The 57,671-nt window shown below is 37.6% G+C and carries 56 protein-coding genes (2 of these 56 cut by a window edge); 33 read left to right on the top strand and 23 right to left on the bottom strand.

The annotated features are described in order from the left end of the window. Nucleotides 1-261, top strand: the final stretch of a protein-coding gene (locus LC419_RS15090; protein WP_223608141.1) for a hypothetical protein. It extends 1,107 nt beyond the left edge of the window; the window shows 261 of its 1,368 coding nt (coding positions 1,108-1,368); the start codon falls outside the window, past its left edge; its stop codon occupies nt 259-261. Nucleotides 262-416: 155 nt separating this feature from the next. On the opposite strand, the gene LC419_RS15085 is transcribed toward LC419_RS15090, so the two are convergent. After that, nucleotides 417-1,298, bottom strand: coding sequence for a LysR family transcriptional regulator (locus LC419_RS15085; protein WP_223608140.1), 882 nt, complete (start codon nt 1,296-1,298; stop codon nt 417-419). 104 nt (nt 1,299-1,402) lie between these two features. Here LC419_RS15085 and LC419_RS15080 point away from each other — a divergent pair, with 104 nt between their 5' ends. The 4 genes from LC419_RS15080 (at nt 1,403) to LC419_RS15065 (ending at nt 8,140) form a co-directional block, all read left to right on the top strand. Further along, nucleotides 1,403-2,542: an efflux RND transporter periplasmic adaptor subunit gene (locus LC419_RS15080; protein ID WP_223608139.1), complete on the top strand. Its 1,140-nt coding sequence runs from the start codon at nt 1,403-1,405 to the stop codon at nt 2,540-2,542. Between the two features lie 3 nt (nt 2,543-2,545). After that, nucleotides 2,546-5,701 (top strand): efflux RND transporter permease subunit, encoded by a 3,156-nt coding sequence (locus LC419_RS15075; protein ID WP_223608138.1) that lies wholly within the window; start codon nt 2,546-2,548, stop codon nt 5,699-5,701. Next, nucleotides 5,694-7,127, top strand: coding sequence for a TolC family protein (locus LC419_RS15070; RefSeq protein ID WP_223608137.1), 1,434 nt, complete (start codon nt 5,694-5,696; stop codon nt 7,125-7,127). The genes LC419_RS15075 and LC419_RS15070 overlap by 8 nt, the downstream gene beginning before the upstream one ends. A gap of 254 nt (nt 7,128-7,381) precedes the next feature. Continuing rightward, entirely contained in the window at nt 7,382-8,140 is a 759-nt protein-coding gene (locus LC419_RS15065) for a hypothetical protein (protein ID WP_223608136.1), read from the top strand. 20 nt (nt 8,141-8,160) lie between these two features. Here LC419_RS15065 and LC419_RS15060 read toward each other — a convergent pair whose 3' ends face one another. The 4 genes from LC419_RS15060 to LC419_RS15045 form a co-directional block, all read right to left on the bottom strand. Then, complete coding sequence (locus LC419_RS15060; protein ID WP_223608135.1) at nt 8,161-8,679, bottom strand: hypothetical protein; 519 nt, start codon at nt 8,677-8,679, stop codon at nt 8,161-8,163. A 4-nt stretch (nt 8,680-8,683) separates the two neighbouring features. Continuing rightward, entirely contained in the window at nt 8,684-9,223 is a 540-nt protein-coding gene (locus LC419_RS15055; protein ID WP_223608134.1) for a hypothetical protein, read from the bottom strand. Nucleotides 9,224-9,391: 168 nt separating this feature from the next. Next, a complete protein-coding gene (locus LC419_RS15050) occupies nt 9,392-10,246 on the bottom strand; it encodes a nucleoside phosphorylase (protein WP_223608133.1) in 855 nt (284 codons plus the stop codon). 22 nt (nt 10,247-10,268) lie between these two features. After that, entirely contained in the window at nt 10,269-10,730 is a 462-nt protein-coding gene (locus LC419_RS15045) for a hypothetical protein (protein WP_223608132.1), read from the bottom strand. 788 nt (nt 10,731-11,518) lie between these two features. On the opposite strand from LC419_RS15045, the gene LC419_RS15040 reads away from it, so the two are divergent. From LC419_RS15040 to LC419_RS15030, 3 genes are all read left to right on the top strand, one after another. Next, nucleotides 11,519-13,348, top strand: a complete 1,830-nt coding sequence (locus LC419_RS15040) for a cytochrome-c peroxidase (protein WP_223608131.1) — start codon at nt 11,519-11,521, stop codon at nt 13,346-13,348. A gap of 330 nt (nt 13,349-13,678) precedes the next feature. Next, nucleotides 13,679-15,832, top strand: a complete 2,154-nt coding sequence (locus LC419_RS15035) for an alkaline phosphatase PhoX (protein WP_223608130.1) — start codon at nt 13,679-13,681, stop codon at nt 15,830-15,832. Nucleotides 15,833-15,886: 54 nt separating this feature from the next. Next, the gene (locus tag LC419_RS15030) at nt 15,887-16,786 is read left to right on the top strand and encodes a leucine-rich repeat domain-containing protein (RefSeq protein ID WP_223608129.1); all 900 of its coding nucleotides are present in this window, start codon (nt 15,887-15,889) and stop codon (nt 16,784-16,786) included. Nucleotides 16,787-16,788: 2 nt separating this feature from the next. Here the strand turns inward: LC419_RS15030 and LC419_RS15025 are convergent, their stop codons facing one another. Continuing rightward, entirely contained in the window at nt 16,789-17,112 is a 324-nt protein-coding gene (locus LC419_RS15025) for a translation initiation factor (protein ID WP_223608128.1), read from the bottom strand. A gap of 358 nt (nt 17,113-17,470) precedes the next feature. Between LC419_RS15025 and gpmI the strand changes: the two genes are divergently transcribed. From gpmI to LC419_RS15000, 5 genes are all read left to right on the top strand, one after another. Then, on the top strand, nt 17,471-19,012 hold the full coding sequence (gene gpmI, locus LC419_RS15020) for a 2,3-bisphosphoglycerate-independent phosphoglycerate mutase (protein ID WP_223608127.1): 1,542 nt from the start codon (nt 17,471-17,473) through the stop codon (nt 19,010-19,012). 152 nt (nt 19,013-19,164) lie between these two features. Then, a complete protein-coding gene (locus LC419_RS15015; RefSeq protein ID WP_223608126.1) occupies nt 19,165-20,145 on the top strand; it encodes an acyl-ACP desaturase in 981 nt (326 codons plus the stop codon). Between the two features lie 95 nt (nt 20,146-20,240). Further along, nucleotides 20,241-20,672, top strand: coding sequence for a BT0820 family HAD-type phosphatase (locus LC419_RS15010; protein WP_223608125.1), 432 nt, complete (start codon nt 20,241-20,243; stop codon nt 20,670-20,672). A gap of 179 nt (nt 20,673-20,851) precedes the next feature. After that, complete coding sequence (gene map, locus LC419_RS15005) at nt 20,852-21,661, top strand: type I methionyl aminopeptidase (protein WP_223608124.1); 810 nt, start codon at nt 20,852-20,854, stop codon at nt 21,659-21,661. Beyond that, entirely contained in the window at nt 21,661-22,428 is a 768-nt protein-coding gene (locus LC419_RS15000) for a class I SAM-dependent methyltransferase (protein WP_223608123.1), read from the top strand. The genes map and LC419_RS15000 overlap by 1 nt, the downstream gene beginning before the upstream one ends. Before the next feature lie 68 nt (nt 22,429-22,496). Here the strand turns inward: LC419_RS15000 and LC419_RS14995 are convergent, their stop codons facing one another. Both LC419_RS14995 and LC419_RS14990 read right to left on the bottom strand, forming a co-directional pair. After that, the gene (locus tag LC419_RS14995; protein ID WP_223608122.1) at nt 22,497-22,823 is read right to left on the bottom strand and encodes a multidrug efflux SMR transporter; all 327 of its coding nucleotides are present in this window, start codon (nt 22,821-22,823) and stop codon (nt 22,497-22,499) included. 216 nt (nt 22,824-23,039) lie between these two features. Next, entirely contained in the window at nt 23,040-23,603 is a 564-nt protein-coding gene (locus LC419_RS14990; RefSeq protein WP_047453446.1) for a Crp/Fnr family transcriptional regulator, read from the bottom strand. A gap of 224 nt (nt 23,604-23,827) precedes the next feature. Here LC419_RS14990 and era point away from each other — a divergent pair, with 224 nt between their 5' ends. The 5 genes from era to LC419_RS14965 all read left to right on the top strand — a co-directional run bounded on the left by era (nt 23,828) and on the right by LC419_RS14965 (nt 29,230). Further along, nucleotides 23,828-24,703, top strand: a complete 876-nt coding sequence (gene era, locus LC419_RS14985) for a GTPase Era (protein WP_223608121.1) — start codon at nt 23,828-23,830, stop codon at nt 24,701-24,703. 67 nt (nt 24,704-24,770) lie between these two features. Continuing rightward, nucleotides 24,771-25,199, top strand: coding sequence for a DoxX family protein (locus tag LC419_RS14980; protein WP_034727664.1), 429 nt, complete (start codon nt 24,771-24,773; stop codon nt 25,197-25,199). 348 nt (nt 25,200-25,547) lie between these two features. Beyond that, nucleotides 25,548-27,950, top strand: coding sequence for a prolyl oligopeptidase family serine peptidase (locus tag LC419_RS14975; protein ID WP_223608120.1), 2,403 nt, complete (start codon nt 25,548-25,550; stop codon nt 27,948-27,950). A 65-nt stretch (nt 27,951-28,015) separates the two neighbouring features. Next, nucleotides 28,016-28,729, top strand: a complete 714-nt coding sequence (locus tag LC419_RS14970; protein WP_223608119.1) for a hypothetical protein — start codon at nt 28,016-28,018, stop codon at nt 28,727-28,729. Between the two features lie 51 nt (nt 28,730-28,780). Continuing rightward, nucleotides 28,781-29,230: a hypothetical protein gene (locus tag LC419_RS14965; RefSeq protein ID WP_223608118.1), complete on the top strand. Its 450-nt coding sequence runs from the start codon at nt 28,781-28,783 to the stop codon at nt 29,228-29,230. Nucleotides 29,231-29,240: 10 nt separating this feature from the next. Here LC419_RS14965 and LC419_RS14960 read toward each other — a convergent pair whose 3' ends face one another. After that, a complete protein-coding gene (locus LC419_RS14960) occupies nt 29,241-29,930 on the bottom strand; it encodes an HAD family hydrolase (protein ID WP_223608117.1) in 690 nt (229 codons plus the stop codon). A 78-nt stretch (nt 29,931-30,008) separates the two neighbouring features. Here LC419_RS14960 and LC419_RS14955 point away from each other — a divergent pair, with 78 nt between their 5' ends. The 3 genes from LC419_RS14955 to LC419_RS14945 all read left to right on the top strand — a co-directional run bounded on the left by LC419_RS14955 (nt 30,009) and on the right by LC419_RS14945 (nt 31,854). Then, on the top strand, nt 30,009-30,575 hold the full coding sequence (locus LC419_RS14955; RefSeq protein ID WP_223608116.1) for a Crp/Fnr family transcriptional regulator: 567 nt from the start codon (nt 30,009-30,011) through the stop codon (nt 30,573-30,575). Between the two features lie 222 nt (nt 30,576-30,797). Next, nucleotides 30,798-31,298: a GNAT family N-acetyltransferase gene (locus LC419_RS14950; RefSeq protein ID WP_223608115.1), complete on the top strand. Its 501-nt coding sequence runs from the start codon at nt 30,798-30,800 to the stop codon at nt 31,296-31,298. Nucleotides 31,299-31,308: 10 nt separating this feature from the next. Next, nucleotides 31,309-31,854, top strand: a complete 546-nt coding sequence (locus LC419_RS14945) for a hypothetical protein (RefSeq protein ID WP_223608114.1) — start codon at nt 31,309-31,311, stop codon at nt 31,852-31,854. Between the two features lie 44 nt (nt 31,855-31,898). On the opposite strand, the gene LC419_RS14940 is transcribed toward LC419_RS14945, so the two are convergent. The 5 genes from LC419_RS14940 to LC419_RS14920 all read right to left on the bottom strand — a co-directional run bounded on the left by LC419_RS14940 (nt 31,899) and on the right by LC419_RS14920 (nt 37,306). Next, complete coding sequence (locus LC419_RS14940; protein ID WP_223608113.1) at nt 31,899-32,726, bottom strand: GLPGLI family protein; 828 nt, start codon at nt 32,724-32,726, stop codon at nt 31,899-31,901. Nucleotides 32,727-32,914: 188 nt separating this feature from the next. Continuing rightward, nucleotides 32,915-34,273, bottom strand: a complete 1,359-nt coding sequence (locus LC419_RS14935; protein WP_047453427.1) for an MATE family efflux transporter — start codon at nt 34,271-34,273, stop codon at nt 32,915-32,917. Nucleotides 34,274-34,378: 105 nt separating this feature from the next. Then, a complete protein-coding gene (locus tag LC419_RS14930) occupies nt 34,379-35,563 on the bottom strand; it encodes a sigma-54 dependent transcriptional regulator (RefSeq protein WP_223608112.1) in 1,185 nt (394 codons plus the stop codon). A 56-nt stretch (nt 35,564-35,619) separates the two neighbouring features. Further along, a complete protein-coding gene (locus LC419_RS14925; RefSeq protein ID WP_223608111.1) occupies nt 35,620-36,279 on the bottom strand; it encodes a YggS family pyridoxal phosphate-dependent enzyme in 660 nt (219 codons plus the stop codon). A gap of 160 nt (nt 36,280-36,439) precedes the next feature. Next, nucleotides 36,440-37,306 carry a polysaccharide deacetylase family protein gene (locus LC419_RS14920; protein ID WP_223608110.1) on the bottom strand — a complete coding sequence of 289 codons (867 nt, stop codon included), beginning with the start codon at nt 37,304-37,306 and terminating at the stop codon, nt 36,440-36,442. Nucleotides 37,307-37,573: 267 nt separating this feature from the next. Between LC419_RS14920 and LC419_RS14915 the strand changes: the two genes are divergently transcribed. Next, nucleotides 37,574-38,398 (top strand): carboxypeptidase-like regulatory domain-containing protein, encoded by an 825-nt coding sequence (locus LC419_RS14915; protein ID WP_223608109.1) that lies wholly within the window; start codon nt 37,574-37,576, stop codon nt 38,396-38,398. Nucleotides 38,399-38,402: 4 nt separating this feature from the next. Here LC419_RS14915 and LC419_RS14910 read toward each other — a convergent pair whose 3' ends face one another. The 6 genes from LC419_RS14910 to LC419_RS14885 all read right to left on the bottom strand — a co-directional run bounded on the left by LC419_RS14910 (nt 38,403) and on the right by LC419_RS14885 (nt 43,988). Beyond that, nucleotides 38,403-39,131: a DUF72 domain-containing protein gene (locus LC419_RS14910; protein WP_223608108.1), complete on the bottom strand. Its 729-nt coding sequence runs from the start codon at nt 39,129-39,131 to the stop codon at nt 38,403-38,405. A gap of 6 nt (nt 39,132-39,137) precedes the next feature. Next, on the bottom strand, nt 39,138-41,996 hold the full coding sequence (locus LC419_RS14905) for a heavy metal translocating P-type ATPase (protein WP_223608107.1): 2,859 nt from the start codon (nt 41,994-41,996) through the stop codon (nt 39,138-39,140). A gap of 276 nt (nt 41,997-42,272) precedes the next feature. Continuing rightward, nucleotides 42,273-42,833 carry an AraC family transcriptional regulator gene (locus LC419_RS14900; protein WP_223608106.1) on the bottom strand — a complete coding sequence of 187 codons (561 nt, stop codon included), beginning with the start codon at nt 42,831-42,833 and terminating at the stop codon, nt 42,273-42,275. After that, nucleotides 42,830-43,222 carry an acyl-CoA thioesterase gene (locus LC419_RS14895; RefSeq protein WP_223608105.1) on the bottom strand — a complete coding sequence of 131 codons (393 nt, stop codon included), beginning with the start codon at nt 43,220-43,222 and terminating at the stop codon, nt 42,830-42,832. The genes LC419_RS14900 and LC419_RS14895 overlap by 4 nt, the downstream gene beginning before the upstream one ends. Before the next feature lie 95 nt (nt 43,223-43,317). Next, nucleotides 43,318-43,728: a DUF6157 family protein gene (locus tag LC419_RS14890; RefSeq protein ID WP_223608104.1), complete on the bottom strand. Its 411-nt coding sequence runs from the start codon at nt 43,726-43,728 to the stop codon at nt 43,318-43,320. A 56-nt stretch (nt 43,729-43,784) separates the two neighbouring features. Beyond that, nucleotides 43,785-43,988 carry a helix-turn-helix transcriptional regulator gene (locus LC419_RS14885; RefSeq protein WP_034727699.1) on the bottom strand — a complete coding sequence of 68 codons (204 nt, stop codon included), beginning with the start codon at nt 43,986-43,988 and terminating at the stop codon, nt 43,785-43,787. 308 nt (nt 43,989-44,296) lie between these two features. On the opposite strand from LC419_RS14885, the gene LC419_RS14880 reads away from it, so the two are divergent. Then, nucleotides 44,297-44,665, top strand: coding sequence for an RNA-binding protein (locus tag LC419_RS14880; RefSeq protein WP_034727704.1), 369 nt, complete (start codon nt 44,297-44,299; stop codon nt 44,663-44,665). 319 nt (nt 44,666-44,984) lie between these two features. On the opposite strand, the gene LC419_RS14875 is transcribed toward LC419_RS14880, so the two are convergent. Genes LC419_RS14875 through LC419_RS14865 form a run of 3 tightly spaced genes read right to left on the bottom strand, consistent with a single transcriptional unit; the run spans nt 44,985 to nt 47,903 of the window. Beyond that, nucleotides 44,985-46,775: a DUF4153 domain-containing protein gene (locus LC419_RS14875; protein ID WP_223608103.1), complete on the bottom strand. Its 1,791-nt coding sequence runs from the start codon at nt 46,773-46,775 to the stop codon at nt 44,985-44,987. An 18-nt stretch (nt 46,776-46,793) separates the two neighbouring features. After that, nucleotides 46,794-47,291 (bottom strand): BlaI/MecI/CopY family transcriptional regulator, encoded by a 498-nt coding sequence (locus LC419_RS14870; protein ID WP_223608102.1) that lies wholly within the window; start codon nt 47,289-47,291, stop codon nt 46,794-46,796. A 9-nt stretch (nt 47,292-47,300) separates the two neighbouring features. Then, nucleotides 47,301-47,903, bottom strand: a complete 603-nt coding sequence (locus tag LC419_RS14865; RefSeq protein WP_223608101.1) for a phosphatase PAP2 family protein — start codon at nt 47,901-47,903, stop codon at nt 47,301-47,303. Nucleotides 47,904-48,027: 124 nt separating this feature from the next. On the opposite strand from LC419_RS14865, the gene pdhA reads away from it, so the two are divergent. The 10 genes from pdhA to LC419_RS14815 all read left to right on the top strand — a co-directional run. Beyond that, nucleotides 48,028-49,029, top strand: a complete 1,002-nt coding sequence (gene pdhA, locus LC419_RS14860) for a pyruvate dehydrogenase (acetyl-transferring) E1 component subunit alpha (RefSeq protein WP_223608100.1) — start codon at nt 48,028-48,030, stop codon at nt 49,027-49,029. A 95-nt stretch (nt 49,030-49,124) separates the two neighbouring features. Further along, nucleotides 49,125-50,738: a 2-oxo acid dehydrogenase subunit E2 gene (locus LC419_RS14855; protein ID WP_223608099.1), complete on the top strand. Its 1,614-nt coding sequence runs from the start codon at nt 49,125-49,127 to the stop codon at nt 50,736-50,738. Nucleotides 50,739-51,041: 303 nt separating this feature from the next. Next, on the top strand, nt 51,042-51,710 hold the full coding sequence (locus LC419_RS14850; RefSeq protein ID WP_223608098.1) for an ABC transporter ATP-binding protein: 669 nt from the start codon (nt 51,042-51,044) through the stop codon (nt 51,708-51,710). Nucleotides 51,711-51,723: 13 nt separating this feature from the next. After that, nucleotides 51,724-52,302 carry a murein L,D-transpeptidase catalytic domain-containing protein gene (locus LC419_RS14845; protein ID WP_223608097.1) on the top strand — a complete coding sequence of 193 codons (579 nt, stop codon included), beginning with the start codon at nt 51,724-51,726 and terminating at the stop codon, nt 52,300-52,302. A gap of 85 nt (nt 52,303-52,387) precedes the next feature. Continuing rightward, complete coding sequence (gene radC, locus LC419_RS14840) at nt 52,388-53,065, top strand: DNA repair protein RadC (RefSeq protein ID WP_223608096.1); 678 nt, start codon at nt 52,388-52,390, stop codon at nt 53,063-53,065. A gap of 128 nt (nt 53,066-53,193) precedes the next feature. Next, nucleotides 53,194-53,928 (top strand): hypothetical protein, encoded by a 735-nt coding sequence (locus LC419_RS14835; RefSeq protein ID WP_223608095.1) that lies wholly within the window; start codon nt 53,194-53,196, stop codon nt 53,926-53,928. Nucleotides 53,929-54,000: 72 nt separating this feature from the next. Further along, the gene (locus LC419_RS14830; RefSeq protein WP_223608094.1) at nt 54,001-54,933 is read left to right on the top strand and encodes a phytanoyl-CoA dioxygenase family protein; all 933 of its coding nucleotides are present in this window, start codon (nt 54,001-54,003) and stop codon (nt 54,931-54,933) included. 137 nt (nt 54,934-55,070) lie between these two features. Next, a complete protein-coding gene (locus tag LC419_RS14825; RefSeq protein WP_223608093.1) occupies nt 55,071-55,583 on the top strand; it encodes a hypothetical protein in 513 nt (170 codons plus the stop codon). Between the two features lie 17 nt (nt 55,584-55,600). Continuing rightward, on the top strand, nt 55,601-56,212 hold the full coding sequence (locus LC419_RS14820; RefSeq protein ID WP_034727727.1) for an inorganic pyrophosphatase: 612 nt from the start codon (nt 55,601-55,603) through the stop codon (nt 56,210-56,212). A gap of 324 nt (nt 56,213-56,536) precedes the next feature. Continuing rightward, nucleotides 56,537-57,671: the 5' end (the start) of a sodium-translocating pyrophosphatase gene (locus LC419_RS14815; RefSeq protein WP_223608092.1), read on the top strand. Its footprint extends 1,601 nt past the window's final position; 1,135 of the gene's 2,736 nt are visible here — the first part of the coding sequence; it begins with the start codon at nt 56,537-56,539; its stop codon lies off the right edge, out of view.

Raw genomic sequence — 57,671 nt, 5'->3', positions numbered from 1 at the left:
CCATCGGTTTCTGTCAATAACTTAGCTCCGGGAAAATCTGTAACCCTTGAAATTGCGATTCCTTCCAATGTACAGCCTGGTTCTACAAGAGCAGCGATTGTCGTTTCTCCTGCAGCTGATTTTGCGGGTAATACTTCTTTCTCAATTTCAAATCCCAGAATGACCTCTACTTCAAGTGTAATCATCAATCTGACCAATATTTCAGGAAATACGGAAAGCTTATACTCAGGGCATTTTTATGTGATGATTAATGAGTTTTAGACCTTAGATAGGTCAATTGTGAATGTTGCTTTGCAAGTGAATGGTCAATGGAATGAAAGAAAGCTTTTACTTTTGCTAACACTCTAACACTCTAACACTCTAACACTCTAACACTCTAACACTCTAACACTCTAACACTCTAACACTCTAACACTCTAGCCCAAAATCTCCTGAATCATCTCAATCTGTTCCGAAGTAACTACATTTTTATTGTAAGCCAGGTACAATTTACTGGACGTATTTTTTAAATTTTTACAAATCTGTTTTACTTTGTTTTGGCGAAGGTGCTCATCGGCAATATAATCCGGTACGATACCCAGACCATTCCCTACAGCCAGTGTATTGATCAATGCATGAAAGTCCGGAATAATAAGGTTGGGCTTGATATTAGGCCGTTTTTTAAAGTTTTCCTGCCAGAAATTTTTGATGAGAACCAAATCACTGCTGTAAGCATACCAGTTTTGTTTTAGGAGCCATTGTTCAATTTCATGTTCTGAAGCAGAAGATGTATGTTCAAGCGTGCTTGTGTCCACTGTAGAACTCGCAACCAGAATTTCTTCTGTGGTGAGAATTTCCTCATAGCAGATATTTTTTTCATGACCACAATAATCACTGATCAGAAAATTGAGGTTGCCCTGCATAAGATTATCTCTCAAAACAGGCAAATCATCAAATTCAAAAACCAGATTAGCCGGTGCTGATGCAACTTTAGATACCAGTTTAATATTGTAGTAATCCTGGGAAACCCCTATACACGTAAGAGGAATATCCGAATCCCGCGTATACCGGAATTCAGATTCCAGACGTTCCAGTCCTTCCAGAGGGCCTATCAATTGGGTGTAGAATAGTTTTCCATAATCTGTAGGAACCATTCGCCTTGGTTTTCTTTCAAAAAGTTTTTTACCGATATGCGCTTCCAGAAATGAAAGGTGTTGGCTGACGTTAGGCTGCGAGATCAAGAGTATTTTGGAAGCCTGTGTCAGGGTTCCTGTTTCATAGATTGCCTTAAATGTTCTGTACCATTCCAGATTTACCATGGTTCAAATGTATAAATTTATTTATATATAAGTATAATTTAACCTATTTATTTTATAGATAAAGGTGTGCTAATTTTGCCCTGTTAAAAATTAAAACAGTTGTAATGGGTATAATTAAACATTTTTGTGGTACACATAAGAATTCTCTCGGAGGTATATTGATGCTTTCATTCATGGTGTCTGCCTGTGCTCAGAAAGAGGAAAAAGGTAAGGAAGGAATACCTTCTATCCCGACCGTTCAGATCCGTAAGGAAGACTATCAGACCGAAGAGCATTTTCCCGGAGTCGTATCTGGCGTTAATAATGTGGAGGTAAGACCTCAGGTCTTAGGTTACCTCGACCGTATTTTGGTGGATGAAGGGGCGTATGTGAAAAAAGGGCAGTTGCTTTTTATGATCCAGGAAAAAACGTATCAGGAAACTTTTCAGTCTGCGGTCGCTTCCAAAGAAATGTCGCAGTCTGCTTTAAAAAAAGCGCAGATAGAATATGACCGTATTGCACGGCTGGAAGAGGCAAACGTACTTTCTGAAGTTCAGCTGAAAACAGTAAAGCAGGAACTGGATTATGCCAAAGCAGCTGTAAGAAAAGCAGAGGCTAATGAGAAACTGGCGTCTGTTAACAGAGGCTTTACCCGTATCACAGCACCCGTAAATGGTTATATAGGACGGCTGCCCTACAAAAAAGGCGCTTTGGTAGGTGGAAGCGAAACTGAGCCGCTGACTGTTTTATCCGATGTCTCGGATGTTCATGTTTATTTTTCGATGAGTGAGGCGGATTTTCTCCGTTTTAAGAAACGCTATAACGGGGCAAGTATTGAGGACAAAATAAAAGAAATCCCACCTGTAAAGCTTGAACTTCCTGATCATTCCTTATTTCCCGAAACCGGAAAAATAGATCTGATACTGGGCCAGTTTGACAGGCAGACGGCTTCCATCTCTTTCAGAGCAACCTTCAAAAATCCCGGCAGCCTGCTTCGTTCAGGAAATACAGGCCGTGTGATCATTCCTAAAAATTATCAGAACATTATCAAAGTTCCGCAATCGGCCACTTTCAAGATTCAGGATAAGACCATGCTGTATCTTATGGGAAAAGACCGGACGGTACATTTAGCACCTATACAGATTGTAGATAAGGATACTCACCATTATTTGGTTTCAGGTGGACTGAATGTCGGCGACAGGATTGTTTCCAAAGGGGCAGACCGATTGAAAGAAGGGCAGCGTATTAATCCAGTAAATGAATAAACAATGTTAAAAAATATAATTAAAAGACCGGTCACAGCAACGGTGATTGCATTTCTTATGGTTATTCTGGGAGTGCTGGCCATGATCAGACTTCCCATGGAAACCTTTCCGGAGATTGCACCGCCATCCGTAGTAGTAAGTGCAAGATATCCCGGAGCGAATTCTGAAACGGTAGCCCGGTCTGTGGCTACACCATTGGAACAGGCTATTAATGGGGTAGAGAACATGATGTATATGACCTCATCCTCATCCAACGATGGAAATTTAAATATTACTGTTTTCTTTAAGTTGGGGACGGATCCCGATGAAGCTGCTGTAAACGTACAAAACAGAGTAGCTCAGGTGACCAGCCAGCTACCCAAAGAGGTGATCAATAACGGGATCAGTACGGCTAAGCAGAATAACAGTATGATCATGATCATTGACTTTGAGAGTACCAATCCGAAGTATGATGCTACCTTCCTGAATAATTATGATCTCATCAATATTGTTCCTTATATCCAGAGAATTCCCGGAGTAGGTAAGGCTCAGGTTTTCGGAAGCAAAGACTATGCAATGCGTATCTGGCTGGATCCCGGTAAAATGGCGAACGCCAATATGGATGCCAAAGAAGTACTGGCAGCTATCGATAATCAGAATATAGAAGCGGCTCCCGGTAAATTTGGAGAAGGAAGCGACCTTTCCTTTGAATACAGTATCAAATACGAGGGGAAATTTAATGATGTTCAGCAGTATAAAGATATTGTGATACGGGCGAATAGTGATGGAACAGTATTGCGGCTGGGCGATGTGGCTAAAGTGGAACTGGGCTCCCTGGATCATGCTTATGCAACAGCACAAACACTCAGCGGAAATCCGGGCACGGGAGTCGCTATTTTTCAGACGCCCGGATCGAATGCCAACGAAATCCAGAAAGAAATCCTCAAATTCATGGAAAAAGCAGAGAAAGACTTTCCTGACGGGATTAAATATTATATTGCTTACAGTACCAAGAAATTTTTGGATGCGTCCATCAGTCAGGTGCAGAGTACTTTGATTGAGGCCTTCATTCTGGTTTTTCTGGTGGTTTTTATTTTCCTTCAGGATTTCCGGTCCACTTTAATCCCCGCTATTGCCGTTCCGGTTTCTATTATTGGGACATTTTTCTTCATGAGCATTTTTGGGTTTACCATCAACCTTCTCACCCTGTTTGCTATGGTTCTGGCTATTGGTATCGTAGTAGACGACGCAATTGTAGTGGTGGAAGCAGTCCACAGTAAGCTACATGGCAAAAATCAAAATGCGAAAACAGCAACGATTTCCGCGATGGGAGAAATTACAGGACCCATATTGTCCATTACCTTGATTATGGCTGCCGTATTTCTTCCGATTGGACTTATAGAAGGACCCGTGGGAGTATTTTACAAACAGTTTGCCTTTACTCTGGCTATTGCGATCGCGCTGTCAGCAGTTAATGCCTTAACACTTAGTCCTGCGCTCTGTGCACTTCTTTTAAAAGAGCATTATCATAATCCTGATGAAAATAAGAAAGGTCTCCAGAAGTTTTTTTACCTTTTCAATATAGGTTTTGATGCTGCCACCAAAAAATACAAGAAAGCCATTTATTTTCTGATTAAACGAAAATGGTTTGCTATAGCCGGTCTGGTTGTCGTGAGTGGAGCTGCTGTTTTTCTGGCAAAAAATACTCCGAAAGCATTTATTCCGACAGAAGATCAAAGTCTGGTAATGACTGCATTCAGCCTTACGCCTGGAACTTCACTGGAGCGGACGAAGGAAGTAACTTCCCAGCTTAGTGGGAAACTCGGCAAAATAGATGGAATGTATTACAATGCAATGGTTAACGGGAACAATCTTTTGGCCGGGACTGCTTCTCCTTCCTATGCTGCATCATATTCGATCCTGAAACAGCCGAAAGACAGGAAGGTGAATCATGATATCAATGTGATCATGGATTCCATACGCTATCATTTTGATCAGTTGCCGGAAGGGAAATCGCTTACTTTTTCTATGCCTACCGTTCCCGGTTTTGGAAACGTGGATGCACTGGATGTAGTGCTTAAAGATAATACGGGAGGAGACATTCAGAAATTTGCTACTATCACTGATGATTTTTTAAAAACCCTTGGACAACGAAAAGAAATTGCATCTGCATTTACTTCCTATAATGCTAAATTCCCGCAATACATGCTTGACGTGGATGCTGTAAAAGCTAAGCAGTTGGGTGTTGAGGTAAAAGATGTCATGGAAACGATGCAGGCTTATTTCGGTGGAACTTTCACTTCGGATTTCAACCGCTTTGGTAAATATTACCGTGTGGTAGTTCAGGCGGAATCTAATTTCCGTCAGGATGAAAAATCATTGAAAGAAGTATTTGCAAAGAATGCATCCGGCGAGATGGTACCTTTGCAGTCAATCATTAGCCTGCGGCAGGTTTTCGGTCCGGAACAGGTGACCCATTTGAATCAGGCTACCTCCATTAATCTGAATGTTCAGGCAGCAAAAGGATATTCTTCAGGGGATGCAATGAATGCCATCAATGAAGTGGCAGAGAAACTTCCGTCCGGATTTACCCATGAATATATTGGTATGGCTAAAGAAGAGAGCGAATCAGGTAATCAAACCGTGGTCGTATTTATCCTTTGTATTGTTTTTGTTTATTTTCTTTTGGCAGCGCAGTACGAGAGTTACATTCTTCCTTTTTCAGTTATTCTTTCACTTCCTCCGGGGATTTTAGGCGTTTTTGGTTTCATCAATATCATGCAGGTAAGCAATAATATCTATGTTCAGATAGGAATGATTATGCTGATAGGTCTTTTGGCGAAAAATGCAATCCTTATTGTAGAGTTTGCTCTTCAGCGGAGACATTCGGGGTGTTCTTTGGTAGAAGCTGCCATGCAGGGAGCGGCATCCAGACTACGTCCTATCCTGATGACTTCTTTTGCTTTCATTGCAGGACTGCTTCCACTGTTATTTTCGGGTGGAGCAACCAAACAGGGGAATCTTTCCATTGCATCAAGTACGATTGGGGGAATGTTTATCGGTGTGATGCTGGGGATATTTATTATTCCGGTACTGTTTGTCATATTCCAGTATCTCCATGAAAAATTATTTGGTTTAAAACATATTGATAAAACTCAAATTTCAACAGATCATGAATAAAATAGCCTCTATTTACATTGTTCTCCTGATTTCTGTCTCGCTTATGGTGACCTCCTGTGCTGTAACGAAGGAGGATTACAAGAAAAGACTTGACCTTGAGGGAAGTTATAAAAATACACTTCAGGAAAATGCTGCCGGCAAGGAAAAAGGAACTGCTCCGAAAGCATGGGAAAATTTCTTTACAGATGATTCGTTACGTTATGTGATCAAGGAAGTATTGGCTAATAATCTGGATTTGAATATGGCCCGTCAGTCCCTGAACATTTATAAAGAATACCAGAAAGAGGCTAATTTTGCAGGACTGCCTAATGTAAATGTACTTCTAGGCGGGAAGCTTGATTACTTTTCAGATAACGGTCTGTACGGAAAAAACGGAACCCAGCTGCATACAGTGCTAGGTTCCGGAAAGATCGAAGATTATGCTGCAACGGTTAATGTAGGATGGGAAGTGGATCTGTATGGAAAGACTAAAAACAAAAAGCAGATTGCGTTATACAACAGGTTAAAATCTGAAATGCAACTGAAGGAACTGCAGACTCAGCTGGTGGCTTCCGCAGCACAGACTTACAGCTATATTCAGATGCTGAATAACCAACTGCTCATTACCCGAAATAATCTGCAGCTCAGTCAAAATATAGCCAGAATGATGAATGTGCAGTACCTGAATGGAAACGTAACCAAACTGGCTGTACAGCAATCTGAAAGACAGTCTCATTTTGTAGCGGCTCAGATTCCGGATCTGATAAGTGCTGTTCAGATCCATGAAAACTTTCTCAGCCGTTTAATGGGAAAGAATCCCAAACCGCTGGAATTTATTTCTAAAAAAGATATCATTGATCGTCAGTCTGTTGTATTGGGAGTTCCTGCAGACCTGCTGTCCAGACGGCCGGATCTGAAAGGCAAGGAATATGAAGTGGAGATCGCATACGCTGAACTTGGAATTGCTAAAACCAATCTTTATCCCTCATTTAACATTACTGCAAATCAGGGATTGAATAGTATGCGAGTAAGTGACTGGTTCAATCCGGCTTCTTTTCTGTCTCAGTTTGTAGGTCAGCTTGCACAGCCTTTATTTAATCAGCGTCGTAACAAGACGGCAGTTAATGTAAAGAAAATTAATATTGAACAGAAAATTTTAGATTTCAAAAACGCCTATCTCATTGCTGTTAATCAGGTTTCAGACGCACTTGTTAAAATAGAGCAAATCAGGGAAAAGCAGAAAGTACTGGATGAAGAAAATAAAGTGCTTCAACAGTCTTTAAAAAACGCCCAGCTTTTATTCACCAACGGATCTGCGTTATATTTTGAAGTGTTAACCGTACAGCAAAACCTGCTGCAAAATGAATTGCAGACTGCAGAATTGCAGGGTGATCTCAATACATCCTTCATTCAGCTTTATAAAGCACTTGGAGAAAATACTCAGTGATTGGAAAGGAATTCTTAAAGTCAAACTGTTAATTCAGAATGAAATAATAAACCGGTGTTATAGGCATCGGTTTTTATAGTTAATAAGAGTGATAGCATTCATTTTTCATTAATCTGGTCACAACCTTTTAAATACAAGGAGAAGAAAAAATTGCCAACTCCATAAATTGATTTAATTTTGTTGAATGTCTATTCCGGTTTCTCCCTTAAGCATGGAAGAAAGGTTTAGATCATTAATGCAGACTCTTGAAATTTATGAAGAAAATAGGAATTATAGGCTTTGGTTGGCTGGGCTCCAAAATTGCTGATTCAATGGCGGGCAAATATCAGATGTATACAACGGCAACAACAAGTGATAAAGTTGCTGAGCTGTCTTCCAAGGGATTTAACGCCACTCTCGCCAGTTTCCCTGATTTTCAACTGGAGGAAAAAATCTCACAGTGGAATGCTATTAAAGATATGGATGTCGTGATCATCACGATTCCGCTTTCCGGAAAAAGCTGCTGTGCGAGTTCTTTATATAACAGAATTCAACATCTCCTGTCATTTGTCGGTAATTTTCACGGACAGATGTTTGTGATGAGCTCTACGGGAGTATATCCTGATGTTTCGGGTGAGTATGCAGAGGAAAGTCTTTCTTCAGATCAGGTTCAGGGAGAGAGAATGATTAAAAGTACTTATCCGCAGGTTAATATTTTGAGATTGGCTGGATTGATGGGAGATAACCGACTTTTAAAAAACTATACGATTTCAAACCTGGAAGCTCCGGTAAATCATATCCACTACGAAGATATCTGTAATGTGATTGAAGTCATGATTGAAAAAGGTTCAGAAGGAAAACTGTACAATGTGGCAGCACCACAACATCCTTCAAAAGCTCAGGTGATCAATGCTCAGAAAAATCTGCCACCAGCTGAAGAAGTAATAAGTGAAGGGAAAATCATTTCGTCTTTAAAACTGATCTCAGAACTGGATTTTGTGTTTAAACATCCTGATCCGAGAGCTTTTCATTAAGACTTATCAATAGTGAAGTTTTATTTGGTCTGCTGAATAGAATACATCCTGTTAGCATGAAAATAAGAATAAAATAAATCAGTATTGGCCAGCCAGTCAAAATTGAGCCCAAATTTTCTCTTGGATTCCGGAACATTCGCTTTGTTGTTTTTTGATCGTTCACTTTCATCAAATACGATACTGTTTTTGATGATTCTGCCGTCTGTTACGTGCATGAAATAATAATCAGCCGGAATATCTGCCCACTCAGAATGATGCTCGATAATAAAATTTTCAATATGATGGTCTTTTATCATTTTGAAAATATCCAGATCACAATGATCATTATCCCGGTCATAGGTGTAATTTTCAAAATTATCCTTAGATTCTAAGTGCAGGATATAATCACTTAAGAATTCAAAATCTTTTGCTTCACCCAATCCAAGATCACAGCAGATATTGAATGGAATAAAAGTAAAGCCACGCACTTTAAAGTGAACCACATTGTTGTTCAGCTTAATATCTTTATCCGTTATTAGGCATGTAATGTCCTGGCCCATGATATTATTTTAAATATTCTTTTTTTGAGCAATCGTAAGAGTAAAATTTCTCCTGAGATAGCCAATCGAAGTCAAGACCCAGTTCTTTTCGGTACTTTTGAGCATTAGCATATTTAATTTGTGGATTTTCATCGTCAAACAGTGAAGAATCCGTTGAAATAATTTCACCATTCTTTACATACAAAAAAGTATATTCAAAAGATCTCAGGTATCCTTTTTCAAACAATGATTCAAAAGGGGCATATTCCCATTCATAATAGTCTTCAATGATAAAATGATCAATCCTGTAATCTTCAATTAACTTCATCAAATGAGCCTCTGGTTCATCGTCTTCATCAAAGACAGCTTCTTTAAAATTTTCCTGAAGTTTTATGTGTTTAAAATAATCCTTCAGAAATGTAAAGTCTTGAGAGTCTTTAATGAATCTGTCAATAAGTGAAAAATCAACAGGTATGAAAGTAAGTTCATTTATTTTAAAATGAACAATAGTTTTATGGAGGTTAATCTCCTGTGGAGTTATGATACAAAGAATTTGCTGAGGCATTTTACGTAATAATCTTTCCAGTACAAATCAATAATGTTTTCTCAAGGATGATGATCAGCAGAGGATTCATTAACATCAATTTTATACCAAAATAATCTTTTAAATTAAACCTTATAGGTTTTTAAAACCTATAAGGTTTGAATTCAGGTCTTATGATCTGAAATATTTTTATTTAATAATTCTTTCCAATACCCAATCAATAAGGTTTTTCTCAGAAGCATGGTGATCCGCAGAGAATTCTCCACGTCTTCTGTTGGCAATAACATTATTCACGGTAATCGCTTTGTGGCCTAATAACTTTGAAAGGGCATAGATCGCTGAGGTTTCCATTTCAAAGTTGGTTACCCCAAGATCATTTAATGTTTCTAAGAACTTGTCGTCAAGTGCCTTTAAACGAAGCTGTCTTCCCTGTGGAGCATAGAATCCCGGGAAAGTAGCCGTGTTACCGTGGTATTTGGCATCTTTGTAATATTCCCCCATTTCCTCTGCCCAGTCTGAGAAATAAAGCATTGGTTTGATTTTTTCATACGGGAATTTCTCCACAAAGTTTTTCGAAAATTCGTTCTCAAAGCTGTAATCCTGATAGAAATGCATCAGGCCGTCAAGACCTACCACATTTTGTGTTACCAGCATATTATCTACCTGTACATCCGGATTTACACTTCCACACGTTCCCATACGGAAAAGCTCAAGGGCTTTGTGCTCAGTTTTGAATTCTTTGTTCTGAAGATCAATATTCACCAAAGCATCAAGCTCATTCATCACGATATCGATGTTTTCAGTTCCGATACCGGTAGACATTACGGTAATTCTTTCTCCACGCAACGTTCCGGTGTGGGTATAGAATTCTCTTTTATTTTTTTTGATCTCTACTTTGTCAAAATACTTTGAAACTTTCGCTACTCTGTCCGGATCTCCCACAAGGATGATCTTATCAGCAATATCTTCAGGCAAAAGATTTAAGTGGTATACACTTCCGTCATCATTCAGAACCAGTTCTGAGGCAGCAAGTTTGTTTAGCATAATAATATAATTTTTTGTTTTTTTAATCGATGAAAATAGCGTCTTTGTAAGGTGATCCGGCCAGGTCATAGATCGTGTCATATTCCTCTACGATTCTTTTCTGTCCCTGGAATATTTCATAAACAGTGATAATGGTTTTCTCGAAGTTTTTCGGATCTTTTCGCTGCGTGGTGATTTCGTAGAACTTATCTCCCTTTTTCATAACAGAAACCATTTCTTCTTTAGTAGAATTGTTGGAAGTCATCATTCCAGGAAAATCCATCACAATATCCTTAAGGTCCGTGTAATTTTTATAAGGTTTTGTTACCCCGTTTGAATACACATAAACATTAGGTACGGGTTTGTCTTCTTGCAGACGTATCAGGTAATAATCGTTACCTTTCTTCTCTGCATAAACCGCCATTTCTTTGTTTTTCTTTTTCTGTGAAAATGAAAGAACTGAAAGGAAACTCGCCGCAACAGCGAATAGTAATTTTGTTTTCATAATAATATTTTGTTTTAATGTGCTGAAATGATGTTAAAAAAAATCCTCGCCCAATATCTTTCGTCATCATTTTTTAAACCGGCTTGAAGAAGTCATCCGTCCTTAAGTATAATGAATTTTGATTTCGGGGTTTAAAATTAATAAAAATATTTCTATAAGAAACTGCTGTTTGTAGATTTTTACGCTTTTAAAATAGCTTTGTCAAATTGTAAATTAACCTGAATTCGGGATAAAACATTTTTTTTAGATTTTAGCAGCTCATGACATTTCGGAATGTAAGTTTTGGCATTCAAATCAGGAACTGCTTTTATACATCCCTATACTAGATTAATTTCAAAACGTGAGCTTGAGATTTTTTTTACGCAAAGTTTGATTTTTATAATGTGAAATTTTAAGGCTGCAAAGGCAGGATCAATTTCATTAATTCTACGAAGTGACCTTCTTATCCATATAGCTTCATCAGGAACGCAGTCGCACTCTTTGCCTTCCTCAAAACTAAGCACTTTTTAAAATAATCTTTGCGTAAAAAAAACATGATATATTTTCACGCAAAGAAATGGATTCGATGAAGTGAATATTGTACACATATAATTTCATCTGCGAGGCAGATTACGCTGATCACACAAATTTATTTCTTAATTATAGTCGTGTTATTTGTGAACTTATTCGTGAAATTTATGTTTAAAAGCGCTTTATTTTTTCAGTCCTTGTGGTAAAACGTAAACATTTTTTAATCTAGCGTTAAACTTGTCATAACATCGGAACGGTACTTTTGCCGCTAAAAATTCATGAGATTGTATCCGCTGCTAGCTGTGATTGTGTTGATAGGTTTTGCTGTCATGTCTTTTAACCCGATTGATAAGGGAGAAGAAAATGAAAATACCTTTGTCAATAAAGGTCTGTCGGATTTTAAAAACAGACTTGACCGGCTGAAATCAGATGTATACAAATTCTCTGATGACCAGATTTCTATTGAAGAGCTCCGGAATTCTTTAAGCGCTACAAGGAATTCATTTAAAGAAGTGGAATTTTATATCGCTTATCATTATCCCGAATTCACAAAAATACACCTTAATGCCGCACCGCTTTTTCATATAGAAGCTGCGGGTACTTCAGCGTATACATTACCACCGGAAGGACTTCAGGTACTGGATGAACTGATCTTTTCCGATGAAGCCGGAGACGAAAAAGAAAAGATAAAAACCATTACAGATTTTCTGTACAACTCCTATTCCAGCTTTTATCTGAGCACCGTAAAGAACGGTTTAAGCCGTGGTAACAATAAGACATTACCATTGAGGATTGAACTGATCAGAATTTATACTCTTGGTGTGACAGGTTTTGATACGCCTGGTTCCCTGAATATTTCTGAAGAAGCCAGCCATGCCCTGACAGGAATTAAAAAATACATCAACGACGATGCTTATTTTAAAAATTATGATGTTCAGAAAGCCAATCAGATTCTGACCGAAGGAATTAATTATCTGTCAGCGAACAAAGATTTTGAAACTTTTGACCGGATTGAATTTTACAAAAAATATATTCAGCCGCTTTATGAAGAATTTGGAAAATGGGACGGAAGAGCGGATGATCTCAAAGAATTTTCAGGCTGGAATGTAAAGAGTAAAAATCTTTTCAGCAGCGATTTCCTGAATCCGTATTTCTACACATTGCTGCAGTCTTCAGAAGATAATGCAGACCTCCGCAGCTTAGGGAAAACAATTTTCTATGATCAGAATTTAAGCCAAAACGGTAAAATGAGTTGTGCAGCGTGTCATCTGCAGGAAAATGCTTTTACAGATCTTAAAGCTAAATCACCGAGCAATGTGGAAGGGAAAACGGTGTTAAGAAATTCTCCGTCTCTGTATAATGCCGTTTTTGCGAAAAGATTTTTCTACGACCTTCGTGCATTTTACCTGGAACAACAGGCAGAACACGTGATATACAACGATGATGAATTCAATACCAGCTACGAAGACATTATTAAAAAATTGAAAACAAAACCTGAGTACAAAAAAGCTTTTCGCTCAGCCTTTAAAGATGGTAAAATAAATAAAGAAAACTTTTCTAAAGCATTAAGTTCCTACGCTGCTTCCCTGTATTCTTTTGACAGTGATTTTGACCGTTTTATGCGAAATGAAAAAGACGTTTCTGATGATGTGAAAAAAGGCTACAACCTGTTTATGGGAAAAGCCAATTGCGCTACATGTCACTTTGCTCCGCATTTTTCCGGTCTTGTACCTCCGTTCTTTAACGAAAACGAATCTGAAGTTTTAGGCATAACCACAAAACCGATCAACCAGCTTCCCATTGAACTGGATCCCGATCTGGGAAGAGGAAACAGCCCCGTGAAAAAGGAAAAATCATGGATCTACGATTATTCTTTCAAAACAGTTACCGTAAGAAATATAGCGCTTACAAAACCTTATTTCCACAATGGCGCTTTCAATACACTGGAAGAGGTAATGGATTTCTACAATGAAGGCGGAGGAGAAGGGCTTGGTTTAAAAATGAAAAACCAAACACTGCCACCGGATAAACTTGAACTTACCAAAACGGAAATTAAACAAGTCATTGCATTCCTGAATGCTCTGACGGATATTAGCAAAGCTAAGTGATGTTTGAGAGTTTGAGTGTCGGAGAGTTTTAGAGTAGATTAGTAATAAAGAGTATGAATGTCAATAATGGATAGGGTTTTAACGATAAATATAAACTGTGTCATAGATTTAATACTTCCAGTCAAATAATCTTTATCCTAATTTATAAAAACTTTTGCAGTCCTCAAACTCTCTGACGCTCCAACTCAAAGGCGTTATTTAACAATTATTTAATCCCCTTAACATTAGGTTCCAGATTAATTAATATTCCCCGATCTATATTTAAAGTCCTATTAACAGAGGTGCCGCGCTAAAAAAATAGTTTTGCAGAGTCTAATAAATCAATAAGAAATGAAGAAAAAATTACTTACAATTGCGGCGTTGGCAATGGTTGCCGGCTTTAGCTTACAGGCGCAGACTTTTTTATTCAACAAAAACTCTTCCTGGAGCTATAAAGATAACAATCAGGCTCTGGCAGATCTATGGAAAGACCAGACTTTTGATATCTCTGCATGGACCACAGGAAACGGACCTTTAGGATATGGGGATCCCGTGACCACCACCATCAGCTCAGGTCTTACAGCAGCTTATTTTGCTAAAGATTTTACAGTGGATTTGTCAACCCTTTCAGATAATATGGAACTGGGAGTGATGAGAGATGACGGAATCGTTGTTTATCTGAATGGAGTTGAGGTGGTGAGAGATAATATGCCTGCAGGGACTATTGCTTTCAATACGCCTTCCGTTACAACAATTGATGGAGCAGCGGAGAGCGTTTATAATATTTTCTCTATTCCGAAATCTAAATTTGTAAACGGAACCAACAGAATTTCCGTAGAACTTCACAACAGAACAGGAACCAGCTCAGATCTTAGAATTGATGCTTATTTAAAAACAACGACTACAGTGACGCCTCCTCCGGCATGTACAGGAACGCATATCAGCTGTTTTACGTCTATAGTTCCTACAGCACAAACCAATAAACTGATTATTCCGGCAGAACATAAATACCAGCTTATCTTAAAAGAAGGCGACAATTACACTGAAGGCGGTGGAATGGTAGGAGGTCAGAATGACTTTACGGGCTATGTTGCTAAAACAGGAAGCAGCACCAACGGATATCTTTCGGTAAACCACGAAACGAATCCTGGAGGAGTTACGATGGCTGAAATTAATTATAATGCCTCTACAAAACTTTGGCAGCTGACAAGATCAAGAGCGGTAAGCTTCTCAGATCCAAGTTTGGTTCAGACGATCAGAAACTGCTCGGGTGGAGTTACGCCTTGGGGAACAATTGTTACAGCAGAAGAATCTGTGACTTCCAATGATGTGAACAGCGATGGGTATAAAGATTACGGATGGTTAGTGGAAATCGATCCGGCTACGGCTCAGGTTTCTTCTAAAAATACGGACGGATCCAAAGGAAAATTGTGGCAGATGGGAATTATGAACCATGAGAATGTTGTGGTCAATAATGCAGGAACTACAGCGTATTACGGAGAAGATGGCGGGACACATATGGTCTATAAATATGTAATGGATACTCCGAACAATCTGGCTTCAGGAAATCTTTATGTATTAAAATTAGATCAGGGATTAAGCGCTTCTGGAGATCCGGTAGGAACTACAGCCACATGGATTCAGGTTCCGAATAAAATAAAAGCAGATCAGAATAATACCACAGCACTTGCTCAGTCATTAGGAGGAACAAGATTTAACGGAGTGGAAGATGTAGACATCAGCCCGTTGGATGGAAAAATCTATTTTACAGCAAAAGGATTAGATAAAATCTACCGTCTTCAGGATAACGGAACTACGGCTTCTCAGGTTGAAACTTTTGCAGGAGGTGGTTCTACATCTTATTCTTTCAACACGCCACAGGGAATGAAAAGTGAAGCTTGGGGTGACGGAAATGATAACCTGACGTTTGATGAGCTTGGAAACCTTTGGGTTCTTCAGGATGGAGGTAAAAATTACATCTGGGTAATTGCTCCGGATCATACGCAGGCTAATCCTAAAGTGAGATTGTTCGCTTCAATGCCGGCAGGATCTGAGCCTACAGGACTGACATTTACACCTGATCATAAATTCGGTTTCTTCTCAATCCAACATCCGGATTCTACGATTTCTACAGATATCGATGCTACAGGAAACACGATTGATTACAGAGGAAAATCTGCTACGATTGTTATTGCTTTAAAACAAAACTTAGGAACGGCAGGATCATTGGGAACAGTTGAAACCCACAATGCAGAAAATACGGTTGAGGTAGCTCCGAATCCTACTTCAGGAATGGTTAAAATCAATTCTCCAAAAGGATTGAAAGACATTTCTGTAACGGCATACAGCATGGATGGAAAAATCGTGTATACGAAGAAGTTCAGTGGAGTCAACAGATCATTGGATCTTGACTTTACGAATCAGCTTGAAGGATCCCGTATTTTGGTTCTGAATATCGAAGCAGACGGAGGTTTCCAGAAAACTGTGAAATTAGTTAAAAAGTAAATTATTAATACTCATTTCGGGCGGCGGCGAAGCCGCCGCCCGAAATTTATCTCTATGAAAAAGCTTGTTCTATTGATTTCCGTCTGCTCTCTTTGTCTCACAAAGGCACAGATTGATCCTGTAAAATATCCTACATTTACGAGTATTGATGAGGCTCTAAACAGTAAAAATACCGTTTACAGTATGAGTTTCCGGGAAAAAGGATTGTTTAATCTTCCTCCGAAAATCTCGAAACTGAACTCCCTGTTCTTTCTGAATATCATGGGAAATAAGCTTGAAAAAATGGATCAGGAAATCTTTGCTTTAAGTGAACTGGAGATTTTAAATGTGAATGAAAACAGCATCAAGTACATTCCTGATGAAATAGGAAACCTGAAAAAGCTGAACACATTCTCTATGAATCTCAACAGCCTGACAAGTATTAATCCTAATATTGCAAAGCTTCAAAACTTAAAGGTAGTACATTTTGATGCCAATAACCTGAATGTTTTTCCCGAAGCATTGATGGAAATTCCTGCTTTGGAAGAAATTAACCTTCAGGGAAATCAGATCAGCAGTATTGCTGACCGTTTAGGCAAGATCAAAAACCTTAAATTTTTAAACCTGTCTGAAAATCAGATCAACGACTTGGGAAACCTTTCTTTTCCTAAGCATTTAAAATACCTGGAGCTGCAGCAGAATGCTATTGTAAAGCTGCCGGAAAATCTGTTTAAGGCAAAAAATCTTGAATTTTTGAATGCAAGTGACAATCATATTACAGAATTATCCCCCGGAATAAAGGGACTAAAAAATATAACCAGTATGAATCTGGCTAATAATAATCTGAAAGACATTCCTGCTGAGATCGGGCAGCTGAAAAAGCTTAAAACCCTTATTCTTACAGGAAACCCTATAGAAAAAACAAAGATTGAACGGTTAAAAAGCCTGATGCCGGACACCCAGATCTACTTCTAGATCTATCCGCCGACTCTTTTGGTTTTATATCCCATTTCTTTAAGGATATCCATTATTTTATCACGATTATCGCCCTGAATAATGATCGTTCCATCTTTCTCTGAACCGCCTATTCCCAGGGTGGTTTTTATTTTTTTTGAAATTTTCTTCAAATCTTCTTCAGTGCCTTCCCAGCCTTCAACAATCGTTACAGGCTTACCGTTTCTACCTTTCTTCTCAAATTTGCACACCAAAGGTTCATGCTGCTTAAATTCTTCTTTAGGCATCTCAAAATCCTTTTCCTCATGTTCAGGAAAAAGGTTCTTTAACTGATCTCGTAAATCCATAAAGCAAAATTAAATGTTTAAACACAAATATCAAAAATAATTTTTCACAAATAGCACCGCTCATTCCCATCAACAATCTCATCATCCGTGAAAATCTACGAAATCCGGAGTTTAAAAAACAAAACTTAGTTGCAGCATTACAAATAATTTCCACCAATAACCACAATAATTCAAACCAAATAAAATTTAAAAATCTGAGCCATCAGCCAAATCTGTGGGAAATAAAAAATGTGTCGTAATCATATATTTCATGGTTCATGGCATGTATTGTTTTCCGCTGATATTTGCAAAATAAACCTTTCAAATTCTTCCATTCATCGGAAATTAGGTAAATTTGTGTAACAAAAAGTTATACGAAATGTCAAAAAAAGCAATATTAGCAATCCTTGACGGATGGGGACTGGGAACGAATCCAGAAGTTTCTGCCTTAGACAAAGCAAACACTCCATTTATAGACAGCTGTTATCAAAAATATCCACATACCACACTTGAAGCCAGCGGTCTGGCTGTAGGACTTCCTGCGGGACAGATGGGGAATTCTGAAGTAGGACACATGAATCTTGGCGCAGGAAGAGTGGTCTATCAGAATCTTGTAAAACTGAATATGGCCGTTGAGAACGGAACTCTGGGACAGCAGCAGATCATTCAGGATGCCTTTGAATACGCTAAAAGAGAAAATAAAAAACTACACTTCATCGGACTCGTTTCCAATGGAGGAGTACACTCACATATTAATCACCTGAAGGGCTTATTAACAGCCGCTCAGGAATTCGGACTGCATGAAAATGTTTTTGTCCATGCATTTACAGATGGAAGAGACTGCGATCCACATTCAGGGCTTGGATTTATAGAAGAGCTTCAGGATCATATGGCGACAACGGTAGGTAAACTGGCAACGGTAATCGGAAGATATTACGCCATGGACCGTGATAAGAGATGGGAGCGCGTAAAACTGGCTTATGATGCCATGGTAGATGGAGTAGGGCTGCAGACAACAGATGCTTTAGCTGCCATTAAATCTTCTTATGACCATAATGTGACCGATGAGTTCTTAAAGCCTATTATTCTTGTTAATACCACAGAAACAGGAAATATCGTTCCGGTAGCTAAAATTATTGATGGCGACGTAGTAATCTGTTTCAATTTCCGTACAGACAGAGGCCGTGAGATCACGGAAGTTCTTTGCCAGAAAGATTTCCCGGACTTTTTTATGCGTAAACTGAACCTTCATTATATTACTTTAACCAATTATGACAAAACCTATCATAATGTACAGGTTGTATTTGATGAAGAAGTACTGAAGGAAACCATGGGCGAAATCCTTGAGAGAAACGGTAAAACGCAGATCAGAATTGCTGAAACGGAAAAATATCCTCACGTAACATTCTTCTTCTCAGGAGGTCGGGAGGAAGTATTCAACGGGGAAAGAAGACTGCTGTGTCCAAGTCCGAAAGATGTTCCTACCTATGATCTTAAGCCGGAAATGTCTGCATATGATATCACAAATATTATCGTACCCGAGCTTGAAAACGGAACCGCTGATTTTGTATGCCTGAATTTTGCCAATACCGATATGGTAGGCCACACCGGAGTTTTTGAAGCTGCTGTAAAAGCCGCGGAAACCGTAGATAAATGCATTGAAAAAGTAGCCACAGCCGCTTACGAGAACGGATATGCCGTATTTATTCTGGCAGATCACGGAAATTCAGATGTAATGATCAACCCGGATGGAACACCAAACACGCAGCATTCCACGAATCTGGTACCATTTATTGTAATGGATAAAGACCATACCTGGAACCTGAAGCCTGGAAAACTGGGTGATGTAGCTCCGACTATTTTAAAAGTAATGGGAGTAGAAATTCCGGAAATAATGACAGGAGATATTTTAGTTAGCTAAAAATTCAATAATAATGTCCTAAAAATGCCGTTATTATATAGATGGCGGCATTTTTGTATGATTTATGTCAGTCATTGTATGAGTTGCATATGTTATTATGCGGCAAATAATAAATAAATCATATCTTTGTAAATTAAAATCCATATAGTAAAATGTATCAAAAGCTTGTCAGAAAAGAAGTAATGGGAATATTGGAAAAGGAGGTTGGTTCTTTTCTGGATAAATTTTTAACGCCAATTGAAAAAATCTGGCAGCCTTCCGATTATCTTCCGGATCCGTCAAGTGCTGATTTTAAATATGATCTGGAAGAAATTCAGACTTTTGCCCGTGAAATGCCTTATGATCTTTTCGTAACGCTTATCGGAGACTGTATCACTGAGGAAGCTTTGCCTTCTTATGAGTCATGGTTGATGGGCGTAGACGGAGTGGACCAGGAGCAGAAAGAAATCGGCTGGGCAAACTGGGTAAGAGCATGGACCGGTGAAGAGAACAGACATGGAGATCTTTTGGGCAAATATCTTTATTTGTGTGGAAGAGTAAATATGAGAGAATTGGAAGTGACCACTCAATATTTAATTAATGACGGTTTCGATTTAGGAACCAGTATGGATCCTTACAGAAACTTCGTTTATACAAGCTTTCAGGAAACGGCCACCAATATCTCTCACAGAAGAGTAGGGACATTGGCCAAACAGTCTGGAAACGGAAAATTGGCGAAAATGTGTGGTGTGATTGCAGCAGATGAGGCAAGACATGCAAAAGCGTACAAATATTTCGTTGCTAGAATTTTAGAAATAGATCCGTCAGAAATGATCCTGGCATTTGAAGATATGATGCGTAAAAAGATCGTAATGCCGGCTCACATGATGAGACAGTCTGGTCAGAAAGCCGGAGAGCTTTGGGGGCATTTCTCGGATGCGGCACAAAGATGTATGGTCTATACAGGTCAGGATTATATCAACATTATGAAAGACTTATTGGATGAATGGAAGATTGAGCATATAAAAGGTCTTAATGAAAAAGCTGAAAAAGCTCAGGAATATTTAATGAAACTTCCTTCCAGACTTCAGAAAATTACAGACAGAATTTCAACGCCGGATTTACAGTTCCAGTTTAAATGGGTGAAAAGCTAGTTCCGGATTATCATTAAATTATAAAAACTTAAGAGTGCCATCGTTTTCGGCACTCTTTTTATTTCTTATCTTTGCAAAGCTAAAAAAGGTGCAAAATGTTAAATAATAAAAAAATTGCTGTTGATTTTGACGGAACTATCGTAGACGACGCATATCCGGCAATTGGAAAAGCAAAAATCTTCGCTTTCGAAACATTAAAAAGACTTCAGGCAGAAGGATACAGATTAATCCTTTGGACATACAGACATGGAAAGACTTTGGATGAAGCTGTAGAATTCTGTAAAAACAATGGAATTGAATTTTATGCGGTGAACTCAAGCTTTGAAGGGGAGGTCTTCGATTCTGAAAATCAATCCAGAAAATTAGATGCAGACTGGTTCATCGATGACAGAAATCTTGGAGGATTTCCGGGATGGGGCGAAATTTACAATATTATCCAGGACAGAATAGAATTCCGTGTAGAAGGAAAAGAAGTGCTGGCTTACTCAAAACTTAAAAAAGAAAAGAAAAAAGGACTTTTCTGGTAAAATTTTAAAACAGAGGTTAGAAACCAGAGATTAGAAATTAGTTTTTTAATGCTGTTTCTTTGTTTAAAACTTTATCAGAAAACCGTAGATGCTCAGAAAGGTCTGATTTAATCATAGTTTAAAATGTACATTAAGTTGTAGTCTAACTTCTGACATCTAATATCTAACATCTAAAAAAAATGATTCAATTAAAAACAATAGAGGAATTACGCCTCATGAAGGAGAGTGCACACCTGGTATCAAAAACACTGGGAATGCTGGCCAAAGAAATAAAACCGGGAATCAATACCTTATATCTAGATAAGCTGGCTCATGATTTTATCAAAGATCACGGAGCTGAACCTGCTTTCTTAGGATATGGCGGTTTCCCGAATTCTTTATGTATTTCTCCGAATGATCAGGTAGTTCACGGTTTTCCCAATAATGATATTATCCAGGAAGGAGATGTTCTTTCCGTAGACTGTGGGGTGGTTTTGAACGGTTTCGTGGGAGATCATGCCTATACTTTTGAGATCGGGGAAGTGAAAACTGAGGTTAAAAAATTATTGCAGGTAACCAAAGAATCTCTTTATAAAGGAATTGCACAGTGTGTGAGAGGAAAAAGGATAGGAGATATTTCCCATGCGATTCAGACGCACTGTGAAAAAGAAGGTTACGGTGTCGTAAAAGAGCTTGTAGGGCATGGTCTTGGAAGAAAAATGCATGAAGATCCACAGGTTCCGAATTACGGAAAACAGGGAAGTGGAAAAGTCATCAAAGACGGTCTTGCCATAGCGATTGAACCCATGGTGAATCTTGGTACCGAAAAAGTGAAATTCCATAATGACGGCTGGACAGTAACCACTCTGGACAATCTGCCTTCTGCGCATTTTGAGCATGATGTAGCAGTGATCAATGGTAAACCGGTACTGCTTTCCACATTCAAATATGTTTACGAAGCTTTGGGCATCGTAAGTGATGAAGAGAAGCCATTCCAATTGGATTTTTAATGAAAAAAGTAACCAAATTTTTACTGAATAAAATACCCCGCCCGATGCTTATTAAAATGAGTATCTGGGCCAGACCCCTTATTTATCAGTTTTTCAAAGGAGATCATTTTTATGATCCTATCGATGGAAAATCTTACCGGAAATTCCTTCCTTACGGTTATGGAAAACAACGTGAAAATGCATTGTCTCCGGGAACGTTGAGTTTGGAGAGGCATCGCCAGATGTGGCTGTATCTTCAGAATGAGACCGATTTTTTTATTAAGAATGCAAAAGTTTTGCATATTGCTCCTGAACAGGAATTTCTAAGGAAATTTAAGATGATGAAAAATCTGGATTATATTTCTGCAGACCTGTATTCGCCAATCGTTGACGTAAAAGCCGATATCCTTGATCTGCCTTTTGCTGATGAAAGCTTTGACATTGTTTTTTGCAACCATGTGTTGGAACATATAGAAGACGATGCTAAAGCGATCAGTGAGCTTTACAGAGTGATGAGGCCGGGCGGCTGGGGAATTTTCCAGGTTCCGATGCGGAATTCTCTGGAGAAAACCTATGAAGATTTTTCTATCAAAGATCCGAAAGAACGTCAGAAACATTTCGGGCAGTACGACCACGTCCGCTGGTACGGAATGGATTATTTTGACCGTTTGAGGAAAGCCGGTTTTGAAACAGAACCGAATTTCTACTCTCAGAATTTTTCAGAAGAAGAAATTAGAAAATACGGGTTGAGACACAACGAGATCTTACCTGTAGTTTTCAAGAAATAAAACAATATCCCCGTCTTCAGATTCGAAGACGGGGATATTTAATATAGATAGAAGTCGTTAAGTTGATATTAGTGAGAAACAGATTTCAATCCTACTACAGAACCGATTAAGGTCATGATGAAAAATACTCTCCAAAAGCTTACAGGATCCTTAAAGAAGAAAATTCCCATCAGGGCTGTTCCTACCGCACCTATTCCCGTCCAAACCGCGTAGGCTGTTCCGATAGGCAGTGTTTGAGTAGCTTTGATCAGTAATACCATACTGATTGTCATGGTTACCAGAAATCCGGCGTACCAGTAATACATCTCAGATCCTGAACTTTCTTTGGCTTTTCCTAAGCAGGACGCAAAGGCCACCTCAAATAATCCGGCGATGATTAAAATAATCCAATTCATTTTTTTGATTTTCTCTCCTGCAAATTTCCGCATTTGAAAGGAGAAACAATTTTACATTTGTTAAAAAAAAGATTTATTTGTCAGAAAGTCGGAAGCTGGAAGAGGGAAGTTATTAAACCCGAAAGAACAACTGCAGTGCAAAATTTATTCGTTTTTAAGGAAGTTGTCAAAAATGAATGACTAATAGTAACTTCCCTCTTCCGGCTTCAAGCTTTCCTATTTTATTTCTGCCCGGATTCTGCTCAAGCTCACCTGCGTAATTCCAAGATAGGACGCAATATGACCCAGCTGAACTCTTTTCAGGAGATCCGTTTTATTGGTCATGAGGTCTTTATATCTTTCCAGGGATGTTTTAAACTGTCTTGAAATGATCAGCTCTTCCGTTTTCACCAGCTCTTTTTCTGCAAATTTTCTTCCCCAGTTGGCGATGTGAATATCTTCGTTGAACAGTTTCCTGAGACTTTCCGTTTCCAGGATGTACAGGTCGCAGTCTTCCAGCAGTTCAATGCTTTCATAACCCGGTTTATCTTCCACATAGCTTTTCATGGATACGATGGTTTCCCCTTCACTTCCGAACCAGAACGTAATATCATTATCGGCTGTAGAAGCATAAGCACGGACGATGCCTTTCCTGATAAAATAGATATGAGGAATGATCTTATCCGCTTCCATGAGGCAGAAAGATTTGGGATGGGATACTTCCGTGATGTGCTTTTTCAAAGAGGCTTTGGAGGCTTCAGGAAGTACGTCAATACGGTCTAGAATCTGGTCTATATCCATAAAGTGAATTATAAGGTCAAAAGTATTGGTTTTAGGAGATGCAATACAACTGTATTGGATTTAATTTCTAAATTAATCAGATAAATATAGGAATGGAATCTTCCAAATCAATAGCATCCACAGATTTTTTTAAGCGGATAAAGCTTTTTTCTTTTTTAAAAACCGACTTATACGGTGAAGACCAGTTTTGTTTTACTAACTTTGCAGTTCGTAATATTATTTATATGCATAAAGCTGGATTTGTAAACATAGTCGGAAAGCCTAATGCCGGAAAATCTACCTTATTAAATCAGTTGATGGGAGAGAAACTGGCGATAGTAACGCAGAAGGCTCAGACAACCCGCCACAGAATTTTTGGAATTTATAATGAAGAGGACCTGCAAATTGTATTTTCAGATACTCCCGGAGTTTTAGACGCGAAGTATGGTCTTCAGGAGAAAATGATGGATTTTGTAAAAGATTCTTTACAGGATGCCGATGTATTTTTATTCATTGTAGACGTCACTGACAAAGCTGAACCTTCAGGATTTTTAATTGATAAACTGAACAAGATCCCGGTTCCCGTATTGCTTCTACTGAATAAAGTAGATCAAACCAACCAGGAAGGTCTTGAAAAATTAGTAGAGGAGTGGCACAACAGGATTCCAAAAGCTGAGATCCTTCCTATTTCTGCCCTCAATGCTTTTAATACAGATATCATTCTGCCGAAATTAAGATCTCTGCTTCCGGAGAGCCCTCCTTATTATGACAAGGAACAATATACCGATAAGCCTGAAAGGTTTTTCGTAAACGAAGCTATCCGTGAGAAAATCCTTTTAAATTATGAGAAAGAAATTCCTTATTCTGTAGAGGTCGTGACCGAACAGTTTAAAGAAAAAGAAGGAATTATTTTCATCGATTCTATTATTTATGTGGAAAGAGATACCCAAAAAGGAATTATCATCGGACACAAAGGAGAGGCGATCAAAAAAGTAGGAACTGAAGCCAGGTTGGATCTGGAAAGATTCTTTTCCAAGAAAATACATTTGAACCTTTTTGTGAAAGTAAAAAAAGACTGGCGTAAAAACGACAGAGATTTGAAAAATTTCGGGTACAGATAAACTAAAAACGCTTGTGATTCCGTTCTATTAAAAGATTTTTATTACCTTTAGTCTAAATTTTTAGTAAATGAACTATTTCAAGTCAAATTCCAGCTCAGTACCTAAAGATATTATTTTATTCGTAGTGAGAGTGTTTGTAGGTTTTGCGATGCTTTCTCACGGTTTTCCTAAGCTTCAGATGCTTCTGGAAGGCGGTAAAATAGAATTCTATGACTTTTTAGGATTAGGTCCTTTGGTGACACTGGTTCTTACGGTTATTGCTGAATTTGCCTGTTCAATACTCCTTATTTTAGGACTTTTTACAAGGATTTCCCTGGGTTTTCTTATCTTCACAATGGTCATAGCCGCTTTCATGGTGCATGGAGCAGATCCTTTTGAGAAAAGAGAAATGAGTCTTATTTATCTGTCCGTTTATCTTCTCCTGATGGCTTTTGGCGCTGGAAAGGTTTCGGTAGATCACATGATAGAAAAAAGAAGAAGAGCTTCAGACTGGTAATTCAGTCTTGAAAATATAAAGAAAGAGCATTAGACAACTAATGTTCTTTCTTATTTTTATTAAGGTTTACAAGGCAGCGAAGACCAAACACAGGTCCATTTAATAATGTCGTTTTCATCTACTCCGGCCACGCATGGCCTGTATCCTGTAGGACATGAAGGGACCTGTCCTCCGATAATCTCCTTTAAATCTCCCTTAGATAATTTCTTTAAATTTTTCATAGTAAGTATTTTGATTATTTGATAATGCTAATATAAAATTATTTAATTATATCACAATAACGGGTATTAAATTTACATGTTTTAGTTATATTCTAAAAATCACTACATTCGTAGAAAATGAATTTATATGAAGATAAAACTGACAATTTGCCTTCTGGCATTTCTCAATTTCTATGATGCCCAGGAGAATATTACTTATCAAAAACCTTCTGCTGAGATTCTGAAACTGGCAGACTACGAAAGACCCCCAAGCGTTCTCATGAACAGCAAAAAAGACTGGGTGGTTTTCACATACCGTCCAACCTATAAAACATTGGAAGATCTCAACCAGCAGGAAATGAAACTTGCCGGTTTAAGGATCAATCCGGTTACCAATATTTCAAGCAGTGCGACCTATTCGAATAATCTGAAGATCAGAAAGATCAATGATAAAAATGAAACTCAGGTAAGCAACCTTCCTGCTAATGCTAAAATTACATACACGTCATTTTCGCCGGACGAAAAGAAACTGGCATTTACCAATACTACTGCAAAAGGAGTAGAACTTTGGATAGTAGATATGGAAACAGCTTCTGCTAAAAAAATCACATCTGATAATCTGAATGCCAATTTAGGATCGCCTTACGTTTGGTATAATGATTCTCAGAGCATCCTGATCAGAACGCTTCCTCAGAACAGACCTGCTCTGATTGATGCCAGCAAAGATCTTCCTACGGGACCTATCGTTTCTACGGCAGACGGTAAAGTTTCTCAGAACAGAACGTATCAGGATCTTTTAAAAAATCCTCAGGATGAAAAGAACTTTGAGGTTCTTACGGCTTCTGAAATTTATAACGTAGATCTTAGTGGAAACCTTAAAAAAGTAAAAGCCCAGGACATGTATTCAGGTTTAAGCTTTTCTCCGGATGGGAACTACTTAATGGCAACTGTAATCAAAAAACCATTCTCCTATATTGTTCCGTTAAACAGATTCCCGCTGACAGCTACCGTTTATGATATGAAAGGAAATGCGGTAAAAGTAGTGAACGATGTTCCTTTGAATGAAATCATGCCGAAAGGATTCTCATCTGTCAGAGAAGGGAAAAGAAGCATGGGCTGGAGAAGCGATGCACCGGCAACCTTATTATTTGCTGAGGCACTGGATGGAGGTGACCAGTCTAAACCTGCTGAATACAGAGATGAGATCTTTACATGGGAAGCACCGTTTACTGCCGCTCCAAAATCATTCTTTAAGACAAAACAGAGGTATGAAGGCGTAAGCTGGACCAATGATCATTATGCCGTAGTTTCTGAAGGATGGTATGATACTAGGAATACAAAATCTTACCTGGTGGATCTTAATAACGGTGAATCTAAGATTTTTGATGACAGAAATTATCAGGATGTCTACAGTGACCCGGGGAATTTTAATACTACGAAAAACCAGTATGGAAGATATGTCATTGATATGAAAGGAGGAAAGACCTATCTTATTGGAGACGGATTTACCAAAGACGGACAGCATCCTTTTATCGACGAAATGGATGTGAAATCACTTAAAAAGAAAAGATTATACACTTCTAACGTTAAGAATGGTAAAGAAGAGATTATTGATATCTTAAATGCTTCGAAAGGTGAAATCTTAACGACTCAACAGTCTCCAAACCTTTATCCGAACTATTTTAAAAAGAATATTAAATCCAATAAAACAGAAGCAGTAACTCAATTTGCTAACCCTTTTGAAAGCATTAAAGATGTTTACAAAGAGGTGATCACCTACAAAAGAAATGACGGTGTTACTTTAACGGGAACGCTTTATCTGCCTGCTAATTACGACAGAAAAGCTAAGAAGGAAAAGCTTCCTTTACTGATCTGGGCTTATCCAACGGAATACAAGGATAAAAATACTGCTGGTCAGAATACCCAGAACCCGAATGACTTTACGTTCCCATACTACGGATCTTTCGTATACTGGACTACGAAAGGCTATGCGGTGCTGGATGACGCTGCATTTCCGATCATTGGAGAAGGAAAAACAGAGCCGAACGATACTTTCATTCCACAGCTGGTAGCAAACGCTGAAGCGGCGATCAACGCGGTGGATCAGTTAGGATATATTGACAAGAAAAAAGTGGCTGTAGGAGGACATTCTTATGGTGCTTTTATGACTGCCAATCTATTGACTCATTCCAAGCTTTTTGCATGTGGTATTGCCAGAAGTGGAGCATACAACAGAACGTTGACTCCATTTGGATTCCAGAGCGAGCAGAGAAATTACTGGGATATTCCGGAAATTTATAATACGATGTCTCCGTTCATGAACGCAGACAAGATGAAAACACCAATGCTTTTGGTTCATGGTGATGCGGACAATAACCCGGGAACTTTCACTTTGCAGACGGAAAGGTATTTCCAGGCTCTTAAAAATTTAGGAGCTCCTGTAAAAATGGTTCTTCTTCCGAAAGAAGCACATGGTTATGTAGCTAAAGAAAATATCTTACACCTTTTATGGGAACAGGATCAGTTCCTTGAGAAGTGTCTGAAGAAATAAAATAATTTTATAGAAAGCCCGTTCATGATTGGAACGGGCTTTTCAATTCCTTTTCTATAATAACCATGATGAAAATAATCGGTCTATTATTTTTTATTCCTGCTTTTGGTTTTGGGCAATTATCTCCTGAAATCAACAAATTGTATGACGAATTATCAAAAAGTAAGCGGGTTGAATCGGCTGCCATTGGGTATGGAGGATCTGAAAGCGAAGTCTATAAATTGTTTGTTGAGATTGATAAAAAGGCCTCAGATAAAGAAGTGGAATATATTGCTTTTAATGGAAATCCTGTAGCTAAGACTTATGGTTCATATTCTGTTTTTAATAGAAAGCTTAAAATATTGGATCAACTGTTTGACTCTTATCTGAAAAATAATGAACCCATTAGTATCATTCAAGGTTGTGTAGGATCAAATTCACATTTAGCAGATGAACTTTACAAGATGGTTTTTTGGGAAAAAGATAATATAAAAGCGACAGAGGTTTACAGGAAGCATAAAGCAAGTATTAAAACTGAGCATGAGCTTTTAAATTTCATCCAGCTATTTGGTACTAAGGAATCAAAATGGACGATGAAAGAAATTGATTCAGTTTTAATAAAATTTGACAGGATGGTACTTGATAATCCGTCTTCACCACAGAATTTGGTAGAACTGATTACTGAGTCATATTTTTTCATAAAAAGAAAACATCCGGAATATTATGATAAACTGGCTTACTTCGAAAAAAAGTATAATTCTAAAGAGATAAAGAAATACTTGAAGTTTAGCGGTAAATAATCTGATGAAAATAATGCTATAATTTTTAATTTCCCACTGATAATTTTTACTATGCCAATAGTTAGACGTTTTGAACAAAAGAAGTTAACACTGGAAGAGTTTTACAAAGAGTTTATTCCAAAACCTGAAGATCAAATAGGTGATGGCGGAACTCCAATGCTGAAAGTTCTGGAATCCATCAATACCATGTTTAAGGAAACTGTTTTATACGGATTAACTTCTCATGCATCATTGCTTTTATTTAATAACGATCATGAGGATTCAGATTATTATGTAGTTATCAATGCGTTTAAGTCTAGCTATTATGGTGAATACAGGATCGAGTATGTGATTCCGGACAACGAGAGTCCGTGGAAAGGAGCAACGGTAAATGGCGGTTCCCGAACATTAGCTGAATTTGAAAAAATGATTATTATCTCAATGTATAAATCCGAAGGATGGAAAAATAATATTGAAGTAGAAAACCTATACCAAAGAGTAAAACAAAACCCGCTCATTTGAGCAGGCATTTTTATAAGTACTTCAACACTTCATCAATACTCTTCAGTTCCATAAAATGGTCATGTTCCAGATGATGGTCATGCTGTTCATGACTCCATGTCACATGGTAAGGAATATGTGCCGCAAAACCTCCGATTTCCAAGACCGGCAGAATATCTGATTTGATAGAATTTCCAAGCATCAGGAAGTGTTCAGGTTGGCAGTCCAGGTGTTTCAACAGCTTTTGATAATCATTTTCTTTCTTATCACTCATAATTTCGATATGGTGAAAATACTCCTGCAGTCCTGAATTTTTAAGTTTTCGTTCCTGATCCAGCAGATCTCCTTTTGTAGCGACTACCAGTCTGTATTTTCCTTTTAACGAATCCAATGTTTCAGTAACACCATCCAATAATTCTATAGGTTTCTGAAGAAGTTCCTGGCCGATTTCAATAGTCCGGTTGATCAACTGCATCGACGCTGTACCACCGGAAACTCTGCTCACCGTTTCGATCATACAGAGCATAAAGCCTTTTACACCGTAACCATACAGGTGAAGGTTCTGCATTTCAGTTTTAAATAATTCCTGAGATACGGAATGCTGTGGCAGAAAATCTTCGAGCAGGACACAGAATTCCTTTTCGGCTTCCTGAAAATAGGGTTCATTGATCCAAAGGGTATCATCTGCATCAAAGGCGATGGTCGTTATGTGATTATTCATATTAGTTTTGTATTTTTCTCCCAACAAAATTCAGTATAAAAATTCAATCACCAAAGGACATTTGTCCCGGATATAAATATGTTACGAACTAATCAGCTGTTTTTAAACTATCTAAAAGATCTTTACGAAAAGCAGGAACGTAAGGAAGATATCATCATAAGATCTTTTTCCAAAGGGGAAAGGATATTAACCCAGCATGAAAATCCTTCTAAAATAATGCTCATCAAAGAAGGCATTACCAAATGTTTTTTAGTGGAAGAAAACGACAAAGACTATATTGTTGAATTTCTGGGAAAAGGGGAGATCATCGGCGAAATAGAACAGATCCGTAATATTCCCTGTCTTTGCAGCATTGAAGCATTGACCGACGTAACCGTTTATGCTGTTGCTATACCGTACTTCAAATCTTTAATCAAAAATGATCTTTCACTGAATAATCTCCTGCTGGATGCTTTTGCTGAACGGATTGTGAATACTTCTAAAAGAGCTTCGTATCAACAGTTGTATGCTGCTGAGAATACTTTGGCCCAACTTCTAGAACTGCAGAAGGAGGAGAGTATTGAAATTTCAAAAGAAGATATGGCGGCTTACCTGGGAATTACGGTGAGGAGTCTGAACAGGACGCTGAAGAATTTGGATAAATAGGGTAAGGAAGATGGAGGGTGGAAGAAGGAAGTTATTGAGTGCGAAAAGGCAGCCAGTAATTTTTTTCTGTTAAAGAGACTTTACTAAATTTCACCCGGTTGTTTAAATGAATGCCAAATAGTAACTTCCATCCCAAGATTAGTTACAATTACTGAATGAATCTCTACGTTTAAAGTTTTTAACTTCTTATTTTTGTAGAAAAATAAAACCGCACCTATAAAAATGCAAGACTTACAATTCAGAGATGCTGACCTGAACGATTTAGAAAAGATAGTTGAGATCTATAATTCGACCATCCCTTCAAGACTGGTGACTGCCGATACGGAAAATGTCTCTGTAGAAAGCAGAAAAGAATGGTTTAAAGAACACAATCCTGAAACAAGACCGCTTTGGATTATTGAAAATGATCATGAAACGGTGGGATGGGTAAGTTTTTCTTCATTTTATGGAAGACCGGCATACAACGGGACGGTTGAAATGAGTATTTATCTGGATGAATCATGCAGAGGAAAAGGCTTTGGAAAAAAAGTGATGGAATACTGCATCGATCGGGCACCCGGCTTAGGAATAAAAACACTTCTCGGCTTTATCTTTTCTCATAATGAAGCCAGTTTGAAACTTTTCAGACATTTTGAGTTTGAAGATTGGGGAATGTTTCCCGACGTAGCGGTTCTGGACGGGATAGAAAGGAGTTTGACGATTTTGGGTAAAAGGGTTGGGTAACTTTGATATGATGAAAAAATTATTTACGATTGCATCCATTGTATTTTTTGCGGTTAAAGGAAATGCACAAACAGAAAATATCAACAGTGGAAAGTATCACGCTGCAAAAGAACATTTTGAGACTCAATATAAGAAACAGGAATATCCTACATACTTAAGATCTCAGGTTAAGATGGAAAAGGATAGAGTAGTTATTGATGTAGTTAAGGTTATCGAGTTCCCAAAATACTTAGATGAAAAATTGAAATTGATTTTTGAAAATGGATTATTGGACCCAATGAGGATTAATGGAAATCCTGTTTTAAAAATTGTTAGCATGGATGAACTACCTCTATTAAGTACAAATTCTCAAACCAAGAGATTTAAATTCTGGATTTTTCCTCAAAATAACAATGCCAAAAAAGATAGCGTAGAATATGTTCTTAGGGGTAAGGTAAATCCGGATGAATATTATTTTGAACTTCGAAATGAAAATGCAGATGAAAATACAAGTTTTAAAGAATTTGTAGAAGGAGCAAAGCTTACTTATTTTGCATATGGAGGAATTATAATTTGATTAATGACTCCGGCGAAGTCGAAGACTTCGCCGGAGTCATTTTATTATTTAGTTTTAAAGGAAGGTTCCTTATCCCTTTCAATATAAATATAGCGGCTTTTTATACCGTTCTGAAGCATGTCTCTTTTGCTGTTGAGCTCTTCAATCGTTTCTATACTTTCGTTCTTAAAAGAAGTTTTCTGACCGTTTTTTATACTTTCCGATAACATCCTTGTAGGGTTTTCGTAGAGATCTTCGACGTACTTATTGAACTTTCCGTTGGAAATGGGGATAGCAGGTTTTCCGTAATGGGTTTCTACGAATTCTTTGGTATCATATTCACTGTCCAGTTTTTTATTGCTGATCAGTTTATAAATGAAATTTTTATCCGTGTCTTCCAGAATAAAGATCAGGCCGGGAAGTCCTCTGAATTTATACGGACCTTCTTTAATATTCACTTCATTACAAAACCATGCATTCCAGGTTCTGCCCCCGAAATCGGTGGTAGCTTTTTGAAGCTTATAACCGTTATATTGCTGGGTTTCCTGAAGCAGTTTCCAGGTCATTTCATCATTGGTATTCACGACAAAATAGTCAAAAAAGTCCCTGTACCATTTATTTTTAAATGAATTGGGTGCTCTTTCAATAACCTGATCAGTTTTGGTACTGTACCTCGATACAGACCTGTTTACGTTTTTATTGATGGAATCATAGTCTGCAAATTTTTTATCATAAAACTTGACAGATTTCGGACTGATATCAAGATTCATAAGATTTTGTCTGTAATCTTCGGAACCTTCTTTTCTGTAATGAAGTTCATAAATAAATCTGTTGGTTTGTGACTGATAGAATGAACCTGCATATAAAGCGAGCAGGCATATAATTTTTTTCATGATTTTTATTGATTCTGTTTAATTGAGGGACCAAAAATAAAAAAAGCTGCGCGAAGTCGAAGACTTCGCGCAGCTTTTTATTAATTTTTTTATGATATTAGAAATACTGAAGAGGAAGTAGAGTCGTTATTCAGAAATAAAAAAAACCAATAGTAACTTCCATCCTCCCTCTTCCCGCTTCCAATTCTCTAATTTTGCTTAATCCTCTTCGCAGACATATTGAGAAATCGTTTCACCAGGAAAACCGCTGAAACGGTAAGTCCCAATCCTAAAGCGATCCACATTCCGAAAGCACCCATTTTTAAAGTGACACACAGGAAATATCCTAAAGGAATTGTAATCACCCAGTACGCGATAAAAGTATAGATCGATGGAATCTTTACATCCTGAAGACCTCTCAGCATCCCTAAAGCCGTTACCTGAATCCCGTCCGAAAGCTGGAATAAAGCAGCGATAATCATTAGCTTTGAAGCCAGCATAATCACTTCAACCTCTTCTTTTTTAGTAAAGAAAGTCGGAAGGATATTTCTTCCCAGAACAAAGAACAATCCGCAGATACACATGAAAATAAAGGATATCTTCAGGTTATTGATCCCGACTTTTCTTAATTCAACGAAATTCTGTTCACCAAGCTTTCTTCCGATCATCACCGTTGATGCCACACTGAATCCTACGCAAAGGTTGAAGGTGAATGAGGCCATACTCAAGGCGATCTGATGAGAAGCAATATCGTGAGCGGAGATCAGTCCGCAGATAAAGGCCGCACCTGCGAAAGCCGTTACTTCAAAGAACATCTGTAAAGCAGTAGGCAGACCCAGTTTCACCATTTTATCAAACATATTTTTGGAGAACACCTGGATTTTTAAAGAAAAATCTTTAATATATCGTCTTGTTTTTTTCTCTTTTACCAATACAACATAAAGGAAAACCACCATGAATATTCTGGAAATCAGTGTTGCTAAAGCCGAACCTTTTACCCCCATCTCAGGGAAGATCCAGATTCCTTTGATCAAAACATAGTTCAGGACAATATTGATGATATTGGCGATGATGGTAGCCTTGGTTACCCCTATGGTATAGGAAAGTCCTTCAGAAACCTCACGGAGCGTCTGAAAAGCCATAAACGGGATCATACTGATCGCCATAATGCCCAGGAAGTCTACGGTATTAGGAATGATCTTCGCCGGCTGTCCGGAATGGTAGAGTAGTGGCATCCCTAAAAGTAAAACTGCCATTAAAATAATTCCCACCGACATATTGATCACAAATCCGTGACTGAATACAGAATTGATCGTTCCGTGGTCTTGCTTGGAGTGTGCTTCGGAAACCAGCGGAGGAATAGCAAATGAAAACCCCAGCGCCAATACAAACACTGAGAAAAATACAGCATTTCCCAATGAAACCGAAGCAAGGGCATCTGCACCTAAAAGTTTTCCGACAATAATATTGTCAAATAAATTCACTGAGACCTGCCCCACCTGCGTAAGCATTACAGGTAGAGCCAGAGTCAGGCATTCTTTCGTATAGTTTTTGTTTAAAAAGCTCATCTTATTTTATGATTCATATATAGTTTAATACTTAAAAAAGGGCAAAAAAAAAATTTGCAGTAGGGCTACTGCAAATTTTTATAATATATTTAATGTTCAATTAAATTATTTCCTTACAAAACTTGCAACATCCTCCTCGGAAACAGAATTTCCGCCAAGAATAATTAATCTTTCCACCACATTTCTCAGTTCTCTGATATTTCCAGTCCATGAAAGCACTTTAAGAGCATCAATCGCTTTATCATCAAATTTTTTCACGGCAGTACCATGTTCATCGGCAATCATACCGGAAAAATGATCTACTAATAATTTGATATCTTCTTTTCTGTCATCCAATGGCGGAACGTAGATTTCAATCACAGAAAGCCTGTGGTAAAGGTCTTCCCTGAATTTCCCTTCCTCAATCTCCTTCTGCATGTTTTTATTGGTTGCTGCAATCACTCTTACATCAACTTTTATTTCCTTATCGCTTCCCACAGGAGAAACTTTGCTTTCCTGCAATGCTCTCAAGACTTTAGCCTGAGCAATAAGACTCATATCTCCGATCTCATCCAAAAAGATGGTTCCTCCGGTGGCCTGTTCAAATTTTCCCTGCTTATCTTTAATAGCTCCTGTAAAAGAACCTTTTACGTGTCCGAAAAGTTCAGATTCAATAAGTTCAGATGGAATAGCCGCACAGTTTACCTCAATCATCGGACCTCTTGCGCGCTCACTTTGGTTGTGAATCGCATGAGCTACCAATTCTTTTCCCGCCCCGTTCGGTCCTGTGATCAGAACTCTGGCATCGGAAACCGCTACTTTTTCGATCATGTCCTGAATTTTTTTCAAAGCAGGAGAATCACCGATCATCTGGTATTTTTTGTTGACTTTTCTTTTTAAGGTCTTATTTTCAGTTTGGAGATTTTTATTTTCCTTTTTCAGACTTTCTTTGGCCAAAGCATTTTTCACGCTTGTAATCAGTCTGTTGATGTCGATAGGTTTGGAAATGAAGTCGTAAGCCCCTTCCTTTAAACAGGAAACCGCGGAATCGATATCTGCGTGACCCGAGATCATGATAAATGTGCTTTCAGGCTTCAAGATCATGCTTTGCTTTAAAAGTTCCGTTCCGGAAAGTTTAGGCATCTTAATATCGGAGATCACCAATGCGAAATCTTCTTTTTCTATCTGTTTGTAGCCTTCAAGGCCATCTTCAGCGATAACAAATTCGTATTCGGTAAGTTCATCAGAAAGGATACTGTGTAATACTCCCGAGATTGCTTTTTCGTCTTCTACAATAAGGATTTTTTGCATAGTTGCAAATTTAGATTTTTTGATTCAATTATTAGCAAAAACCATACCTAAATATACTATTTTGAGTAATCTCTTCTCCCGAAAATAGCAGATCCAACCCTCACGGAATTGGCACCGCATTCAATGGCAGAAGGGAAATCATCACTCATTCCCATAGATAATGTTTTAAGTGTTTTTAACTGATTTAATACATCAAAAAGCCCTTTTAAAATTAAAAATTCTTCTTTTACCTGATCTTTATCATCCGTAAATGTGGCCATTCCCATCAAGCCGGTAATTTCAACACTGGAAAAACCTCCGTCAATATATTTTTGAAACAGAGCTTTGGCCTCATCAATCTCAAGTCCGAACTTACTTTCTTCTGCAGCAATTTTCACCTGCAACAGGACTTTAATTATTCTGTCATTCTTAGCTGCTTCCTTACTGATCTCTGCAAGAAGTTTCTCAGAGTCCACACTTTGAATGGTATCAATGAACGGAGCAATATACTTTACTTTATTCGTCTGCAGATGCCCGATCAGATGCCATTCTATATCTTTAGGCAGTAGCGGATACTTCTCCATAAGCTCCTGAACTTTGTTTTCACCAAAAACTTTCTGCCCCAGATCATAAACTTCCTGAACAGCCTCGACCGGATGTGTTTTTGAGACCGCTACCAACTGAACCCCTGCAGGTAACTGATCTTTTATCGCTGTATAATTTTCTTGAATACCCATAAATGCAAATTTCTGAATTATAAAAGGAAAAAACTAATGAATCTGTAAAATTGTTGTTGACAGTTGCTGGTGTACTATTTACTAGTTGTTAGCCGACCATAATATTATTACACTGTTATACTTTTACATTGTCAGATTGTTACACTTTTAGATTATTATATTAATTAAGTATATCATTAATCTTCGGATACTGCGAGATCTTCCTGAACACAAACTTGTTGCTCTTCTGCAGTTTTTCAATAAACATATCCAGTTCATTGATGGAATCTGCATCCCTCAAGTATTGGTCATGCGTAAGGAAGACCAGGTGTCTGGATGTTTTTTCCAGATCGTTAAGGAAGATGCTGTCTACCTTTTTGATCATCGCTTCGTGGCTGCCTTTCAACGTCATTTTTTGGGAAGGTCTCCATTCAAGATCCCATCCGATTACTTTATAGCCAGCTTTTCTAAGACCGTTGGCGGCATCGGTTGAGCCTTTAATATCCGTAACGTTAATATTATTCAGTCTCCAGATATTTCTGCCTGGAGTTCTGGCTATTTTATCGTAAAGCTTAAGACTGTCTTTTGCAATGTCAAAATCACGGACAACTGCATCTGCATTTTTGTAAAAGTCTGTGTATTTGTTATGGGCATGGGTAAAGCTGTGATTGGCCAGCTCGATCAGAGGATTGCTTTTTAGAAGCTCCATATCATCTTTCTGTCTTTTACTTCCATAGGCATGTTTTCCTACCAGAAAGGCAGTGGCACACACGTTTCTCTTGTTTAAGATCTTAAGAAGATTTTCCGTTCCCTGATTGGGGCCGTCATCAAAAGTAAGATAGATAATTCTTTTATCGGTTTCTACACTCTCATCATCTATTTGGGGGACCGTTTGTACGGTGGGATGTTCCTGTGAAGTAATCTGAGCAGATTCTTTCACATCGGTTTTGTTATTACAGCTGTTGAATACAATTGAAGCCGCACTCATCAATGCAGTCAACCCAAGAAAAGTCATATTTCTTGACTTTTCCCCAAATTTTTTTTTCATAAAGATAATGGAGATTTAAATAGTTAAAAATCGTTAAAATAATGCTGAAATGTTAACAAATTATATGCCATCATTTGTTAAATTTTTACTTTTTAAGTTTATTTTAAGGACTTTATTTTAAAGCATATTTAGGGTAAAAGTAAAGGGTTTGAGGATTATGTTTTTGTATTCTTTAATTTTAACATTTATAAATACTGAATCCATTTATTTTTTCTATTTGTATTGAAGTTTTCTTATTCTTCCTATATTGGGGAATTATTTTATTTGATGAATTTTAAATATCTACTTATTCTTCTGGCTACAGCCAACTTATCAGCTCAGAAGATTTCCGGAACTATTTTTTCTGAAAAACATCACCCTGTTGCAGATGCCAGAATAGGAATCGAAAATGAAGATACCGGAAGTATTACGAATGAGGAAGGAAAATATGTTGTTGATCTTACAGGTGTCGATAAAAACAGGATACTGAAAGTTGATGTCAACGGTTATGAGCCTTTTCACATGAAGATTTCAGATTTTGAAGCTTTAATGAAATATGATATTTCACTCAGTAAAAAAGCGGTTGAAATTGAAAATGTGAACATTATTCCAAAGAAATATACTCAAAAGAACTTTGGAACCAGAAATTCAAAAAGAATGTATTGCGGGTATGATTCTCAGGATCTGAAAAAAATATTCAGGGAATACGCAATAAAGATTAAAAACGAAAGAAAATTAAAGGTAAAAAAGATCAATCTTAATCTCGTTTATTTTGAGATTGAACAGCCTGTTACACTGATCTTCGATATTCAAAAATCTGCTGGTGATTTTCCTGGAGAATCGGTGGTTAATGAAACACTTAAACTCACGATTTCGAAAGAAGACATCCTGGAAAATACCGTATCTTTGGATCTGAATGATCAAAGCATCTGGCTGAGTGGGGATTTTTTTGTTTCCGTACGGGCTTCTGAAGATTTTAAAGGAAGACTTTTTTTGGGAGGAAATATTTTTGCGTTTTCTAAAAATACCTATTACAGAAACTATTTCGGAGAATGGAAAAAGTTCTCAGCAGGAGAGCCCTCCATTAATGTGGATGTTTTAATAGAGAAGTAAATCATTATTTTAAAATTTTCTTGAGATACAGCGCATTTTTAATCGCAGCAGTTCCCCAGGTATTATTAAAAAATATAAAGGCTTTTCTTTCTGATTGTTTGATTTTTTCCGCAAGAGCATCAATATACTCTGAGCTGTACTCGGATTTATAAAGGACCGGTTTTCCATGGAGCCTGTAATAGAGGATTTCAGAATGATTAATGATCATGTCTTCAGGAAGGTTTCCGGGAAAACTTACCACGGAAAAAATGATATTATTATCTTTTAAAAGAGTGAAAATTTCATCAGTCCACCAGGATTCATGACGGAATTCTATGACATTTACATAAGTAGGATCAAGGCTGGCTACAATCAGATCTATATTTTCCTGCGATTTTTTAAAGGAAGGCGGAAACTGATACAGAAACCCTGAAAGCTTTTCTTGTAAGTGGGTCTGAATATGGGTGCAGAATTCTGATATATCTTCTTTAGCCTCTTTCAGACGTTTTTCATGGGAAATAGCTTTCGGAATTTTGATGAAGAACCTAAAATCGTCTGGTGTTTCATCATGCCATTTTAAAAGTGTTTTGGCGGTAGGTTTTCTATAAAAGGTAGAATTGATCTCCACCGTATTGAAAACTGCGGAATATAAAGTAAGAAAGTCTTTACTTTGGGCGTTTTCGGGATATAGCGACCCTTTCCAGTCGTTATTATAAAATCCCGAACATCCAATGTAAAGACTTCCTTTTTTCATGTTTTTCTATTTTATATCAGCATCCAGATCCACAGAGTTTAAGCGCAGTGAATTCAGAATAACAGACAGTGAACTGACACTCATTGCTGCTGCTGCGATCATGGGTGATAATAATATTCCAAAGAAAGGATACAATAATCCTGCCGCTACCGGAATACCCAGTACATTATAGATGAAGGCGAAAAACAGGTTTTCCTTGATGTTTTTAAGGAGCTTTTCACTTAGCAGTTTCGCTTTTGCTACTCCTAAAATATCACCTTTTAATAGCGTGATCTCCGCACTTTCCATGGCGACATCGGTTCCGGTTCCCATTGCAATTCCTACATTGGATTGGGCTAAAGCAGGGGAGTCATTGATCCCATCGCCGGTCATCGCTACGATCTTACCTTGCTGCTGAAGTTTTTTCACCTCATTCAGTTTATCTTCCGGAAGACAGCTTGCTTTGTAATGTTTAATTCCCAATTCTTCGGCAACCGCTTTAGCTGTGTGTTCATTGTCTCCCGTCATCATGATGACATCAATTCCCTCATTCATCAAACGCTGAACTGCTTTTTTAGAAGTCTCCTTGATTTTATCGGTAAAACTGATGAAACCTAACACCTTTTTATCCTGCGCGATATAAGATATAGTATGTGCCTTGGACTGTACTTCCACTGCTTTTTCTTTTAACTCCTGCGAAATGGAAAGGTTGCTGGAGATCAGAAGACTTTCGTTTCCTAAATAAACCGTTTTTCCATTGATATTTCCCTGAACTCCTTTTCCTGAGATATTTTCAAATTGATCTACCTTTTCAGCCGTTAAATTTTCTTCTTTTGCTTTTTTGATCACCGCATTGGACAACGGGTGTTCCGAGTTTTGATTAAGGGAAAAAGCCAGTTTTAAAATTTCATTTTTGTCGCCGTTTCCTGAAGTTTCAATATATTGTACTGAGGGTTTTCCTTCTGTCAATGTCCCGGTTTTATCTGTAATCAGAACATTCACTTTGTGCATCTGTTCCAGTGCTTCTGCATTTTTGATCAGGATACCGCTTTTGGCTCCTTTCCCGATTCCTACCATCAATGACATTGGTGTTGCTAAACCAAGTGCACACGGACAGGCTACTATTAGAACTGCCACGGCATTCACGAAAGCAAATAAACTTCTCTTTCCTTCCGGTCCGAAAAACTGCCACAGAACAAACGTCAGAACCGCAATCAGAATCACAACAGGAACAAAAACTTTGGAAACCCTGTCAGTTAGCTTCTGAATTGGTGCTCTGCTTCGGCTGGCTTCATTCACCATTTTAATGATCTGGGAAAGAAGCGTTTCATCACCTACTTTTTCAGCTTTCATGATGAATACTTTATTCCCGTTGATGGTACCTGAAGAAATCCTGTCGTCAATACTTTTCTCTACAGGTACAGGTTCTCCGGTGATCATGCTTTCATCTACCAAAGAAGTTCCTTCGGTGATTTTTCCGTCAACAGGAATTTTTTCACCCGGTTTTACTTTTAAAAGGTCTCCGATTTTCACCTGAGAAAGCAGTACTCTTTTTTCTTCTCCATTAACGATCAGATTGGCTTCATCCGGAGAAAGATTCATCAGTTCCTTGATGGCATTCCCTGTTTTCTTATGAGCGGCAGCTTCCATTAATTGTCCCAATATGACAAGCGTTAAAATCACACAGACAGCCTCAAAATACAAGGGGATCTCATGATTATGCCCTCTGATCTCATGAGGAATGATATCCGGAAAAGCCAACGCCACAATACTGAAGATAAATGCTGCAGCAACGCCTAATGCAATCAGGCTGAACATATTTAAGTTCCATGTTTTAAACGAAACCCAGCCTCTTTTCAAAATGAACCATCCTGAATAAAACAGAACAGGAAGGGTAAAAGCAAGCTCAATGAATCCCTGTATCTTGTGAGAAAAAGGAAAATTAATGAACATCCCACCCATGGAAAGAATAAAAACCGGAACGGTAAACGCCAGAGAAGTGAAAAATTTATTTTTTAAAATATTATAGGTTTCATCCTCTTCATCACCTTCACTGTCGGGCATTCTTACAAGATCCATTCCGCAGATTGGGCAGTCTCCCGGCTCGTCACGAATGATCTCCGGGTGCATAGGACAGGTGTATTTTGCGGTTTTCTTTTCCGGGTATTTCACCAGGTCCATTCCACAGACAGGGCATCCTACATTGGAATCATACGTTTTGTCCCCTTCACAATACATCGGACAGTAATACTTTCCTGCCATATCATCGGTGACCTTTGGTGCTTCATGATGATGGCTGTGATCATGATGATGGGATTGAGCCTGTTGGTGATTGTGAGAAGCTGCATTTTTAGCCAAATCCTCTGTGATTTCTTCTAAATGCATATGGCAAACCGGACAGTCGCCTTTTTCATCATACACTTTATCGCCTTCACAGAACATTGGGCAGTAATGTTTTCCTACACTGTCTTTAAAATTTTCCGGAAGATGAGTTGAGGAATAGGTTGGCTTATGATTCGGGTCTTTTGCATGCTTTTCCTCAATGGGAACCAGATACATTTTGCAGACCGGACATCTTTCGCCCTGTTTGAAATATACTTTTTCCCCCTCACATTCCATCGGGCAATAATATACTGAAGAGGGTGAAACCCTGTCCTGAGGATTTACAAATGCAGTTTCGGGTTTCTTAGGATCTTCCAGTCTGTATTTATCTCCTAAAGCATTATTTAAAACTGAAAGTTCGATCTCATTATCGGAAGTGATGGTTGCGGTATGGGTTTCCAGATTGACATCGGCTGTTACTCCCTCAACACTGTTGAGTTTTTCAGAAATTTTTTTCTGACAACCGGAGCACGTCATTCCGAGTATGTTATATTGTCTGTTCATGATCCTTGAATTTATAGTACAAATGTCCAAAATCAATGGCTAAAGCTGTTATAAATTTAAGGATAATAGTTATAGAATTTTGCCGGAACTGAGTTTGGGAGTTGGAGTGTGGGAGAGTTAGAGAGTTTCGGGATGCGGAGTGTAAGTTTTAGGATACGTGTATAAGGGGAGAGTCTAAGAATATCTGATATTGTAGTAATTGAGGAGTGGGATTTAACACACCTTTACGCACCAACTCTCCCACACTCAAACCCTCCGACTCTAAGACTTTCCAACTCAGAAGCTATCCAGAGTTTTCCTTTGATGATCCTTCAGTTTTTTGAATTCTGTAGGAGTAAAGCCGGTAATGTTCCGGAACTGGGAAGAAAGATGCTGAACACTTTTATAGCCTAGTTTTCCGGCAATTTCGGTGAGGGTAAATTCATTATAAAGAAGCAGCTCTTTTACCTTTTCAATTTTATGAAGGATAAAGAACTGTTCAAGTGTAATATTTTCGTTTTGAGAAAAGGTTTTGGAAAGGGAGCTGTAATCTTTGTAGATCTTTGAACTTAAAAATTCCGAAAAAAGAAAATCTTCATCGATATCAAGCTCACTGATTTTTAGAATGATCATGTTTTTGATCTTATCAACCAGTTGATGGGTAGAATCCATGATCCTTTCAAAGCCTGTTTCGAGAAGCTTTTTTTCTATAACCAGCATTTTTTCTGCAGGAATATCCGTTTCAGTCTCGACTTCTCCCAATGTGACAGAACGTAAGCTCACCTCTGCCTCACTGAATATTTTTTCTACTGCGGAAATACAGCGGTTGCACACCATGTTTTTAATGAAAATTTTCATGGTTTGCTCAATCTGTCTTTTACGAATTCGATCTGTGTTTTTCCGTGCGGTGCAGGATTTCCTTCACTGTCCAGATTGACCATGACAATTTTATCTACTGTGATAATGGTCTGGTGGGTCATTTTATTTCTTACATCACATTTTAAGGTCACGGAAGAAGAACCGAAGTTTGTCGCCTCAATCCCTATTTCTATAATGTCTCCCTGCTTGGCTGAGCTTACAAAATTGATCTCTGAAATAAATTTCGTCACGACTTTTGTATTTTCCAGTTGGATAATGGCATACAATGCGGCTTCTTCGTCAATCCACTGTAAAAGTCTTCCTCCAAAAAGAGAATGATTCGGGTTCAGGTCTTCGGGTTTTACCCATTTTCTGGTATGGTAGTTCATCTTTTAATAATTTGCTTCACAAATTTAGTGTTAAAAACTGGGTTTATCAAGGAAACTGTATTTACTGATCTGAAGGAAATGATTCATTTTCTCAATCATATTTTCTTGGACCGCATGGCTTTTACTTTTTTCACCGTGTCATCACTTAAAAACTTTTGATATTCGTCACTTTCAACCGGAAAAATAGCCACCTTACCAGTCTCATTGTGATGGATTCCGAATCCGTAGCGTTTGGCCAAAGGGGAGCATCTGAGACAGGGCTGACCTTTAGAGAAGAAATCAATTCTTGCCTGTGACTTTTCACTATCCGAAATATCATTTTTTACAGCATAGCATTCAAAAACAATATCATCGGAAGAATACTGGTAGGGTTCTTTTATGATCTGCTCATACTGAAGGTTCGCTAATGTTTTTGTTTTCTTTTCGGGAGGTGTCTGAGCCTGGGATACTGGGCAGTCTGCAGCGATCTCTATGAAAGTATTGGTGTAATTGGTAGTATGTATCATATATATTGTATGTAAAGTGGTTTTGTTAATAAATGATTTAATTATCGGAAGTCATATTACTCCCGGAACTCCAGAATATCTCCCGGTTGACAATCCAGTGCTTTACAGATAGCATCCAGGGTGCTGAAGCGGATTGCTTTGGCTTTCCCGGTCTTTAGGTTTGAGATGTTGGACAGGGTAAGATTGATCCTTTCTGAAAGCTCATTCAGTGACATCTTCCTCTTTGCCATCATCACATCAAGGTTTATTATAATAGGCATAGTGATTATATTTGCTTATAATTGCTGTTCGGGCGGGGATTGCAGAACTGCTTTATTATGTTAACTAACTTTAACTTTAAGCGAATTTCGGTAAAAATTTATTGAATAACAATATTTAGTTGATGATAATTAATAAAAAATGGCTGTAAATTCAACATCACGTGAGAAATACTTGAAAAAAAACTTTGATTTTAAATTATTAATTGTATCTTGCATACGTTTATATTTGGAATCAATATTTGTTCATTAATTTATGTTGTTTTTCTCTTATATATCAAATTTTTATTAATATTTAATTTTTATTTAAAATGAACATTTTTGTTTCAAACATCAATTACGCAACTAAAGAATATGAGTTGCACGATCTATTCGCAGAATTTGGTGATGTATCATCAGCTAAAATCGTTACAGACAGAGAAACTGGCCGTTCAAGAGGTTTCGGTTTTGTAGAAATGGGTGATGAAGAAGGAAAGCAAGCTATCGAAGCTCTTAACCAGAAAGAATTCAACGGAAAAGAGTTGAACGTATCTGAAGCTAAGCCAAGAGAAGAAAAGCCAAGAAGAAGCTTTGACAACAACAGAGGAGGAGGTTACGGAGGAAACAACAATAGAGGCGGCGGTAGCGGCTACGGTGGTGGAAACAACCGTGGTGGTAACGGCGGCGGAAATCGTTGGTAAAAATATAAGGCGGCTTTTTAGCCGCTTTTTTTATGCATTATTTATCCCTTTTTAGAAAGGGATATTTTTTTGCAATAATAATATTGAGAAGATTTTTTGAAGTAAAAATTTTGACTTAACAGCACATATTCTAAAGATTACAAAGGCACAATCAATCTTGATTTTAACTAAACAAGTGTATTAAGGAAGAACTTAATAAGCTGCATTGTCTTTTCAGTAGCCTTACGGGATGCAAGAGTGCGGACTTACTAGTTCTTTGAATTAAGAATGCTACTAAAAACAAGAAAGCCGTTTCACAGCTATGAAACGGCTCTTGTATCTATTTCTCCCTGATCAGCAGGACTGCATCCTCATAGAAGATATTGTATTGCTTATTGTAAGAGGCTTTCTCTCTCGAAATATTTGGGAAAATAATTTTGATGTGGTATTTACCAAGGTCACCTTCCATAGAAATCTCTTTAAGTCGTACGGTTTCTGTTTTACCCTTGTTTTTTTCGAATAATGCGTTCATTGCTGAGCTAAAATCTATTGCTTCCTTAGCATTGAGAACTACTTTTATAGTTCGTGCATTGTTATTATCTTTCTGGTTATCTATCAGAAATGTGTCTCCATTGATATTGCTTGATTCCTGATTGTAGCTGTTAAAATTGATTAAGTACTGGTAGCCTTGAATAGGAGTGACTTTCGTTTCAGATTCCAAAACAAGTCTCTCAAACTTGGAAACATTTGAAATTTTATCTACATGCGTAAATGCATTTCTGATGCTGTTGTTGATTCCCCAGGAAGTAGGACTTTCAAAATCCTTGGCTAAGAGATTCTTTGTCTTGGGATCGACAAGATTAAGCAGAAAGTCTTTTTGTTTTCTTTCCGCCAGAAAGCCAAATTTATTGGCAATTTCGTCAACCAGCATATCGGAAATTTTCTTCTCGAAATTGATCTTGTTATTTATTAAAAGTTTATTGTTTTCCAGCAGAGCTATCAATTCATTTTTCTGACTTCTTTTTGCAACGCTGAATGCATTAAAATAAGGAAAAATCAAGGAAAAAACACCAAATGCAAATAAACTGATCGGAATGAATTTTATGCTTGCTTTTTTATTCCAAATAAAATAAACAACAACACTCAGCAGCCACAAAGCCAGTAACAATACAAAGTATCTGGGCTCTGTATATCCATACTCTAATATTCTTGTAAATATAGCTGTAAATAACAAAATAATGAGTGGAATGATGGTATAATAAAACAGTTTTGAAAATACTTTCACCCATGATTTCGCCTTTTCTTCTTTAAGCGGATAAACCAGCAGTAATGCAAGGATTCCAACAATACTGTAGGCCAGTACCAAATAAGAAACCCAGCCGCGCGGAAGTTCCCAGTTGAGGATTATTTTAAATGAATAGATATAAAGAATGATCAGATAAATGAAAAGGAGGGGGATCAGGACAAATTGGGTGAAAAATTTTAAGATCACGGGATAAGTCCCGTCCTTTTCAAGGTAGCCTAAGCCCGTCTCATTGAATAACAGAAAAATAAAACAGCTTCCGAAAATCGCTAAGACGTAAAAGGTATCTATATAAAGGTTGTCATTGAAATTAAAATCAAATAGTTTATCTACAGCCAAGATCGCGAGCTCTACGCCGCCGGTAAGCACTCCGGTGAATACTGCTGTAAGAAAGATATTCACAAAAAGATTCTTGTTGTACTGCCAGAAATTAAGTTCTTTATTTTTTTCTAAAAATGCGGCAAAAGAAACCAATAAATGAGACAGTAGAAAGGTAATGGCAATGATGAAGCCATGAACTTCTGTAAAATCTTTTTCTTTATAGGGCAGAATGAAAAAAAAGCCTATCAGGAAGACGGTTCCCAATACTTCCAGTAATAATCTTTTTCCAATCCTTTGCGAAAGAATCTTTAAAGCAAACATCAAAGAAATTCCAAGACAGCAGCAGGCAATGAATTTTGAATGGGTAAAGAAAAACTCCTTGCCATATCTATTGTTCACCACCAAAATAGCCCCGACAGCAGAGAGCAGGGCCATGACTAAAACCATAGGATAACGCAGTATGACATCCTGCGCTTTTCCGGTTATTTCCTGGAATTTCGTTTTCATGATGTGTGTATTTTATGACTAATCCTTTTTCTTTTTTTTCTTCTTGTCTTTATCCTTTTCCTTTTCCTTGTCTTTTGCTTTCACTTTTTTAACTTTCTTAGGATTTAAGATCTCTTCTGCGTACTCAAATTTAGGTTCTTCCGTTTTTGCGGGAACGATCTCTATTTTAAGATCAAAATAATTCTTCAGGTCGTCCTGGGATATTAATTTTTCGTTGAATAAAAAATCCAGAATTTCCTTTCCTGAGTCATTGAAAAAATTGTGGGAAAGCTCTTTTAACAGAAATTTCCGGTATTCCTCAGAGGGAACGACTACCGTATATTTAAAGATCCTTCCTTCTTTCTGAGTCGTGATATAGCCTTTTTCCACTAATATTTTCAGGTAGGTGGACACGGTGTTCTGATGCGGCTTCGGTTCAGGATGCTGCTCCATGATGTCTTTAAGATAAAAAGATTCAAGCTTCCAAAACAGCTTCATAAAATTCTCCTCAGCAGCGGTAAGATGATTTATTTTCATAGATTGTTCTTAATGTTGAAATTGTATATTGCAATAAAGGTAAATAAAAGATACCACAAATGCTATTCCGGCACCCATAAATACTTCCTTTACCGTATGTCTTTTTAAAATAATCCTTGTCAGTCCCACTAAAGCAGCGATGCCCAGCCATACCAATCCGGCTTTCCAGTTCAGGGTAAAAAATAAGGCTGCTACAAATACATTAAAAGCTGTATGCATTGAACTTTTAATGTAGAAATTACTGATCTGCATGGTGAAAATCAAGATCAGGATAAAGAGCATGACAAGATCTATATATCCGTTTCTGAAATAATTGAAAATCAGATAAGCAACAACGCATGCCGCGATGAAGATGTACAGCGTTTTCCTTTGTACACGGTCTGAAACATCCATATTGGTATATCTTCCGGTCTTTACATTCCATACCAGCCATATCACAACAGGAGCTATAATCATTAATAATATAGGTGCAAAGTAAAGAATAGAATCCTTGAAGGAGTATTCTCTTACACTCATATAGATAAAGAAAATAAATAAAGAAACAAGCGGATTGAAAAAATCTGAGATGACTTTTGAAATTTTATGTACCAGTGAAGGCTGTTTTTCGTCCATGTTCAAGTTTAAAATTCAAATATAACACTATAAGCAAAAAAACAATTAGTATGTATACGATAAAAACAAAGTTTTTTTTATAATTTTGCTCAAATATTCATCATAAAAAAGCAAGAGCTAGCACATGAAAGAATTTTCTAAAGAGGTATACCTGAAGTGGTATGAAGATATGACAATGTGGAGAAGGTTTGAAGACAAATGCCGTTCTCTTTATCTAAAACAAAAGATCAGAGGTTTTTTACATTTGTATAACGGTCAGGAGGCTATCCCTGCCGGCTTCACGCATGCAATGGATTTAACGAAGGACAGTATGATTACTGCGTACAGATGCCACATCCATCCAATGGCGATGGGAGTAGATCCTAAGAGAATCATGGCGGAACTTTGCGGTAAAGCTACCGGAACATCCGGAGGTATGGGTGGTTCTATGCACATTTTCAGCAAAGAGCACCGTTTCTATGGTGGACACGGTATTGTAGGCGGACAGATTCCTTTGGGAGCCGGAATTGCTTTTGCAGATAAGTATTATGACAGAAAAGCTGTAAACATCTGTTTCTTCGGAGACGGAGCTGCAAGACAGGGATCGCTTCATGAAACATTCAATATGGCGATGAACTGGAAACTTCCTGTAGTATTTGTGGTTGAAAACAACCAGTATGCCATGGGAACTTCTGTAAAAAGAACAGCCAACCACGAAGATATCTATAAATTAGGTTTAGGATACGAAATGCCTTGCCTTGCTGTAGATGCAATGGATCCTGAAAAAGTAGCTGAAGCAGCATACGAAGCAATTGAAAGAGCAAGAAGAGGAGACGGACCTACTTTTATTGAAGCAAGAACATACCGTTACAGAGGACACTCTATGTCTGATGCTGAACCTTACAGAAGCAAGGAAGAAGTAGCCATTCACAAGAATGATGACCCTATGGAATTGGTAAAACATAGAATTCTGGAAAACGGATGGGCTACAGAAGCTGAATTGGAAGCTGTAGACAACAAATCAAGAGATTTTGTGGACGAGTGTATCGAGTTCATGGAAAACTCTCCTTATCCTGATGCAGACAAGGTTTATGAATATGTTTATGCTCAGGAAAATTACCCATTCTTAGATAAATTAGAAAACTAAAATAATTTGCTGATTCGATGATAGATGATGTGTACATACCATGTTCACTGTTCTTATCATCACATCATCACATTAACAAATTAACACAATAAATTATGGCAGAAGTAATTACGATGCCCCGACTTTCCGACACTATGACGGAAGGGAAAGTGGCGAAATGGCATAAAAAAGTAGGAGATACAGTAAAAGAAGGAGATATTTTAGCCGAAATTGAAACAGATAAAGCTGTTCAGGATTTCGAATCTGAGATAAACGGAACTCTTTTATACGTAGGTGTAGAAGAAGGCGCTGCTGCTGCTGTAGATTCTGTTTTAGCGATTATAGGAAATGAAGGGGAAGATATTTCAGGACTAACCGGTGGAGCTGCTGCTCCTGCTGCAGGTGGTTCTGAAGAAAAAAAATCTGAAGAAGAATCAAAAACAGAAAATAACGCTACAAGCATTGAGCAGACTACAGCGGAAGTTCCTGCCGGCGTAGAAATTATTACCATGCCAAGACTTTCTGATACGATGACAGAGGGTAAAGTAGCAAAATGGCACAAAAACGTAGGCGATACAGTAAAAGAAGGAGATCTTCTTGCTGAGATCGAAACAGATAAAGCCGTTCAGGATTTTGAATCTGAATTCAACGGAGTATTACTGAAGCAGGGTGTAGAAGAAGGTGGTGCGGCTCCTGTAGATTCAGTTTTAGCGATTATCGGTCCTGAAGGAACAGATATTTCTGCAGTAGGTGCTCCAAAAGCAGCGTCTCAGACTTCTGAAAAACCTGCCGAACAGAAAACTGAAGCTAAAGCAGAAGAAAAGACTGCGTCTGTTGCAAGTGTTTCATCTTCTGACAGAGTAGCGATTTCTCCATTGGCTAAGAAAATGGCTCAGGACAAAGGTGTTGATATCAACAGCGTGAATGGTTCAGGAGAAAACGGAAGAATCGTTAAAAAAGATATCGAAAACTATCAGCCTTCTCAGGCACAGGCTCAACCTTCTGTTTCTGCTCCGGCAGCAGCTCAGGTTGCATTGAGCTTTGTTCAGGGTGAAGATACAGAAACTCCAAACTCTCAGGTAAGAAATATTATTGCAAAACGTCTTGCTGAAAGTAAATTCTCTGCTCCTCACTATTATCTGATGGTAGAGATCAACATGGATAAAGCGATTGAGGCCAGAAAAGAAATCAATTCTTTACCAGATACTAAAATCTCTTTCAATGATATGATCATTAAAGCGACGGCTGTTGCTTTAAGAAAACATCCACAGGTGAATTCGAGCTGGGCAGGAGACAAGATCATCCACAGAGGAAATATCAATGTGGGTGTAGCAGTGGCTATTCCTGATGGATTAGTGGTTCCTGTACTTAAAAATACAGATCAGATGAACTACACCCAGATTTCTGCAGCGGTAAAAGATATGGCTTCAAGAGCGAAAAGCAAAGGTCTTAAAGCGAATGAAATGGAAGGTTCTACATTCTCAATATCAAACCTGGGGATGTTCGGAATTGAAACATTTACAAGTATCATCAACCAGCCGAACTCTGCGATCCTTTCAGTAGGAGCGATCATTGAAAAACCGATCGTTAAAGACGGTCAGATCGTAGTAGGAAATATCATGAAGCTTTCATTAGCTTGTGACCACAGAGTGGTAGACGGTGCTACCGGAGCTCAGTTCTTACAGACTTTAAAAACATATCTGGAAAGTCCTTTAACACTTTTACTGTAACAGGCCCGGATTGTAAAATATTAAAACCTCTCATTTCGAGAGGTTTTTTGTTTTTATTATGAGCCTTATTTAAGTGGTTTTTTTAGTGAAAATTAATTTTATTTCAACATTTGATTTTACTGTTTGATTTTTTGTTATTCAATTAATGATAGGTTTTTTATTTCTTAGTTATGATAATATGCAAAATCATATCAATATTCTGTTGATCTAAATATTGCTTTTATGTCATTTTTTCGTTAAAAAAAGTTGTTGAGATTTGAGTTTTATGGCTGAACTTTAAAATCAAATTAGTACTTTTGAATTATGATTAGAGCGAGTAATATCCATAAGTCTTATGGGAATTTAGAAGTACTGAAAGGAGTTGATATCCATATCAAAATGGGTGAAGTTGTTTCTATTGTAGGCGAATCCGGAGCAGGAAAATCTACATTGCTTCAGATCTTAGGAACTTTAGATCTTCCGAGCAATTCCAATAAGTATAATACGGAAATAAGTATTGCGGGGGAGTCTTTTATCAATATGAATGATAAGCAGCTTTCGAAATTCAGAAATCAGAATATTGGTTTTGTATTTCAGTTTCACCAGTTGCTTCCCGAATTTACAGCTTTAGAAAATGTTTTGCTTCCAACAAAAATAGGAGGTGCCAATGAAAAAGAAGCTTTAGATAAGGCATATGCATTATTTGAGGATCTTAGAATAGAGCAGAGGCTGAATCATAAACCTAATCAGCTGTCAGGAGGAGAAGCACAAAGGGTTGCTGTAGCAAGAGCTTTGATCAATTCACCAAAAATTATTTTTGCGGATGAGCCTACAGGAAACCTAGATTCAAAGAATGCTGATGATCTTCACAGGCTATTTTTTGATCTGAGAGATAAGTATAATCAGACGTTTGTGATAGTAACCCACAATCCTAATCTTGCTGAAATCACAGACCGAAAACTGATTATGAAAGACGGAATGATCGTAGAATAAAAACCCTTATCCAATGAAAAAGTTTATTTTCCTGTTCCTTTTTATTGTTTCCTGCTTCAAAGCGGAATCTCAGGAGAATAATATATCTTCGGTTCTTCCTACAGCAAAAGTTATGGAAATTAAGAATTTTGTAAAAGGAAAAAATTATAATCAGGATCTGGCCATTTTTATTAACTTTAAAACGTATTCAGGGAAATATAGATACTTTGTCTACGATCTTAAAAACGATAAAGTATTACAGAAAGCAGTTGTTTCTCACGGTTCAGGATCTGTGATTCAGAATTCAGAAATGCTCAAATTCAGTAATACTGAAGGCTCATACCAGTCTTCAATTGGAAAATATGAAATTTTAGGCAGCTATAACGGTAAATTTGGAAAAGCTTATCGGTTAAATGGTTTAGATACTACCAATAGCAATGCGATGCTGCGGGCAATAGTATTGCATTCTTTAGGGTGTGTTCCGGATCAGGAAGCTCAAAGTCCTGCCTGCTTAAGTTTAGGATGTCCGATGCTTTCTACTAAAGCATTAACCGAGACTGCAAAATATCTTGACGAATCTAAAAAGCCGGTCATACTGTATGCATTTTATTAAATTTATTCAGGTTATTTAAAGTCTATAATTTGTAACTTAATCTCTAATCTCTAATCTCTAATCTCTAATCTCTAATCTCTAAAATATGACTATAAAGTTTCTTGCCGAAGATGACAGACCCAGAGAGAAGTTTTTGCTAAAAGGCAAGAATTCACTTTCTGATTCTGAACTTCTGGCCATTATCATGGGAAGTGGAAGCAGAGACGAGAGTGCACTGGAACTGGCAAGAAAGATTCTGGCATCTGTGAATAACAACTGGCACCAATTAAGCCTTCTTTCCAGTAAAGATTTGATGAAATTCAAAGGAGTGGGTGAGGTGAAGGCAGTTTCTATTATTGCAGCATTAGAGATCGGAAGAAGAAGATCCGTTCAGGAAATTCCATACAGACCGATCATTTCAAACAGCAGTGATGCTTATCTTATTCTTAAAAATCATCTGTCAGATTTAAGAACTGAGGAATTTTGGGCTGTATTTCTGAATCAAGGCAATAAAGTGATTCATATTTCAAAGCTTACACAAGGAGGAATAAGTCAGTCTATTGTGGATGTAAGAATTTTATTTAAAACAGCGCTGGATCATTTTTCAACAGGCATTATTATAGCCCACAATCATCCATCAGGAAGCCTGAAACCGAGCAAAGAAGACATCAATATCACCCACAAAATAAGAGAAGCCGGAAACACATTAAGCATCCAGCTTTTAGACCATATCATTATTACACAGGATACCTATTGCAGTTTCTCAGATGAAGGATTATTATGATTAGAAGAGTTAAATACGATCAGATCGATTTCGAAAAATATACGAAATGCCTGGAAAATTCAGTACAGAGAAATTGGTATTCGCAAAAAGAAATTTTAGATCAGCTTTCCGGAAACTGGCATATTTTAATGTATAAAGATTATGAGGCTGTAATGCCTATTCATATTTATAAAAAATTGGGGATCAATTTTGTTCATATGCCTCTTTTCTGCCAACAGTTAGGAATTTTTTCAAAATTTGATGATCCGAAAATCAATGATCTGTTTTTACGTTTTCTAAAAAAAAAGTATGCAGTATTTTTGTATTTGTTTAATCAGGGCAATACTTTTTCAACTAAATTAGAAAAAAAGAAAAATTATATTATTCCTATTTCTGATTATGCTATATTAAAGAGGATAAAATACTTTAAAGGTAGAAAATCCACTATTAAAGTGTCTCAGCATCTTACTTATAGAGAAATTGAGTTTGACGAAGACACAATGTTGTTTCTCAAGAATAATTTTAAAGGACTTGCAAAAGAAACGGACTGGATAAAACTTAAAATATATATTGCATTTCTTTCAGAAAATAAATTACTTAAACTTTGCGGGGCTTTTTTTAATGACTCATTAGTTAATTTAGCTGTTTTAGTCAAGGATAAAGATCAGTTTTCATCATTATGTTTGATCAATGATGAAGATTACAAATCGGAGAATGGAGCCTCTTTTATAATTGACAAGATCTTAAATATATATATCCACGAAAAATCCCTTAATTTTATGGGAAGTAACATCCGTGGAATTGAAGTTTTTTTCAAAAGTTTTGGTGCAGAGCTTCATGAATATGGTTTTATTGAGAATAAATTTTTAAAGAGATTTTCTTAACAAGCCTGTTGTTTAGACTTGTTCTAAATATTATTTGTAACTTTATGACATTATTATTTTAATATTTCAGTTATGCTAAAGCAAATCCGTCAGTATAAACTTCCCTATGTTATTTACAATTTTTTTAATAAGAAAAAATTACAACACAATATTCCTTTATATAAAAAATACGGTATTAGTAAAAACTACTTTTCAAGCATTTCCAGTGCTGATTTTGCTCATCTCCCGACTTCAGAAAGAACTATTGGTCAGGATAAACTTACCCATACAGATTTTTTCAAAGAATTATCAGATGAAAATAAACAAAGTGCGCTGCAGTACGACGATAACGGGTATATGATCCTAAGGAATTTTATTAGTGAAGATGATGCCGAAAGGATCAACCTTGAAATTGAGACACTAATGGATAATGGCACCCTGAAATTCATTTATGGAGGAAAGCTAATGTTTGCTATTCATCATTCCGAGATTATTAAAAATATTGGGAGTAATAAAAATCTTCTGGATTTCTTATCCGTACTTTTAGATGGTAAGGCCAAACTTTTTCAGAGTATCAATTTCATTAATGGCAGCCAGCAGAAAACACATTCCGACAGTATTCACATGACGACTTATCCTCTGGGCGGACTTCTTGGAGTATGGATTGCCTTGGAAGACGTAGATGAGACGAATGGTGCTCTTCATTATATCCCCGGAAGCCACAAACTTCCTTATTTCCTTAACTCTGATTATGAAAATGAAGGAGATTCTATACGAATCGGCAAAAAAAGTTACAGAGCTTACGAAGAATTTTTAGAGGAAAAAGTTAAGGAACTAGGTCTGAAGAAAGAAATCTTTAAAGCTAAAAAGGGTGATATGCTGATATGGCATGCCAATATTCTCCACGGCGGTGAGCCTCATACAGATAAGAACAGAACGAGAAAAAGCCTAGTATATCACTTCTTTGATGAAAATAGTGTGTGCTATCACGAAGTTACCCAGAGACCTGCGCTTTTTGAGCTGTAATTTATTGATTTTTCAAGTATGATCGGTTTTTTCTCATCATTTTCCTGTCTTTGATTTATATTCAAAATTCTAAGACCAATATATTCAAAAACTCTTTAGAAGCCGGAAAATAATTAGTAATTTTGCGGTCTAAAATTATGGGTAGTTTTTCAGGATATTTACCGTATGCATTTGCATTGATTATCGCAATTCCTTTTCTGGTTTTGCTGAGACAATTTGTACACTCGTACATCACCCTTAAAAATCAGGAGATCAAACTTCTTTCTGTAAAATCGAATGCTGAAAACAAGGCTCATTCTTACGAAAGAATGACTTTGTTTCTGGAAAGGATGAAACCTTCAAACCTGATTCAGAAGTTTGATAAAGGGTTGGCTCCGAATGAATTCATCTTTCTTACGGAAAAAACTATTAATGATGAGTTTGAATACAATACTTCACAGCAACTATATGTTACGAAAAATTCATGGAAGAATATCGTAGATTCCAAAAATGCTTTGATAGATTTACTTCACAAAACCTATGACGGGCTGAATGCCAACGCAGATCTTGAAGAGTTTAAAACCATTTTCATCATGAACTATATGGAGGGTGATGACTATATCGTGGCCACTATAGAAGACCTTAGAAGAGAAATTTTAATTATAACTTAAAAAATAACAGATAAATAATGATTCCAAATTTTAAAGCACATCCATGGCACGGAGTTTCTGCAGGAGAAGATGCGCCAAATGTTGTCAATGTATTCGTGGAAATCGTTCCTTCAGATACAATTAAATATGAAGTAGACAAAGAAACAGGATTTTTAAAGGTAGACAGACCTCAGAAATTTTCTAATATCATTCCCGCTTTATATGGGTTTGTTCCAAGAACATACTGCCACAATGAAGTCATGAAACTGGCTGTAGAAGCTGGAGCTGATGATGTAACGGAAGGTGATCATGACCCGCTTGATATCTGTGTATTAAGCTCTCATAATATTCACTCAGGAGGATTATTAATGGAAGCTATTCCAATCGGTGGATTCAAAATGATAGATGGAGGTGAAGCAGATGATAAAATCGTTGCCGTGATGATCGGTGACCATGCTTTCGGACATTTCAGAGATATTGCTGAACTTCCTGAAGCTGAAGTAAAGAGATTAATGCACTACTTCTTAACGTATAAAAATCTACCGGATGAGCCTGCAAAATGTAGAATTCATGAGGTATACGGAGCTGAGCACGCTAAAAAAGTGATCAAAGCTTCTCAAAAAGATTACGCAGAAAAATTCGGAGGCTAAGAAACAGCATTCCAAAATGATAATAAAGGCAGGTGAATTTTCATCTGCCTTTTTAATTGTGTAAATACATAGTTTCTCAATACGTCAGGTTTTTCTTTAGATCATTAGGTTGATATCCCTCCAAACTTATTTTCATTTTTTGCAGATGATATTCATAAGAAACATTGGGATGGTTAAATAAATTAATGCTTTCACACGATATCCTTTTTGAGATGTTTTAAATTTCCGGAAAAATATATTATAGAACAAGACTTAATAAAACAATGGATTTTTTGTTATATTTATAAAACTAATTACTATTTATTAATATTAAAATAATAAACTATGGATTTGTTCTATTTAATTCCGGTTTTCGGCGTTGTCGCCTTGTTGTATACTTTCCTGCAGAGTAACTGGGTAAGTAAGCAGAATGCCGGAAACGAGAAAATGAAAATAATCAGCGGACATATCGCTGACGGTGCCATGGCCTTTCTGAAGGCCGAGTACAAGATTTTAACCTATTTCGTAGTTGTAGTCGCCATATTGCTGGCTGTGATGGGATCCACCAATTCCAATTCTCACTGGAGTATAGGACTGGCCTTTGCCGTTGGAGCTGTTTTTTCTGCTCTGGCTGGATTTATCGGAATGAAGATCGCGACCAAAGCGAATGTAAGAACGGCAGAAGCGGCAAGAACTTCACTTTCGAAAGCATTAAAAGTTTCTTTTACAGGCGGTTCCGTAATGGGAATGGGTGTTGCCGGACTGGCCGTGCTTGGTTTGGGAGCTCTTTTTCTGATCATCAAACAGATCTTTGCTCCGGATTCAACGGTAGATTCCCATGAAATGGAAAAAACGATTGAAATTCTCACCGGATTTTCTCTGGGAGCGGAATCGATCGCCCTTTTTGCCAGAGTAGGTGGCGGTATTTACACAAAAGCTGCCGATGTAGGAGCTGACCTGGTAGGAAAAGTAGAAGCGGGAATTCCTGAAGATGATCCAAGAAACCCAGCGACGATTGCCGATAATGTGGGAGATAATGTTGGAGATGTGGCAGGAATGGGAGCAGATTTATTCGGATCTTATGTGGCTACGGTATTAGCAACAATGGTTTTGGGAAGAGAAACCATGTCCGATGATTCATTCGGTGGTTTTGCACCGATTCTCCTGCCGATGCTTATTGCAGGAACAGGAATTATTTTCTCGATGATCGGAACTTTATTTGTAAGAATCAATGAAAATGACGGTTTATCTACTTCAAGTGTACAAAATGCCCTGAATCTTGGAAACTGGGGAAGTATCGTAATCACGGCTATTTCTTCTTATTTCCTGGTGAACTATCTTCTTCCTGAAAAAATGACCCTCAGAGAACATGAATTTACAAAGATGGGCGTTTTTGGAGCTATTATGGTCGGGCTTGTTGTAGGGACTTTAATGAGTATCATCACAGAATATTATACAGCCATGGGTAAAAGACCGGTTT

Source organism: Chryseobacterium sp. OSA05B (genome assembly GCF_019970065.1).
In the GTDB taxonomy this organism is placed as follows: Bacteria; Bacteroidota; Bacteroidia; order Flavobacteriales; family Weeksellaceae; genus Chryseobacterium.
Note: the sequence above shows the minus strand (reverse complement) of the source record. Positions and strands in the feature narration are given on the sequence as shown.

Excerpts from the sequence above, each read along its gene's own strand:
- LC419_RS14925 (WP_223608111.1), bottom strand. The coding sequence starts at position 36,279 with ATGGGTATTCAAGAAAATTATACAGCGATAAAAGATCAGTTACCTGCA.
- gpmI (WP_223608127.1), top strand. The coding sequence starts at position 17,471 with ATGTCAAAAAAAGCAATATTAGCAATCCTTGACGGATGGGGACTGGGA.
- LC419_RS14980 (WP_034727664.1), top strand. The coding sequence starts at position 24,771 with ATGAACTATTTCAAGTCAAATTCCAGCTCAGTACCTAAAGATATTATT.
- LC419_RS14845 (WP_223608097.1), top strand. The coding sequence starts at position 51,724 with ATGAAAAAGTTTATTTTCCTGTTCCTTTTTATTGTTTCCTGCTTCAAA.
- LC419_RS14965 (WP_223608118.1), top strand. The coding sequence starts at position 28,781 with ATGCCAATAGTTAGACGTTTTGAACAAAAGAAGTTAACACTGGAAGAG.
- LC419_RS14930 (WP_223608112.1), bottom strand. The coding sequence starts at position 35,563 with ATGCAAAAAATCCTTATTGTAGAAGACGAAAAAGCAATCTCGGGAGTA.
- LC419_RS14825 (WP_223608093.1), top strand. The coding sequence starts at position 55,071 with ATGGGTAGTTTTTCAGGATATTTACCGTATGCATTTGCATTGATTATC.
- LC419_RS14920 (WP_223608110.1), bottom strand. The coding sequence starts at position 37,306 with ATGAAAAAAAAATTTGGGGAAAAGTCAAGAAATATGACTTTTCTTGGG.
- LC419_RS15050 (WP_223608133.1), bottom strand. The coding sequence starts at position 10,246 with ATGCTAAACAAACTTGCTGCCTCAGAACTGGTTCTGAATGATGACGGA.
- LC419_RS14830 (WP_223608094.1), top strand. The coding sequence starts at position 54,001 with ATGCTAAAGCAAATCCGTCAGTATAAACTTCCCTATGTTATTTACAAT.
- LC419_RS14870 (WP_223608102.1), bottom strand. The coding sequence starts at position 47,291 with ATGAAAATAAATCATCTTACCGCTGCTGAGGAGAATTTTATGAAGCTG.
- LC419_RS15085 (WP_223608140.1), bottom strand. The coding sequence starts at position 1,298 with ATGGTAAATCTGGAATGGTACAGAACATTTAAGGCAATCTATGAAACA.
- LC419_RS14915 (WP_223608109.1), top strand. The coding sequence starts at position 37,574 with ATGAATTTTAAATATCTACTTATTCTTCTGGCTACAGCCAACTTATCA.
- LC419_RS15040 (WP_223608131.1), top strand. The coding sequence starts at position 11,519 with ATGAGATTGTATCCGCTGCTAGCTGTGATTGTGTTGATAGGTTTTGCT.
- map (WP_223608124.1), top strand. The coding sequence starts at position 20,852 with ATGATTCAATTAAAAACAATAGAGGAATTACGCCTCATGAAGGAGAGT.
- LC419_RS14875 (WP_223608103.1), bottom strand. The coding sequence starts at position 46,775 with ATGAAAACGAAATTCCAGGAAATAACCGGAAAAGCGCAGGATGTCATA.
- LC419_RS14975 (WP_223608120.1), top strand. The coding sequence starts at position 25,548 with ATGAAGATAAAACTGACAATTTGCCTTCTGGCATTTCTCAATTTCTAT.
- LC419_RS14905 (WP_223608107.1), bottom strand. The coding sequence starts at position 41,996 with ATGAACAGACAATATAACATACTCGGAATGACGTGCTCCGGTTGTCAG.
- LC419_RS14865 (WP_223608101.1), bottom strand. The coding sequence starts at position 47,903 with ATGGACGAAAAACAGCCTTCACTGGTACATAAAATTTCAAAAGTCATC.
- pdhA (WP_223608100.1), top strand. The coding sequence starts at position 48,028 with ATGAAAGAATTTTCTAAAGAGGTATACCTGAAGTGGTATGAAGATATG.
- LC419_RS15080 (WP_223608139.1), top strand. The coding sequence starts at position 1,403 with ATGGGTATAATTAAACATTTTTGTGGTACACATAAGAATTCTCTCGGA.
- LC419_RS14910 (WP_223608108.1), bottom strand. The coding sequence starts at position 39,131 with ATGAAAAAAGGAAGTCTTTACATTGGATGTTCGGGATTTTATAATAAC.
- LC419_RS15045 (WP_223608132.1), bottom strand. The coding sequence starts at position 10,730 with ATGAAAACAAAATTACTATTCGCTGTTGCGGCGAGTTTCCTTTCAGTT.
- LC419_RS14885 (WP_034727699.1), bottom strand. The coding sequence starts at position 43,988 with ATGCCTATTATAATAAACCTTGATGTGATGATGGCAAAGAGGAAGATG.
- LC419_RS14895 (WP_223608105.1), bottom strand. The coding sequence starts at position 43,222 with ATGAACTACCATACCAGAAAATGGGTAAAACCCGAAGACCTGAACCCG.
- LC419_RS15075 (WP_223608138.1), top strand. The coding sequence starts at position 2,546 with ATGTTAAAAAATATAATTAAAAGACCGGTCACAGCAACGGTGATTGCA.
- LC419_RS14820 (WP_034727727.1), top strand. The coding sequence starts at position 55,601 with ATGATTCCAAATTTTAAAGCACATCCATGGCACGGAGTTTCTGCAGGA.
- LC419_RS14940 (WP_223608113.1), bottom strand. The coding sequence starts at position 32,726 with ATGAAAAAAATTATATGCCTGCTCGCTTTATATGCAGGTTCATTCTAT.
- radC (WP_223608096.1), top strand. The coding sequence starts at position 52,388 with ATGACTATAAAGTTTCTTGCCGAAGATGACAGACCCAGAGAGAAGTTT.
- LC419_RS14945 (WP_223608114.1), top strand. The coding sequence starts at position 31,309 with ATGAAAAAATTATTTACGATTGCATCCATTGTATTTTTTGCGGTTAAA.
- LC419_RS14850 (WP_223608098.1), top strand. The coding sequence starts at position 51,042 with ATGATTAGAGCGAGTAATATCCATAAGTCTTATGGGAATTTAGAAGTA.
- LC419_RS15035 (WP_223608130.1), top strand. The coding sequence starts at position 13,679 with ATGAAGAAAAAATTACTTACAATTGCGGCGTTGGCAATGGTTGCCGGC.
- LC419_RS15010 (WP_223608125.1), top strand. The coding sequence starts at position 20,241 with ATGTTAAATAATAAAAAAATTGCTGTTGATTTTGACGGAACTATCGTA.
- LC419_RS14880 (WP_034727704.1), top strand. The coding sequence starts at position 44,297 with ATGAACATTTTTGTTTCAAACATCAATTACGCAACTAAAGAATATGAG.
- LC419_RS14835 (WP_223608095.1), top strand. The coding sequence starts at position 53,194 with ATGTATAAAGATTATGAGGCTGTAATGCCTATTCATATTTATAAAAAA.
- LC419_RS14855 (WP_223608099.1), top strand. The coding sequence starts at position 49,125 with ATGGCAGAAGTAATTACGATGCCCCGACTTTCCGACACTATGACGGAA.
- LC419_RS15015 (WP_223608126.1), top strand. The coding sequence starts at position 19,165 with ATGTATCAAAAGCTTGTCAGAAAAGAAGTAATGGGAATATTGGAAAAG.
- LC419_RS15060 (WP_223608135.1), bottom strand. The coding sequence starts at position 8,679 with ATGGGCCAGGACATTACATGCCTAATAACGGATAAAGATATTAAGCTG.
- LC419_RS15055 (WP_223608134.1), bottom strand. The coding sequence starts at position 9,223 with ATGCCTCAGCAAATTCTTTGTATCATAACTCCACAGGAGATTAACCTC.
- LC419_RS15025 (WP_223608128.1), bottom strand. The coding sequence starts at position 17,112 with ATGGATTTACGAGATCAGTTAAAGAACCTTTTTCCTGAACATGAGGAA.
- LC419_RS14990 (WP_047453446.1), bottom strand. The coding sequence starts at position 23,603 with ATGGATATAGACCAGATTCTAGACCGTATTGACGTACTTCCTGAAGCC.
- LC419_RS14900 (WP_223608106.1), bottom strand. The coding sequence starts at position 42,833 with ATGAAAATTTTCATTAAAAACATGGTGTGCAACCGCTGTATTTCCGCA.
- LC419_RS14935 (WP_047453427.1), bottom strand. The coding sequence starts at position 34,273 with ATGAGCTTTTTAAACAAAAACTATACGAAAGAATGCCTGACTCTGGCT.
- LC419_RS15000 (WP_223608123.1), top strand. The coding sequence starts at position 21,661 with ATGAAAAAAGTAACCAAATTTTTACTGAATAAAATACCCCGCCCGATG.
- LC419_RS14960 (WP_223608117.1), bottom strand. The coding sequence starts at position 29,930 with ATGAATAATCACATAACGACCATCGCCTTTGATGCAGATGATACCCTT.
- LC419_RS14995 (WP_223608122.1), bottom strand. The coding sequence starts at position 22,823 with ATGAATTGGATTATTTTAATCATCGCCGGATTATTTGAGGTGGCCTTT.
- era (WP_223608121.1), top strand. The coding sequence starts at position 23,828 with ATGCATAAAGCTGGATTTGTAAACATAGTCGGAAAGCCTAATGCCGGA.
- LC419_RS15065 (WP_223608136.1), top strand. The coding sequence starts at position 7,382 with ATGAAGAAAATAGGAATTATAGGCTTTGGTTGGCTGGGCTCCAAAATT.
- LC419_RS15070 (WP_223608137.1), top strand. The coding sequence starts at position 5,694 with ATGAATAAAATAGCCTCTATTTACATTGTTCTCCTGATTTCTGTCTCG.
- LC419_RS14970 (WP_223608119.1), top strand. The coding sequence starts at position 28,016 with ATGATGAAAATAATCGGTCTATTATTTTTTATTCCTGCTTTTGGTTTT.
- LC419_RS14955 (WP_223608116.1), top strand. The coding sequence starts at position 30,009 with ATGTTACGAACTAATCAGCTGTTTTTAAACTATCTAAAAGATCTTTAC.
- LC419_RS14890 (WP_223608104.1), bottom strand. The coding sequence starts at position 43,728 with ATGATACATACTACCAATTACACCAATACTTTCATAGAGATCGCTGCA.
- LC419_RS14950 (WP_223608115.1), top strand. The coding sequence starts at position 30,798 with ATGCAAGACTTACAATTCAGAGATGCTGACCTGAACGATTTAGAAAAG.
- LC419_RS15030 (WP_223608129.1), top strand. The coding sequence starts at position 15,887 with ATGAAAAAGCTTGTTCTATTGATTTCCGTCTGCTCTCTTTGTCTCACA.